The sequence below is a fragment of the Stenotrophomonas sp. PD6 genome, assembly GCF_049199305.1.
Classification (GTDB): Bacteria; Pseudomonadota; Gammaproteobacteria; order Xanthomonadales; family Xanthomonadaceae; genus Stenotrophomonas.
Genome location: NZ_JBLZQD010000002.1, coordinates 320,201 through 376,233 on the forward strand (window position 1 = coordinate 320,201; position 56,033 = coordinate 376,233).

51 protein-coding genes and 2 pseudogenes (1 of these 53 cut by a window edge) are annotated in these 56,033 nt (G+C 68.9%); 36 read left to right on the forward strand and 17 right to left on the reverse strand.

The window, feature by feature from the left end; translation table 11 throughout:
* Positions 1-149: 149 nt before the first annotated feature.
* Entirely contained in the window at positions 150-431 is a 282-nt protein-coding gene (locus ACOZHM_RS04230) for a hypothetical protein (protein ID WP_421567708.1), read from the forward strand.
* 4 nt (positions 432-435) lie between these two features.
* Here ACOZHM_RS04230 and hemF read toward each other — a convergent pair whose 3' ends face one another.
* The 4 genes from hemF to ACOZHM_RS04250 form a co-directional block, all read right to left on the reverse strand.
* Positions 436-1,332 (reverse strand): oxygen-dependent coproporphyrinogen oxidase, encoded by an 897-nt coding sequence (gene hemF / locus ACOZHM_RS04235; protein ID WP_421567709.1) that lies wholly within the window; start codon positions 1,330-1,332, stop codon positions 436-438.
* 86 nt (positions 1,333-1,418) lie between these two features.
* Entirely contained in the window at positions 1,419-2,021 is a 603-nt protein-coding gene (locus tag ACOZHM_RS04240; RefSeq protein WP_421567711.1) for a hypothetical protein, read from the reverse strand.
* Between the two features lie 35 nt (positions 2,022-2,056).
* Positions 2,057-2,476: an NUDIX hydrolase gene (locus ACOZHM_RS04245; protein WP_421567713.1), complete on the reverse strand. Its 420-nt coding sequence runs from the start codon at positions 2,474-2,476 to the stop codon at positions 2,057-2,059.
* Positions 2,473-4,839, reverse strand: a complete 2,367-nt coding sequence (locus tag ACOZHM_RS04250; protein ID WP_421567714.1) for a S9 family peptidase — start codon at positions 4,837-4,839, stop codon at positions 2,473-2,475. Before ACOZHM_RS04250 ends, ACOZHM_RS04245 begins: the two co-directional genes overlap by 4 nt.
* Before the next feature lie 174 nt (positions 4,840-5,013).
* Here ACOZHM_RS04250 and ACOZHM_RS04255 point away from each other — a divergent pair, with 174 nt between their 5' ends.
* Positions 5,014-6,411, forward strand: coding sequence for a cytochrome ubiquinol oxidase subunit I (locus tag ACOZHM_RS04255; RefSeq protein ID WP_421567715.1), 1,398 nt, complete (start codon positions 5,014-5,016; stop codon positions 6,409-6,411).
* A 1-nt stretch (position 6,412) separates the two neighbouring features.
* A complete protein-coding gene (cydB, locus tag ACOZHM_RS04260) occupies positions 6,413-7,426 on the forward strand; it encodes a cytochrome d ubiquinol oxidase subunit II (protein ID WP_421567716.1) in 1,014 nt (337 codons plus the stop codon).
* 159 nt (positions 7,427-7,585) lie between these two features.
* Here the strand turns inward: cydB and ACOZHM_RS04265 are convergent, their stop codons facing one another.
* Positions 7,586-8,608 carry a pteridine-dependent deoxygenase gene (locus ACOZHM_RS04265; protein WP_421567718.1) on the reverse strand — a complete coding sequence of 341 codons (1,023 nt, stop codon included), beginning with the start codon at positions 8,606-8,608 and terminating at the stop codon, positions 7,586-7,588.
* A gap of 178 nt (positions 8,609-8,786) precedes the next feature.
* Between ACOZHM_RS04265 and ACOZHM_RS04270 the strand changes: the two genes are divergently transcribed.
* The 23 genes and pseudogenes from ACOZHM_RS04270 (at position 8,787) to ACOZHM_RS04380 (ending at position 30,537) form a co-directional block, all read left to right on the forward strand.
* A complete protein-coding gene (locus ACOZHM_RS04270; protein WP_421567719.1) occupies positions 8,787-9,521 on the forward strand; it encodes a beta-ketoacyl synthase chain length factor in 735 nt (244 codons plus the stop codon).
* A complete protein-coding gene (locus ACOZHM_RS04275) occupies positions 9,514-10,317 on the forward strand; it encodes a lysophospholipid acyltransferase family protein (RefSeq protein WP_421567721.1) in 804 nt (267 codons plus the stop codon). The genes ACOZHM_RS04270 and ACOZHM_RS04275 overlap by 8 nt, the downstream gene beginning before the upstream one ends.
* Entirely contained in the window at positions 10,304-10,564 is a 261-nt protein-coding gene (locus tag ACOZHM_RS04280; RefSeq protein WP_421567722.1) for a phosphopantetheine-binding protein, read from the forward strand. The genes ACOZHM_RS04275 and ACOZHM_RS04280 overlap by 14 nt, the downstream gene beginning before the upstream one ends.
* A 17-nt stretch (positions 10,565-10,581) precedes the next feature.
* Entirely contained in the window at positions 10,582-10,839 is a 258-nt protein-coding gene (locus ACOZHM_RS04285) for an acyl carrier protein (RefSeq protein ID WP_102946213.1), read from the forward strand.
* A 22-nt stretch (positions 10,840-10,861) separates the two neighbouring features.
* Positions 10,862-11,413 carry a hypothetical protein gene (locus tag ACOZHM_RS04290; protein ID WP_313347478.1) on the forward strand — a complete coding sequence of 184 codons (552 nt, stop codon included), beginning with the start codon at positions 10,862-10,864 and terminating at the stop codon, positions 11,411-11,413.
* Entirely contained in the window at positions 11,406-13,094 is a 1,689-nt protein-coding gene (locus ACOZHM_RS04295) for an AMP-binding protein (RefSeq protein WP_421567724.1), read from the forward strand. Before ACOZHM_RS04290 ends, ACOZHM_RS04295 begins: the two co-directional genes overlap by 8 nt.
* Positions 13,087-13,866 (forward strand): glycosyltransferase family 2 protein, encoded by a 780-nt coding sequence (locus ACOZHM_RS04300; RefSeq protein ID WP_421567726.1) that lies wholly within the window; start codon positions 13,087-13,089, stop codon positions 13,864-13,866. Before ACOZHM_RS04295 ends, ACOZHM_RS04300 begins: the two co-directional genes overlap by 8 nt.
* Positions 13,863-14,810 carry an acyltransferase gene (locus ACOZHM_RS04305; RefSeq protein WP_421567727.1) on the forward strand — a complete coding sequence of 316 codons (948 nt, stop codon included), beginning with the start codon at positions 13,863-13,865 and terminating at the stop codon, positions 14,808-14,810. The genes ACOZHM_RS04300 and ACOZHM_RS04305 overlap by 4 nt, the downstream gene beginning before the upstream one ends.
* Positions 14,800-16,347, forward strand: a complete 1,548-nt coding sequence (locus ACOZHM_RS04310) for an HAL/PAL/TAL family ammonia-lyase (protein ID WP_421567728.1) — start codon at positions 14,800-14,802, stop codon at positions 16,345-16,347. The genes ACOZHM_RS04305 and ACOZHM_RS04310 overlap by 11 nt, the downstream gene beginning before the upstream one ends.
* Positions 16,334-16,756, forward strand: a complete 423-nt coding sequence (locus tag ACOZHM_RS04315; protein WP_421567729.1) for an acyl-CoA thioesterase — start codon at positions 16,334-16,336, stop codon at positions 16,754-16,756. The genes ACOZHM_RS04310 and ACOZHM_RS04315 overlap by 14 nt, the downstream gene beginning before the upstream one ends.
* The gene (locus ACOZHM_RS04320) at positions 16,753-17,379 is read left to right on the forward strand and encodes a LolA family protein (RefSeq protein ID WP_421567730.1); all 627 of its coding nucleotides are present in this window, start codon (positions 16,753-16,755) and stop codon (positions 17,377-17,379) included. Before ACOZHM_RS04315 ends, ACOZHM_RS04320 begins: the two co-directional genes overlap by 4 nt.
* Positions 17,372-19,732 (forward strand): MMPL family transporter, encoded by a 2,361-nt coding sequence (locus tag ACOZHM_RS04325; protein WP_421567731.1) that lies wholly within the window; start codon positions 17,372-17,374, stop codon positions 19,730-19,732. Before ACOZHM_RS04320 ends, ACOZHM_RS04325 begins: the two co-directional genes overlap by 8 nt.
* Before the next feature lie 44 nt (positions 19,733-19,776).
* The gene (locus ACOZHM_RS04330; RefSeq protein WP_421567732.1) at positions 19,777-21,018 is read left to right on the forward strand and encodes an NAD(P)/FAD-dependent oxidoreductase; all 1,242 of its coding nucleotides are present in this window, start codon (positions 19,777-19,779) and stop codon (positions 21,016-21,018) included.
* Positions 21,006-21,557 carry a DUF3261 domain-containing protein gene (locus ACOZHM_RS04335; RefSeq protein ID WP_421567734.1) on the forward strand — a complete coding sequence of 184 codons (552 nt, stop codon included), beginning with the start codon at positions 21,006-21,008 and terminating at the stop codon, positions 21,555-21,557. The genes ACOZHM_RS04330 and ACOZHM_RS04335 overlap by 13 nt, the downstream gene beginning before the upstream one ends.
* Positions 21,554-22,741 carry a beta-ketoacyl-[acyl-carrier-protein] synthase family protein gene (locus ACOZHM_RS04340; RefSeq protein ID WP_421567736.1) on the forward strand — a complete coding sequence of 396 codons (1,188 nt, stop codon included), beginning with the start codon at positions 21,554-21,556 and terminating at the stop codon, positions 22,739-22,741. The genes ACOZHM_RS04335 and ACOZHM_RS04340 overlap by 4 nt, the downstream gene beginning before the upstream one ends.
* 2 nt (positions 22,742-22,743) lie before the next feature.
* Positions 22,744-23,199, forward strand: coding sequence for a hypothetical protein (locus tag ACOZHM_RS04345; protein ID WP_421567737.1), 456 nt, complete (start codon positions 22,744-22,746; stop codon positions 23,197-23,199).
* Positions 23,196-23,927 carry a 3-oxoacyl-ACP reductase FabG gene (fabG, locus tag ACOZHM_RS04350; RefSeq protein ID WP_217537511.1) on the forward strand — a complete coding sequence of 244 codons (732 nt, stop codon included), beginning with the start codon at positions 23,196-23,198 and terminating at the stop codon, positions 23,925-23,927. The genes ACOZHM_RS04345 and fabG overlap by 4 nt, the downstream gene beginning before the upstream one ends.
* Positions 23,927-25,168, forward strand: coding sequence for a beta-ketoacyl-ACP synthase (locus ACOZHM_RS04355; RefSeq protein ID WP_421567739.1), 1,242 nt, complete (start codon positions 23,927-23,929; stop codon positions 25,166-25,168). The genes fabG and ACOZHM_RS04355 overlap by 1 nt, the downstream gene beginning before the upstream one ends.
* 36 nt (positions 25,169-25,204) lie before the next feature.
* On the forward strand, positions 25,205-25,642 hold the full coding sequence (locus tag ACOZHM_RS04360) for an excinuclease ATPase subunit (RefSeq protein WP_421567740.1): 438 nt from the start codon (positions 25,205-25,207) through the stop codon (positions 25,640-25,642).
* A gap of 259 nt (positions 25,643-25,901) precedes the next feature.
* Positions 25,902-26,168 carry a YcgL domain-containing protein gene (locus ACOZHM_RS04365; RefSeq protein WP_421567741.1) on the forward strand — a complete coding sequence of 89 codons (267 nt, stop codon included), beginning with the start codon at positions 25,902-25,904 and terminating at the stop codon, positions 26,166-26,168.
* Positions 26,161-26,764: pseudogene (locus ACOZHM_RS04370) on the forward strand (hypothetical protein); the annotation flags it as partial. The gene ACOZHM_RS04365 and the pseudogene ACOZHM_RS04370, both read left to right, overlap by 8 nt.
* A gap of 83 nt (positions 26,765-26,847) precedes the next feature.
* Positions 26,848-29,508: pseudogene (locus tag ACOZHM_RS04375) on the forward strand (ankyrin repeat domain-containing protein); the annotation flags it as partial.
* A 657-nt stretch (positions 29,509-30,165) separates the two neighbouring features.
* Positions 30,166-30,537: a DUF7668 domain-containing protein gene (locus tag ACOZHM_RS04380; protein WP_421567743.1), complete on the forward strand. Its 372-nt coding sequence runs from the start codon at positions 30,166-30,168 to the stop codon at positions 30,535-30,537.
* A gap of 51 nt (positions 30,538-30,588) precedes the next feature.
* On the opposite strand, the gene ACOZHM_RS04385 is transcribed toward ACOZHM_RS04380, so the two are convergent.
* Both ACOZHM_RS04385 and ACOZHM_RS04390 read right to left on the reverse strand, forming a co-directional pair.
* A complete protein-coding gene (locus ACOZHM_RS04385; RefSeq protein WP_421567745.1) occupies positions 30,589-31,041 on the reverse strand; it encodes a DUF695 domain-containing protein in 453 nt (150 codons plus the stop codon).
* A 50-nt stretch (positions 31,042-31,091) separates the two neighbouring features.
* Positions 31,092-32,897, reverse strand: coding sequence for a monovalent cation:proton antiporter-2 (CPA2) family protein (locus tag ACOZHM_RS04390; protein ID WP_421567747.1), 1,806 nt, complete (start codon positions 32,895-32,897; stop codon positions 31,092-31,094).
* A gap of 324 nt (positions 32,898-33,221) precedes the next feature.
* On the opposite strand from ACOZHM_RS04390, the gene mgtE reads away from it, so the two are divergent.
* From mgtE to ACOZHM_RS04405, 3 genes are all read left to right on the forward strand, one after another.
* Positions 33,222-34,592: a magnesium transporter gene (mgtE, locus tag ACOZHM_RS04395; protein ID WP_421567749.1), complete on the forward strand. Its 1,371-nt coding sequence runs from the start codon at positions 33,222-33,224 to the stop codon at positions 34,590-34,592.
* 132 nt (positions 34,593-34,724) lie between these two features.
* A complete protein-coding gene (locus tag ACOZHM_RS04400) occupies positions 34,725-37,454 on the forward strand; it encodes a bifunctional acetate--CoA ligase family protein/GNAT family N-acetyltransferase (protein WP_421567751.1) in 2,730 nt (909 codons plus the stop codon).
* A 49-nt stretch (positions 37,455-37,503) separates the two neighbouring features.
* Positions 37,504-38,202: an alpha/beta fold hydrolase gene (locus ACOZHM_RS04405; protein WP_421567753.1), complete on the forward strand. Its 699-nt coding sequence runs from the start codon at positions 37,504-37,506 to the stop codon at positions 38,200-38,202.
* Positions 38,203-38,263: 61 nt separating this feature from the next.
* Here ACOZHM_RS04405 and dkgB read toward each other — a convergent pair whose 3' ends face one another.
* Together dkgB and ACOZHM_RS04415 are read right to left on the reverse strand one after the other, a co-directional pair.
* Positions 38,264-39,067 (reverse strand): 2,5-didehydrogluconate reductase DkgB, encoded by an 804-nt coding sequence (dkgB, locus tag ACOZHM_RS04410; RefSeq protein WP_421567754.1) that lies wholly within the window; start codon positions 39,065-39,067, stop codon positions 38,264-38,266.
* A gap of 120 nt (positions 39,068-39,187) precedes the next feature.
* Positions 39,188-40,402 carry an MFS transporter gene (locus tag ACOZHM_RS04415; RefSeq protein WP_421567755.1) on the reverse strand — a complete coding sequence of 405 codons (1,215 nt, stop codon included), beginning with the start codon at positions 40,400-40,402 and terminating at the stop codon, positions 39,188-39,190.
* A 105-nt stretch (positions 40,403-40,507) separates the two neighbouring features.
* On the opposite strand from ACOZHM_RS04415, the gene ACOZHM_RS04420 reads away from it, so the two are divergent.
* The gene (locus ACOZHM_RS04420; RefSeq protein WP_421567757.1) at positions 40,508-41,410 is read left to right on the forward strand and encodes a LysR substrate-binding domain-containing protein; all 903 of its coding nucleotides are present in this window, start codon (positions 40,508-40,510) and stop codon (positions 41,408-41,410) included.
* A 29-nt stretch (positions 41,411-41,439) separates the two neighbouring features.
* Here ACOZHM_RS04420 and ACOZHM_RS04425 read toward each other — a convergent pair whose 3' ends face one another.
* On the reverse strand, positions 41,440-43,563 hold the full coding sequence (locus tag ACOZHM_RS04425) for a methyl-accepting chemotaxis protein (protein ID WP_421567759.1): 2,124 nt from the start codon (positions 43,561-43,563) through the stop codon (positions 41,440-41,442).
* 192 nt (positions 43,564-43,755) lie between these two features.
* Between ACOZHM_RS04425 and ACOZHM_RS04430 the strand changes: the two genes are divergently transcribed.
* Positions 43,756-44,208: an Rrf2 family transcriptional regulator gene (locus tag ACOZHM_RS04430; RefSeq protein WP_421567760.1), complete on the forward strand. Its 453-nt coding sequence runs from the start codon at positions 43,756-43,758 to the stop codon at positions 44,206-44,208.
* Positions 44,198-45,106, forward strand: coding sequence for an NAD(P)/FAD-dependent oxidoreductase (locus ACOZHM_RS04435; protein WP_421567762.1), 909 nt, complete (start codon positions 44,198-44,200; stop codon positions 45,104-45,106). Before ACOZHM_RS04430 ends, ACOZHM_RS04435 begins: the two co-directional genes overlap by 11 nt.
* On the opposite strand, the gene ACOZHM_RS04440 is transcribed toward ACOZHM_RS04435, so the two are convergent.
* Together ACOZHM_RS04440 and ACOZHM_RS04445 are read right to left on the reverse strand one after the other, a co-directional pair.
* On the reverse strand, positions 45,096-46,316 hold the full coding sequence (locus tag ACOZHM_RS04440) for an RtcB family protein (RefSeq protein WP_421567764.1): 1,221 nt from the start codon (positions 46,314-46,316) through the stop codon (positions 45,096-45,098). The genes ACOZHM_RS04435 and ACOZHM_RS04440 overlap by 11 nt on opposite strands.
* Before the next feature lie 365 nt (positions 46,317-46,681).
* Positions 46,682-47,635, reverse strand: coding sequence for an aldo/keto reductase (locus tag ACOZHM_RS04445; RefSeq protein ID WP_421567765.1), 954 nt, complete (start codon positions 47,633-47,635; stop codon positions 46,682-46,684).
* Positions 47,636-47,808: 173 nt separating this feature from the next.
* Here ACOZHM_RS04445 and ACOZHM_RS04450 point away from each other — a divergent pair, with 173 nt between their 5' ends.
* Positions 47,809-48,660 (forward strand): class I SAM-dependent methyltransferase, encoded by an 852-nt coding sequence (locus tag ACOZHM_RS04450; RefSeq protein ID WP_421567766.1) that lies wholly within the window; start codon positions 47,809-47,811, stop codon positions 48,658-48,660.
* Between the two features lie 95 nt (positions 48,661-48,755).
* Positions 48,756-49,292 (forward strand): pseudouridine synthase, encoded by a 537-nt coding sequence (locus ACOZHM_RS04455; protein ID WP_421568106.1) that lies wholly within the window; start codon positions 48,756-48,758, stop codon positions 49,290-49,292.
* A 155-nt stretch (positions 49,293-49,447) separates the two neighbouring features.
* On the opposite strand, the gene ACOZHM_RS04460 is transcribed toward ACOZHM_RS04455, so the two are convergent.
* Positions 49,448-49,837, reverse strand: coding sequence for a hypothetical protein (locus ACOZHM_RS04460; protein WP_421567767.1), 390 nt, complete (start codon positions 49,835-49,837; stop codon positions 49,448-49,450).
* 225 nt (positions 49,838-50,062) lie between these two features.
* Positions 50,063-52,567 carry an ATP-dependent helicase HrpB gene (gene hrpB / locus ACOZHM_RS04465; protein WP_421567768.1) on the reverse strand — a complete coding sequence of 835 codons (2,505 nt, stop codon included), beginning with the start codon at positions 52,565-52,567 and terminating at the stop codon, positions 50,063-50,065.
* A 104-nt stretch (positions 52,568-52,671) separates the two neighbouring features.
* Here hrpB and ACOZHM_RS04470 point away from each other — a divergent pair, with 104 nt between their 5' ends.
* Positions 52,672-53,499, forward strand: coding sequence for a TatD family hydrolase (locus ACOZHM_RS04470; protein ID WP_421567770.1), 828 nt, complete (start codon positions 52,672-52,674; stop codon positions 53,497-53,499).
* A gap of 146 nt (positions 53,500-53,645) precedes the next feature.
* Positions 53,646-54,218 carry a hypothetical protein gene (locus ACOZHM_RS04475; RefSeq protein ID WP_421567771.1) on the forward strand — a complete coding sequence of 191 codons (573 nt, stop codon included), beginning with the start codon at positions 53,646-53,648 and terminating at the stop codon, positions 54,216-54,218.
* Here the strand turns inward: ACOZHM_RS04475 and panE are convergent.
* The 3 genes in view from panE to ACOZHM_RS04490 are tightly spaced (each overlapping or abutting the next) and all read right to left on the reverse strand, a layout consistent with a single transcriptional unit that may run on beyond the window.
* Positions 54,197-55,135 carry a 2-dehydropantoate 2-reductase gene (gene panE / locus ACOZHM_RS04480; RefSeq protein ID WP_421567772.1) on the reverse strand — a complete coding sequence of 313 codons (939 nt, stop codon included), beginning with the start codon at positions 55,133-55,135 and terminating at the stop codon, positions 54,197-54,199. The two genes, ACOZHM_RS04475 and panE, sit on opposite strands and share 22 nt — an antisense overlap.
* Positions 55,135-55,935 carry an ABC transporter permease gene (locus ACOZHM_RS04485; RefSeq protein WP_421567774.1) on the reverse strand — a complete coding sequence of 267 codons (801 nt, stop codon included), beginning with the start codon at positions 55,933-55,935 and terminating at the stop codon, positions 55,135-55,137. Before ACOZHM_RS04485 ends, panE begins: the two co-directional genes overlap by 1 nt.
* A protein-coding gene (locus ACOZHM_RS04490; RefSeq protein ID WP_421567775.1) for an ABC transporter ATP-binding protein crosses the window boundary here: on the reverse strand, positions 55,932-56,033 show its end. Its footprint extends 858 nt past the window's final position; only the last 102 of its 960 coding nucleotides appear in the window; the start codon falls outside the window, past its right edge; the stop codon is at positions 55,932-55,934. Before ACOZHM_RS04490 ends, ACOZHM_RS04485 begins: the two co-directional genes overlap by 4 nt.

Sequence of the window (56,033 nt, forward strand, 5' to 3'; positions counted from 1 at the left end):
CCCCGGTGTGGGGGCACCGCCCCCGCCCCCCGCCCCCCCGCCCCCCGCCCCTTGCCCGGCCCCCGGCCCCAAAACCGGGGCCGGGGGGCCCGCGCCCCCGCCCCGGGGCGGGGGCGCAGGACACCGCGGCCAGCGGGTCGCTGCCGAAGGTGGTCCTCAAGGAACTCGACGGGCACCTGAAGCAGCGCCTGCGCACGCAGCGCAAGCTGGACGCCGCGCGCGGTTCGCTGGACCAGCTCGATGCCCTGCAGCGCTCCGCCGGCACGCTCGACTTGGCCGCCGTCCGCGGCGGCCTGTTCGATGACGAGGAGTTGGGCGTGTACGCGTTGTTCGCGGCCGAGCGCGCCGTGCATCACTACGAGGCAAAGCAGCGCGACCTGCTGGGCGCGCACGTCCAGCGCATGGCCCAGTTGGCCAGGCGCACCGGCTAGGGCCTTACACCCAGTCGCGTGGCACCAGGTAATCGCCCAGCCGCGCTTCGGCGCTGCCGGGCTCGGGCTGGAAGCCATACTCCCAGCGCACGCGCGGGGGCAGGCTCATCAGGATGCTCTCGCTGCGCCCGCCGCTCTGCAGGCCGAACAGGGTGCCGCGGTCGTAGACCAGGTTGAACTCCACGTAGCGGCCCCGGCGGTACAGCTGGAACTCGCGCTCGCGCTCGCCGTAGGGGGTGTCCTTGCGGCGTTCCACGATCGGCAGGTAGGCGTCCAGGAAACCATCGCCGACCGCGCGCAGGTAGGCGAAGTCGCGTTCGAAGTCGCCATGCAGGTCGTCGAAGAACAGCCCGCCCACGCCGCGCGTTTCATTGCGGTGGCGCAGGAAGAAGTATTCATCGCACCAGCGCTTGTGCGCGGCATGGCGTTCGGCGCCGAACGGCGCGCACAGGTCGTGGGCGGTCTGGTGCCAGTGCCGCACGTCCTCGTCGAACGGATAGAACGGGGTCAGGTCGAAGCCGCCGCCGAACCAGGACGCCACCTGCTGGCCGTCGCGCTCGGCGCTGAAGTAGCGGACGTTGGCATGGGTGGTCGGCAGGTAGGGGTTGAGCGGGTGGAACACCAGCGAGACGCCGGTGGCGCGCCACGAGGCCCCGGCCAGCTCCGGTCGGTTGGCCGATGCCGATGGCGGCAGGCGGGTGCCGGAGACGTCGGAGAAGCCGATGCCGGCCTGCTCGAACACCGCGCCGTCGCGCAGGATGCGGGTGCGGCCACCGCCGCCTTCGGCACGCTGCCACAGGTCTTCGGCGAAGCGGGCCTGGCCGTCGGCGGCTTCGATGGCCGCGCAGATGCGGTCCTGCAGGTCGGTCAGGTAGGCGCGGACACGGTCGAAATCGTTCATGGGGCTACTTTAGCAGCGGGGCAGAGCCCCGCTCTACGGCAGCGGGGCCAGAGCCCCGCTCTACGGCAGCGGGGCAGAGCCCCGCTCTACGGCGCCTTGACGAACAGGCGGCGTACATCCGGGCGCAACAGGCGCAGCGCCAGCCAGGCGTGCAGGCCGGCGAAGGCAATCGAGGTCACGAGCATCATGCTGGTGTAGATCACGCGCTGTGACTGCAACTCGCTGCGCAGCCGCATTGCGTTCGCCATTCCCTCGGTGGGCAGGTGCACGCCGAGGTGGCGGTACACGTCGTCCACCACCCATACACCGGCAAAATTGAGCGCGGCGGTGCCGATCAGCAGCACGATGAAGGTCCAGAGCGCCCAGCGATGGCGGCGCAACAGGCCCCAGGCGGCCACGGCACCGGCTACACAGATGGCCAGCATGGCCACGTTCACGGCCACCGCATGGCGGCCGAACCAGCGCAGCGAACCCGGCATCCACGCCAGGTCGGCGTCGCGCAGCAGGTCCTGCAGCCAGGCCGAGCCGGACACCACCACGGCCAGTACCACGAAGCCCGCCCAGCACACCGCGGCGACGATGCAGATCACCAGCACGGACTTGGCCATCGGGACGAAAAAGCCCGGCGTGCCGTCGCCCTTGGGGCGCGCGGCAGCGTTGGGAAGCAGGGGGGGCGTAGTCGACGACATCCGGTGTCCTGGTGGGAAGGGGGAACGTGAGGCCCTCAGCCCGTCGCAAACGCGCGGGCCGCCGCCGGGAGGATATGGTCTTCGCTCAACGGTGCCAAGCGACGCCCGTGTGGCGGATCTACCGGCACCCAGGCCAGTTCGGCAATCTCGGCGCGGGCCTCGGGTGCGCCCTGCACCTGCACCCACCACGCCTGCGCATGCACGCGGCGGCCGGTTTCATGCACCGCCCAGTCGCTGAACGCGCCAAGCGGAACGGCGCTGGAGGGATCCAGCGCCACGCCCAGTTCTTCGTCCAGCTCACGGGCCAGCGCGGCCAGCGGTGCCTCGCCGGCCTCGGGCTTGCCGCCCGGCTGGATGAACACCGCCGAGCCGTGCTTGCGCACCACCAGCACGCGCCGCGCGGCATCGGCGATGACCGCGGCGACGATACGGATCGGCGCCGCGTCCTGGCTCACTTCAGGTTTTCGTTGAACAGCTTGAGGATGCGCTTGTACTGGTCCAGCCAGGAGTCGGCACGCACGTAGCCGTGGCGCTCCAGCGGGTAGGGCGCGATGCTCCAGTTGTCCTTGTGCAGCTCGATCAGCTTCTGGGTGAGGTTGACCGAGTCCTGGAAGAACACGTTGTCGTCCATCATCCCGTGCGCGATCAGCAGGTGATCCTGCAGGCCCTCGGCGTACTCGATCGGCGAGGAGACGCGGTAGGCCTCCGGGTCGATGTCCGGGGTGTTGAGGATGTTGGCGGTGTAGCCGTGGTTGTACTGGTGCCAGTCCACCACCGGGCGCAGCGCGGCGCCGGCCTTGAAGGTGCCCGGCGAGCGGAACAGCGCCATGAAGGTCATGAAGCCGCCGTAGGAACCGCCGTAGATGCCGGCGTTGTCACGGTCGCCCTGCTGGGTGGTCACCAGCCAGTCCAGGCCGTCCTTGTAGTCTTCCAGTTCCGGGTGGCCCATGTTGCGGTAGATCGCGGTGCGCCAGTCGCGGCCGTAGCCCTCGCTGCCGCGGTAGTCCATGTCCAGCACCACGTAGCCCTGCTGCACCAGCAGGTTGTGGAACATCTGCTCGCGGAAGTAGGCCGGATAGCGCTGGTGCACGTTCTGCAGGTAGCCGGCGCCGTGCACGAACATGGCGATCGGGTACTTCTTGCCCGGTTCCATGTTCTCCGGACCGTAGTACTTGGCCCAGACCACGCCCGCGCCGTGCTTGGACGGCACCTGCACCAGCTTCGGCTGGACCCACTCGCGTGCCTTGAAGGCGGCGCTGCGGGTGTCGGTCAGCACCTTGGCCTGGCCGCCGGCGGTGGGCACCACCGCCAGCTGTGCCGGCAGGTAGGCGCCGGAGTAGCGCACCAGCAGCTGCTGGCCGTCCGGCGACAGCGAGAAGTCTTCCACGCCGTTGAGCGAGGTCAGCTCACGCACCTGCCGCGAGGCGGTGTCGACGGCGCACACTTCGTAATCGCCCGGCGACTGCTGGTTGCACAGCACGTAGAAGCCGCGGCCGTCGGCGCTGGGCACCGGCATCGAGGTTTCCCACTTGCCGCCGGTCAGCGCCTGCGGCTTGGCCGTGCCCTGCTGGGTGTACAGGTGCGAATAGCCGGATTCCTCCGACAGCAGCCACAGCGTGCGGTTGTCGTTGGACCAGCCGAAATCGTTGAAGCCCCAGTTGATCCAGGCCGCGTCGGTCAGGCGGTGGCGGTTCTGCAGCTTCGCCTCGGACGGGCTGACGCTGGCAATCCAGCGGTCCTTGTTGTCGTTGGCGCGCAGCATGATCGCGGCCTGCTGGCCGTCGCTGCTCCAGCGCACGCCGGGCGCGCCGGGGCCGCCGAGCACCTGCACCGGGCGGTTGCCCTTCAGCGCGTCCTTGCCGGCGGCCTTGCGCAGCGCGGCCAGCGGGTCGCTGCCGATGCCGGGCAGGCCATCCAGCGACAGCGGCTTGACCGTGCCGGTGACGGCGTCGACCAGCCACAGCGCGTTCGGCTCCGGATCGTTGCGGCCGACGCGGGTACGGGTGTCTTCAAATTCCTCGTAACCGGACTCGGTCACGTACTTGGGCATCTTGCCGCCGCGGCCTTCATCGAAGCCCTTCGGCTTGGTGACCACGATCAGGCTGCGGGTGTCGGGCGACAGCGCGCTGTCGACGATCTCGACGTCGGCACCCAGGTATACCGGGCCCGGGGCGCGGCTGCTGTCGGCGCGGCGCCAGCTGGCTTCCTGCTCCTTGAGCGCATCGCGCTGGGCGCGGTCGTTGCGCAGGGTGGCCAGGGTGCGCAGCTGCTGGTCGCGCAGCACGTCGGCCTTGGGCGCGTCGTCGGGGTTCTTCTCGGCCTTCAGGCTGGCCACCTGCTGGACGCCGGCGGCGGCGGTCCAATGGAACCAGTTCTGGCCGGTGCGCCAGATCACCCCGCCATCGCGGGCGAAGTTGACCGCGCTGGCCTTCTCGGTGCTGCGGGTGAGCTGGGTCAGCGCGCCGCTGCGCAGGTCGCGCAGGAACACGTCGCCATTGCGCACGAAGACGCTGCGCTGGCGGGCGCTGTCGTACACCGGGGCGTCCACGTCCAGGCTGCCGCGCTGGTCATCGGCGACCTGGCTGGCCACGCCACCGTTGACCGGCTGGCGGAAGGTGTCGCGCACCGGGCTGCCCGTGCGCTTGAGCTGGTACTCGACCTGCTGGCTGTTCCACGACCACCACGCGCTTTCGACCGGCGGACCGATCCAGTCCGGGTCGGCCATGGCCTGTTCGATGGTGATCGGCGTCGGTGCCGCGTGGGCCGTTCCGCCGAGGGCGGCGAGCAGCAGCAGGGACAAGGGCAGCGTTCTGGGCATTGCGGGCGGCACCGTAGAGGAAAACCCGGCAAGCGTAGCAGCCGCAAGCCCGGCGGGAGGGGGCCACAGGTCATGGGGTGCGACCGATTGATGCAGCGCGTCACCCGGTCGCATGTGCCTTTCACGGAATCAGGCCCAGACTGGTACGCATTCCAGAATGTGCGGAGGCGTCGCTTGGACGCGTTGTTGTTGTCGCGGATCCAGTTCGGGTTCGTCATCAGTTTCCATGTGCTGTTCCCGGCCTTCACCATCGGTACCGCCAGCTGGCTGGCATTCGTGGAGGGCCAGTGGCTGCGCACCCGCAAGCCGATCTGGCGCGAGCTGTACTTCTTCTGGCAGAAGATCTTCGCGGTGTCGTTCGGCATGGGCGTGGTCAGCGGCATCGTCATGGCCTTCCAGTTCGGCACCAACTGGCCGCGCCTGAGCCAGGTGGCCGGCAGCGTGATCGGCCCGCTGCTGACCTATGAAGTGCTCACCGCGTTCTTCCTGGAGGCCAGCTTCCTGGGCGTGATGATGTTCGGCTGGGGCAAGGTCTCCCCGCGCCTGCATTTCTTCTCCACCTGCATGGTGGCGCTGGGCACGCTGGTGTCCACGTTCTGGATCCTGTCGTCCAACAGCTGGCTGCAAACCCCGGCCGGCCACGCCATCATCGACGGCATCGTGGTGCCGCAGGACTGGTGGCAGGTGGTGTTCAACCCCTCCTTCCCGTACCGGCTGGCGCATATGGCGCTGGGTTCGTTCATCACCACCTGTTTCGTCATCGGTGGCGTCGGCGCGTGGTACCTGCGCAAGGGCACCCACGTGGAGGCCGGGCGCACCATGCTGCTGGCGGCGGTGGCCTTCGCCGCGCTCACGGTGCCGGTGCAGATCTTCGTGGGCGACATGCACGGCCTGAACACCCTCAAGCACCAGCCGATGAAGATCGCCGCGGTGGAGGCGCACTGGCATGCCGAAGGCGAGGGCGAAGGCGTGCCGCTGGTGGTGTTCGCCGTGCCCAACGAGACCGCCGAGCGCAACGACTTCGAGGTCGCCATTCCACGCCTGGGCAGCCTGATTCTGACCCACTCGCTGGACGGCACGTTCGACCCGCTGACCTCGGTGCCCGCCAGCGAGCGGCCGCCGGTGGTGCCGGTGTTCTTCGCGTTCCGGATCATGGTCGGGCTGGGCACGCTGATGCTGCTGTTGGCCTGGGTGTCGGCGTTCCAGTGGTGGCGCGGCCGGCTGCTGCAGTCGCGCTGGCTGGTGCGCGGCTGGAACTGGATGCTGCCCAGCGGCTTCATCGCGCTGGTATCGGGCTGGTTCGTCACCGAAATGGGTCGGCAGCCGTGGGTGGTGTACGGCGTGCTGCGCACCGCCGACGCGGTGGGCCCGCAGAGCGCATGGATGACCGCGCTGTCGCTGGGCGTGTACATCGTCGGCTATGCGTTCGTGTTCGGCTGGGGCATCTGGTACCTGGTCAAGATCATCCGCACCGGGCCGAAGCCGCACGACCAGCAGCCGCCCATCGAGGACGGCAGCCACACCCCGGCGCGGCCGCTGTCCGGTGCCGACGAACCGCTGGAGGAGCGCTGACATGGAGATGATGACCTGGCTGCCGGTGGCGTGGTTCGCGGTGATCGGCTTTGGCGTGCTGATGTACGTGGTGCTGGACGGCTTCGTGCTGGGCATCGGCATCCTGGCGCCGATGGCCGAGGATGAGGAACAGCTCGATGTGATGATGAATACCGCCGCGCCGATCTGGGACGGCAACGAGACCTGGCTGGTGCTGGGCGGCGCGGGCCTGATGGCCGCCTTCCCCAAGGCCTACGCGGCGCTGCTGTCGGCGCTGTATCTGCCGGTGCTGCTGCTGGTGGTGGCGCTGGTGTTCCGAGGGGTGGCGTTCGAGTTCCGCTTCAAGGCGCACCGTTCGCGCCGGCTGTGGAGCGTGGCGTTCGGGCTGGGCTCGCTGCTGGCTGCGTTCGCGCAGGGCGTGATCCTGGGTGCGCTGGTGCAGGGCCTGCAGGTGGTGGACGGGCAGTACGTGGGCGGCGCCTTCAGCTGGTTCAGCCCGTTCTCGATGTTGACCGGGGCGGCGGTGGTGTTCGGCTATGCGCTGCTGGGCAGCACCTGGCTGATCCTGAAGACCGAAGGCCGTGAGCAGGCGTTCGCCCGCACGCTGACCCGGCCACTGGTGGTGGCGGTGATCGTGTTCATGGGCCTGGTGAGTGCCTGGCTGCCGTTCCTGGATTCGCGGCTGATGGCGCGCTGGTTCAGCGATGGCAACTTCTGGTGGCTGTCGCCGGTGCCGCTGCTGACCCTGGGCGTGGCCGTTGCGTTGTGGCGCAGCGCGATGCACCCGCGCCGCGACCTGCCGCCGTTCCTGTTGACGCTGGCGCTGTTCGTGCTGGGCTTCATCGGCCTGGTGCTGGGCATGTGGCCGTACCTGCTGCCGCCGAGCATGACGCTGTGGCAGGCCGCCGCGCCGGCCTCGTCGATGGGCTTCAGCCTGGTGGGCCTGGTGGTGCTGCTGCCGGTGATCCTGGGCTACACGGCGTGGTCGTACCGGGTGTTCCGCGGCAAGGTTCGCGCCGACGCCGGATACCATTGAGGCGATTGCCTCAATGGTCCACGCATTCTTCCTTAACCCCGCGCCGTCGGCGCGCCCCCTTCAACAAGAAGGGGGCTTCACATCGGACACGTTACGGTAGCGCCGACTGTTGGTCGGCCTTCGAGGTGCGCGGAAGCCGGCCAACGCGGATACATGGCGTCAGCCGTGCAGGCCTTCGATCTCCACCAGCAGCTCCGCGCGGCAGACTTCGGCGTGCAGCACGACGAAGGCGGGCGCGCCCGACAGTTCGGCCATCCGTGCGGCAATCGCCGGCATGTCTTCGGCGCGGCGCACGTACACCTTCAATAGCGAGGCGGCGCCCAGCTGCGCCGGCAGCGCGGGCCGCTGCACGCGCGCGGCATCCACCAGGCTCTGCAGGTTGACCAGGGTCTCATCCAGCTGCTCCAGCAACGCCCCGGTGTGCTGCGAGACATGCCCCACGATGGCGGCGGTGCCCGATTGCAGCAGCGGCAGGCCGGTGGCCGCCGGCGGCAGCAGGGCGCGCGAAAAACTCGGCGACTGCGGGCCGTACTGGCGGGGGTAGCGGAACGCGCTGACCTGGCGCGGGTTCTCCAGCGGCAGGCCGGGCTCGCGCGCGGCCAGCCAGTACACCTGCAGGCGGCGCACGCCATCGAAACGGCCAATGCAGGTCGCCGCCGGCAACGCGGCCTCGTCCAGCGCGCGCAACCCACGCACCCGGCCCACGCAGAAACGCCGGTAGCGTTCCTGGTCGCCGTCGCCCTCGGTCACCGCGTCCAGGTAGTTCCAGGTGCGCAGCAGGTGCGGGAAGCCGCAGCTCGTCAGAAAACTACTCATTAGAGCGTAGGCATCTGCCGCGGCTGACTCGATATCGCCGTCGACTTCGTCAATCTCGATCGCGCCGAACAGCACCGTGTCGTTGGCGGACCAGCGCACGCCGTCGCTTACGCCATGCTGGACGGGCGAGCTGCCCTGCCAGATTTCGATCTGCGCCGGGCCCTGTTCGGCCAGCGGCACCCGCAGCCAGCGCGGGTCGTCGCATGTTGCGGCATCGGTCGAAAAGCCGAAGACGGCCAGCGTATGCGGATCGGCCAGTGCGGCGTCCCGTTCAGCAGCCGGGGCATAAAACGCACGGAACAGCGCGGGGCCTACCGACGGAGAAATGACCTGCGAGGCCGCTACGCTGCGAATCGTGCTACTCATTTCAGATTGTGAAAGCTGCCAGTGCCGAGGGTGTCATGATAGCGTGCGCTCCTTTCGCGGCGTGCCCAAACGCGCCGAACGATGTCGTAGACAGGTGTGGGTCGGCCGGAATGGGGGCGCCGAGTCGCATTGCCGCCATGGCTCGTGCTTCCAGGTGCCCATCACTACGTTGGCGTGAATGATCGAGTTCTCAGTTGTGGATTGGTCGGCCTGGGCACCGGGACTGACCACGAAGTCGGATTGGCAGGCCTGGGCGCACGCGCCCACCGTGCCCGATGGCCCGGACACCCCGGCGCTGCCGGAGGTGCCGGCCATGCAACGCCGTCGCATCGAACGCCTGGGCCGCATGGCGATCCAGGCGGCCTGCTGGTGCGAGCAGCCGGACGACGCCGGGCAGGTGCCGCTGGTGTTCGCGTCGCGGCACGGTGATGTGGCGCGTTCGATGGAACTGCTCGACACCCTGCGCCAGGACGCCGCCATGTCGCCGACGGCGTTCGGCCTGTCGGTGCACAACGCGGTGGCGGCGCTGTACTCCATCGCCCGCGGCCAGCGCGGCAACTACCTGGCCCTGGCCGGCGGGCGCGGCACGGTCGAGGCGGCCTGCGTGGAGGCCTACGGCCTGCTGGCCGACGGCGCGCCGGAAGTGCGCGTGATCGCCTACGAATCGCCCCTGCCGGAGGTCTACGCCGGTTTCGCCGACGAGCCCGACCCGTACTTCGCGTGGTGCTGGCGGCTGGCGCGCGCCGATCGCCCGGGCACCCGGTTGTCGCTGGGCTGGGGCGCCGGCGACCAGGACAGCCCGCCCGGCACCCTGCCGCACAGCCTGGACGCGCTGCGTTTCCTGCTGTCCGGCGACCCCGCGCTGCAGTTCCAGGCCGATGGCCAGCAGTGGTCCTGGCAGCGCCATGGGTGAGCGCCTGGCCGCCCGCCTCGACCACGCCTGGCGCGTGTTCGGTACCGGCCTCAGTTTTGCCGCCTTCGGGATCGGCGGGCTGCTGCTGGGCGGGCTGCTGTTGCCGCTGCTGTTGCTGGCCCGGCATACCGCGCGCCGCCGCGCCCTCGCGCGCCGCCTGGTCCAATTCAGTTTCGCCAGCCATGTGGCGCTGATGCAGCGCCTGGGCGTGATGACGTACGAGATCCGCGGCCGGGAACGCCTGCAGCGCAACGGTCTGCTGATCCTGGCCAACCACCCGACACTGATTGACGTGGTGCTGCTGATCGCCCAGCTGCCCAACGCCGACTGCGTGGTCAAACAGGCGGTCGCAAGCAACCCGTTCATGCGTGGCCCGGTCCGTGCGGCCGGCTACGTAGCCAATAGCGACGGGGCGGGGCTGATCGACGACTGCATCGCCGCGGTCCGTGCCGGGGGCAATCTGGTGATCTTTCCCGAAGGCACCCGCACCGTGCCGGGCCAGCCGCTGCGGCTGCAGCGGGGCGCCGCCAACATCGCGGTACGGGGCCGGCTGGACATCACCCCGGTCCGGATCACCTGTACCCCGCCTACCCTGACCAAGGGCCAGAAATGGTATCGTGTACCATCACGGCGTTTTCACGTTCAGCTGGAAGTCGGGGAGGATCTCCCGATCGCTCCCTTCCTGACGGGAGCCGACGATACGCCCAGGGGGGATGCCTTGGCGGCCCGGCGCGTGACCGATCACCTTGCCCATTACTTCGACTTCGCTGGAGAACCAAGCCGTGCAGGCACTTGAGCACGAGATCAAGGAATTGATCATTTCATCGCTTTCATTGGAAGACATCGCTCCGGAAGACATTGATGCCGAGGCACCCCTGTTTGTCGAGGGGTTGGGCCTGGACTCGATCGACGCGCTTGAGCTTGGTTTGGCCCTGCAGAAAAAGTACGGTGTCAGCCTGTCCGCGGATTCGGAAGAGACCCGTCGCCATTTTTCCAGCGTGCGTGCCTTGAGCGAGTTTGTCGCCGCACGCCAGCCGTCGTAACGGCGCCAGGATTTGCCATGACCAAGAACGAACTTTTCGATCGCATCGTCAAGATCCTCAAGGACAGCTTTGAGATCGAACCGGTGCGGATCACGCCCCAAGCCCGCCTGTACGACGACCTGGACATCGACAGCATCGATGCCGTGGACCTGATCGTGCAGCTCAAGCCATTGCTGGGCCGCAACCTGCAGCCGGAAGCCTTCAAGTCGGTGCGTACCGTGCAGGACATCGTCGATGTCGTGCATGGGCTGCTGCCCGGGCAAGCGGCCGCCTGACGGCCGCCGCTGAAGATCGACCATGGTCCGGGTGCGTGTCGCGGCGTTTGCAGTGCTGTCGCTGGCCTACCCGCTGGTGGTGTACCTGTCGCTGGGCCGCTTCGAACCGCGCTGGATGGCGCTGCTGCTGTTCGCCCTGGCCGCGCTGCGCGCGCTGACCACCCGCCAACCGGTGTGGTGGGCCGCCGCCCTCGGCGCCGGACTGCTGGCGCTGCTGGCCACCGCGTTCAACCAGGCGCTGCCGCTGAAGCTGTACCCGGCGCTGGTCAATGCGGTGATGCTGGTCATCTTCGCCACCAGCCTGCGTTTCCCGCCCAGCGCGGTGGAGCGGCTGGCGCGCCTGACCGAGCCGGAACTGCCGCCGTTCGCCGTGGTCTATACCCGGCGCGTTACCCAGGTGTGGTGCGGTTTCTTTGTTCTCAACGGGGGCCTGGCCCTGATCACGGCGTTCTGGGCCTCCAACCAGGTCTGGGCGCTCTACAACGGATTGTTGGCGTACGTGATGATGGGTGTCCTGTTTGGCGGTGAATGGCTGGTGCGGCGGCGGGTGAAAGCGGCGCATGCGCATGGCTGAGTGGATCGCGCTGGACCGGCTGGCGCTGGTGCCGCAGCCGGGTCGTCTGGTCGGCATCGATGCCGACGGTCAGGCGGTGTCGCACCCGCAGTTCCGCAACCGGGTGCAGGGCTGGCAGCAGGCCTTCGCCCGCGCCCCCGGCCGCGACTGGGCGCTGTACTTCGACGACACCCTGGACTTCGCCGCGGCCCTGCTCGGGGCATGGCATGCCGGCAAGCGCGTGTTCCTGGGCGGCGACAACCTGCCTGCCACGCTCGACAGCCTGGCCCCGCGCGTGGCCGGCTTCGCCGGGGATGTCCCCAGCCGCTACGCGCCGCTGCAGCCCGACGCCGACCCCGATGCGTCCGCCCCGCTGCGGGCGCTGGACGAAGACGCGCTGGAACTGGTGGTGTTCACCTCCGGCAGCACCGGCGCGCCGACGGCGATCGGCAAATACCTGCGCCAGCTCACCCGTGAGGTCGACGCCCTGCAGGCCGCCTTCGGGGAACAGCTGGAAGGCGCGCAGATCCACGGCACGGTGTCGCATCAGCACATCTACGGCCTGCTGTTCCGCGTGTTGTGGCCGCTGGTGGCGGGGCGCGCGATCCTGCCGCGGCGCTTCTTCCACGAAGACCTGATCAGTGCGTTGGCGCAGCAGGATTCGGTGCTGGTGGCCACCCCGGCGCACCTCAAGCGCCTGCCCGAGCAGCTCGACTGGCCCTCGCTGGGCGGCCGGCTGCGCGCGGTGTTCTCCTCCGGCGGCCCGCTGCCCACCGACGCAGCCGTCCAGGCGCGCGCGTTGCTCGGCGTGGCGCCCACCGAAGTCTTCGGCAGCAGCGAAACCGGCGGCATCGCCTGGCGCCAGTGGAGTGCCGAGCAGCCACAGTGGCACCCGCTGCCCGGCGTGGCATGGCGCATCGACGACGGCTGCCTGTCCGTGTCCTCGCCGCATCTGGCCGAGGCCGGCTGGTGGCAGACCCAGGACCGGGTGGAGGCCGACGCCGGGCGCAGCTTCCGCCTGCTCGGGCGCGCCGACCGCATCGTCAAGATCGAAGAACGCCGGGTGTCGCTGGACGCGCTGGAACAGCAGCTGTGCGCGCACCCGTCGGTACAGGAAGCGCGCGTGCTGGTGCTGCCGGGCGCGCGCGAGCAGCTTGCCGCCGTGGTGGTGCCCCGGGCCGCCGGCGTGGCGCAGTGGGACGACGCCGAGCGCCGTCGCCAGGCCCAGGCGCTGGGCGCACACCTCGCGCAGAGCCATGACGCGGTGACCCGCCCGCGCCGCTGGCGGTTCGTCGACGCGCTGCCCTACAACGCGCAGGGCAAGACCACCGCCGCCGCGTTGGGCGCCCTGTTCCGGCCGCTGCTGCCGGCGGCCGAATGGCAGCAGCGCGACGCCGCCGCGGCCCTGCTGGTGCTGCCGCTCGAGCCGGACCTGGTGGCCTTCGACGGCCACTTCCCACAGGCCAAGATCCTGCCGGGCGTGGTCCAGCTCGACTGGGCGATCCACTACGGCCGCCAGGCATTCACCCTGCCGCCGCGCTTCGAGCGCATGGATGCGTTGAAGTTCCAGCACGTGGCGCGCCCCGGCGACCGCCTGCAGCTCACCCTGGGCTGGGACGCGGCGAAGTCGGTGCTCAGCTTCCGCTACGTGTCCGACCATGGCGTGCACGCCAGCGGCCGCGTGGTGTTCGGCGATGCATAGCAGCAGCGCAACCGCCGGGGTGTTCTCGCCGCTGGTGGTCATTCCGGTCTACGACCACGAGCACGCCATCGGCGCGGTGGTCGCGGGCGTGCTGGCCAGTGGCCTGCCGTGCCTGCTGGTCGACGACGGCTCGCACACGGCGTGCGCGCTGGCGCTGCAGGCGCTCGCGACTGCACACCCGGGCCAGGTCAGCCTGCTGCGCCTGGACGTGAACCAGGGCAAGGGCGGCGCGATGCTGGCCGGATTTGCCGAGGCCGCGCGACGCGGGTACTCGCACGTGCTGCAGATCGATGCCGATGGCCAGCACGATCCCGCCGACATTCCGCACTTCGCGGCGCTGGCCCGCCAGCATCCGGCGGCGGTAATCTGCGGCATTCCCCGTTACGATGAGAGCGTGCCCAAGGCGCGCCTGTATGGTCGTTACGCCACCCACATCTGGGTCTGGATCAACACGTTGTCGCTGCAGATCCGCGATTCCATGTGCGGCTTCCGGCTGTACCCGCTGGCCCCGGTGATCCGCCTGGTGGGCGAGGAAACCATTGGCCGGCGCATGGATTTCGACAGCGAGATCCTGGTGCGGCTGTTCTGGCGCGGCGTGCCGGTGATCAGCCTGCCCACCCGGGTGACCTATCCCAGCGACGGCGTCTCGCACTTCGATGTGTGGCGCGACAACGTGCGGATCAGCCGCATGCACACGCGCCTGTTCTTCGGCATGCTGCGCCGCGCACCGCACCTGCTGTGGCAACGCATCGGCGGAGCCTCGCAGGCATGACGCCGCAGGCACCGGCCAACGCCCCGCATTGGGCCGACCTGGGTGAAACCACCTCGGCCGCCGGGGTGCTGTTCCTGTGCGGGGTGCACCGCTGGTTCGGCCGCTGGCCGTTCCGCCTGTGCGTGTACCCGGTGGTGCTGTGCCACTGGCTGGGCAACCGCGTGGCCCGCCAGGCATCGATGCAGTACCTGCAGCGGCTGCAGGCACATGCCGGTGTGTTCGGCGGCACGCCCGGGCGCTGGACCAGCCTGAAGCACTTCGCGCTCTTCGCCGACACCCTGCTGGACAAGCTGCTGGGCCTGGGCGGCCGTTATCCCGCCCAGCGCATCCGCCTGCAGCGCGACCTCATGCTGGAAAAGATCGCGCGCCGCGAAGGCGGGCTGATCATCACCGCGCACATCGGCTGCCTGGAACTGTGCCAGGTGCTGGCCGAACAGGTGCCGGGCTTCCGCATCACCGTGCTGGTGCACACCGCCCACGCGCAGCGCTTCAACCGGCTGATGCAGCGGCTCGACCCGCTCGCCTCGGTGGAACTGATGCAGGTCACCGACATGGGCCCGGCCACCGCCGTGGAGTTGCAGCGCCGCGTCGCCGACGGCGGTTTCGTCGCCATCGTCGGCGACCGCGTGCCGCTGCGCGGTGGGCGCACCGTTCCCGCGCAGTTCCTCGGCCACACCGCTCAGTTTCCGATCGGCGCGTATGTGCTGGCGTCCGCGCTGGCGTGCCCGGTGTACACCATGGCCTGCCTGCACGAAGGCGACGGTTACCGCGTGCGCTTCGAGCACTTCAGCGACCGCATCGTGCTGCCGCGTGGTTCGCGCGACGCCGCGCTGACCGCGCAGGCCGAACATTTCGCCCGGTGGCTGGAGCTCCAGGTCACCCAGGCCCCCTTGGACTGGTTCAATTTCTTCCCCTTCTGGGATCAGGCATCTCATGGCAAGTAATTCACCCCCCATCCGCTTCGGCGATGCGCCGCTGACCATCGAAGACGTGGTCGCGCTGTCGCAGCGCCGTGCCGAGGCCGTCGTTACCGACGACCCCGCGTTCACCGCACGCATCCAGCGCGGCGTGGATTTCCTCGACCGCCTGCTGCGCGAGGACGGCGTGATCTACGGCGTCACCACCGGCTACGGCGATTCGTGCACGGTGAACATTCCGCCGGCGCTGGTGGCCGAGCTGCCGCATCACCTGTTCACCTACCACGGCTGCGGCCTGGGCCGCTTCCTGGACGAACAGGAGACCCGCGCCGTCATCGCCGCGCGCCTGGCCTCGCTGTCGCGCGCCATGTCCGGCGTCAGCCACCCGCTGCTGCAGGGCCTGGCCACGCTGCTGCGGCATGACGTGCTGCCGCTGATTCCGGCCGAAGGTTCGGTCGGCGCCAGTGGCGATCTCACCCCGTTGTCCTACGTGGCCGCCGTGCTGTGCGGCGAGCGCGAAGTGATGTACCAGGGCGCGCGCCGCCCGGCCGCCGAGGTGCTGGCCGAGATCGGCATGACCCCGTTGCGGCTGCGCCCGAAGGAAGGCCTGGCGATCATGAACGGCACCGCCGTGATGACCGCGCTGGCCTGCCTGGCCTATGACCGCGCAGATTACCTGACCAAGCTGGCGACCCGCCTGACCGCGTTCAACGTGCTGGCCAGCGATGGCAACGCGCATCACTTCGACGAGATGCTGTTTGCTGCCAAGCCGCACCCGGGCCAGATGCAGATCGCCGCGCGCCTGCGCGACGACCTGCACAGCGACCGCCCGCCGCGCAACGAACAGCGCCTGCAGGACCGCTACTCGCTGCGCTGCGCGCCGCACGTGATCGGCGTGGTGCAGGACGCGTTGCCGTTCCTGCGCCAGTTCATCGAAACCGAACTCAACAGCGCCAACGACAATCCGCTGATCGACGTCGAGGGCGAGCGCATCCTGCATGGCGGCCACTTCTACGGCGGTCACATCGCCTTTGCGATGGATGCGTTGAAGAACACCATCGCCAACCTGGCCGACCTGCTGGACCGCCAGCTGGCGCTGGTGGTGGATGCGCGCTTCAACCACGGCCTGCCGGCCAACCTGTCGGCGTCCACCGGCGAACGCGCGCCGATCAACCATGGCCTGAAGGCGCTGCAGATCAGCGTCTCGGCGTGGACCGCCGAAGCGCTCAAGCAGACCATGCCGGCCTCGGTGTTCTCGCGCTCCACCGAATGCCACAACCAGGACAAGGTCAGCATGGGCACCATCGCCGCGCGTGACTGCCTGCGCGTGATCGAGCTGACCGAGCAGGTCGTGGCCGGCATGCTGATCGCCGCGCGCCAGGGTGTTGCCCTGCGCCAGCGGGTCGGCATGACCGCCACCCTGCATGGCGACCTGGAGACGATGTACCAGGACCTGTGCGGGCGCATCGCGCTGGTCGAGGAAGACCGGGCCCTGGACGGCGAACTGCGCAGCCTGCTCGACGATATCCGTGGCCAGCGCTGGAGCCTGTATGACCGCCCCTGACCTGAGCTTCGAGGTGGCCCTGTCGCCCACCTTCCACGACTGCGATCCGATGCACGTGGTGTGGCATGGCAACTACTTCAAGTACTTCGAAATCGCGCGCTGCGCCCTGCTGCAGCGCTACGACTACGACTACCCGCAGATGCGCGACTCCGGTTATGTGTGGCCGGTGGTGGACGCGCGCGTGAAGTACATCCGCCCGCTGCTGTACGGGCAGGCGCTGCGCGTGCGCGCCACCATCACCGAATGGGAGAACCGGCTGAAGATCGCCTACGAAATCCGCGACGCAGAGAGCGACCAGGTGCTCACGCGTGCGCACACCATCCAGGTCGCGGTCGACGCGGCCACCAACGAAATGCTGTACCTGTGCCCCTCGGTACTGTGGGAACGGCTGGGAGTGCAGGCACCATGATTCGTCTTCTGCGCACGCTGGGTGTGCTGATGCTGCTGGCCGTGGCCAGCCCTACCTTCGCCGCGCCGGCGGCCAACGTGGACCTGGTCAAGCAGCGCGTGGCCAAGGTCACCGTGCTGCGTGGCGAGTTCAGCCAGGACAAGCAGGTGGCGGGGTTCAAGAACCCGCTGCGCTCGCAGGGCCGCTTCGTGCTGGCCCAGGACCATGGCGTGATCTGGACCACGCTCAAGCCGTTCCCGTCTGAAGTCGTGGTCACCCGCGACCGCATCCTCAGCCGCCAGCGTGACGGCAGCAGCCGGGTGGAGCTCGACGCCAAGCAGCAGCCGGCGATGCGCTCGGTCAACGCGATCATGTTCGCGCTGATGAGTGGCGATGCGCAGGCGTTGTCGGCGCAGTTCGTGGTCAAGGTCGAGGCGCTGCCCGACAATGGCTGGCGCATGCAGCTGACCCCGCGCTCGCCGATGCTGGCCAAGGTGTTCAGTGCGCTTGAACTGAGCGGCGACCGCTACGTGCGCGAGGTGCAGATCACCGAGGCGAACCAGGATGTCACCCGCATCCATTTCGCCGGCCTGAGCGAGACCCCGGTGCAGCTGAGTGCCGAGGAGGGTCGCAAATTTGAATGAGTCGTTGAATTCGGCCTGGCGCGAGAACGGCCGGCTGCAGCGTGCCTGGCGCTGGTTGGCCATTGCATGGCTGCTGGTGCTGGTCGGGCTGGGCGTGCAGCAGTGGCAGCTGTGGTCGAAGGAGTCGCGGATCGACACCGACATCCTGGCGCTGCTGCCGCAGGATGCGCACGACCGCCTGCTGTCGGATGTGACCCGGCGCATTGCCGATGCGAATTCGCGGCAGATCGTGGTGCTGCTCGGCAGCGCCGATGGCACGGCGACCAAGGCCGCCGAGCAGGCGTTCCGCAAGGAAATGCGGGTAGAGCGGGGCTCTGCCCCGCTGGTCCAGGAAAGCGGCTCCATCGAAGGCTGGTTTGATGAGGCGCGCGCGTTCTACGCGCCGTACCGCGACCGCCTGCTGACCGACCAGCAGCGCCAGCGCCTGCAGGACGAACCGGCCGAGAGCCTGTCCGAATCCGCGCTGGCCGCGCTGTACGGCCCGATGGGCGCGCCGCGCCTGACCGAATGGCGGCAGGACCCGCTGTCGCTGTGGCCGCAGTGGTGGCAGGAGCGCGCTGCAGCGTCCGGCCTGCGCATGGGTGACGACGGTCTGCTCGAGGCCGACGGCAAGCACTGGTCCGTTATCCAGTACGAGACCCTGGGCTCGGCCTTCCAGCTCGATGGCGAGCGCCATATCGACGTGCTGCTGGACGCCGCCACCGCCGCGGCTGCCAAGCACGCGCCGGGTCTGGAAGTGCTGCGCGCCGGTGTGCCATTGCACGCCGAAGCCGCCGCCGTGCAGGCGAATTGGGAAATCAACACCATCGGCTGGGGCTCACTGGCGGCTGTGCTGCTGCTGGTCTGGCTGGCGTTCCGTTCGCTGCGCCCGATCCTGCTGGTGGCCGCGTCGCTGCTGATCGGCTGCGGCGTCGCCCTGGCGGTGACCGTGCTGGTGTTCGGCAAGGTGCACGTGCTGACCCTCGTGTTCGGCGCCTCGCTGGTCGGCGTGGCCGAGGACTACGGCATCCATTGGTTCGCCTCGCGACAGGCCGAACCGGCTGACCGCCGCTGGAAGCTGCTGCGCCACCTGCTGCCCGGCCTCTGGCTTGCCCTGGTGACCAGCGCGCTGGCCTACCTGGCGCTGGGCCTGGCCCCGTTCCCCGGCCTGCGCCAGATGGCGCTGTTCTCGGTGGTGGGCCTGGCCGGTGCGTTCCTCACCGTGATCTTCTGGTTCCCGTGGCTGGATGGTGGCGAGATCCGCAGCACCCGGTTCGCACGCTGGCTGGGCGCGACGCTGGAACGTTGGCCGCGCCTGCACGGTCGCCGTCCGGTCGGCCTGTTCCTGGGCGCGGTGGTGGTGCTGTCGGGGCTGGGCATGCTGCGGCTGACCGCCGACGACAACCTGCGCAGCCTGCAGTCCTCGCCGATGTCGCTGATCAACCAGCAGATCCGCATCAGCCAGATGCTGGGCATGCCCAGCCCGGCGCAGTTCTACCTGGTGCAGGGCGACAACGCCGAACAGGTACTGGAACGCGAGGAAGCGCTGATCGCGCGCCTGCGCGTGCTGTCGGCCAACAAGCAGATCGGCGGGTACCGCGCCATCAGCGAGTGGCTGCCGTCGGTGCAGCGCCAGCACGCCGATGCGGCACTCACCGCGCGCGTCGAACCGCAGGTGCTGGCCGCCGTGGGCGAGAGCGTGGGCGAAACCCTGCAGCGCCCGGACTACGCGGCGCAGGACCTGCAGGCCGACGCGTTCCTGGCCTCGCCTGCGGCCATGCCGTTCCGCCACCTGTGGCTGGGCGAAGTAGGGCAGGGCATGGCCTCGGTGGTGATGGTGGACGACCTGTCCCGCGCCGACGCGCTGACCCTGCTGGAAGCGCAGGCCAAGGGCATCGACGGCGTGCGCTGGGTCGACCGCACGGCCGATTTCTCCGCGCTGCTCAAGCACTACCGCAAGCTGATGAGCGCGCTGCTGCTGGTCGGCATCGTGCTGGTGTTCGCGGTGCTGTACTGGCGCTATCGCGCGCAGGCGTGGCGGGTGTTCGCGCCCACCCTCGCGGCCGGTGCGCTCACGCTCGGCCTGCTCGGCCTGTTCGGCCAGCCGCTGCAGCTGTTCAACGTACTGGCGCTGATGCTGCTGCTGGGCATGGGCATCGACTACGGCATCTTCCTGATCGAACACCGCGGTGATGCCAGCGCCTGGCTCGCCGTGTGCGTGGGCGCGGCCAGCACCTGGCTGTCGTTCGGCCTGCTGGGCCTGTCGGCGACGCCGGCGCTGCGCGCGTTCGGCCTCACCCTGCTGTTCGGCATCGGCCTGGTCTGGCTGATCTCGCCGCTGTTCCGCCCACCGCCTCACGACGCACCGCACTGAGCGACCGCGTCGAACCCCCCACTATCGTGATCAAGGATGCATCGATGAACGCAGCACTGGAAACAACCGAAATACTGGTGATCGGCGCAGGTCCTGCCGGTTCCGTGGCCGCCGCCATGCTGCGCCAGCAGGGGCGGCAGGTGCTGATGCTGGAGCGCCAGCAGTTCCCGCGCTTCTCCATCGGCGAGAGCCTGCTGCCGCAGAGCATGGAATACATCGAAGCGGCCGGCCTGCTGCAGGACGTGGTGCAGGCCGGGTTCCAGTACAAGAACGGCGCGGCCTTCGTGCGCGGCGAACGCAGCACGGAATTCGACTTCCGCGACAAGTTCTCGCCGGGCTGGGGCACCACCTACCAGGTGCAGCGCGCCAACTTCGACGATGTGCTGGCGCGCGGCGCCGAGCGCATGGGCACCACCCTGCGCTTCGGCGATGAAGTGCTGTCGGTCGAGCCGGGCAGCCCGGCGCGCGTGCAGGTGCGTCGCCCGGACGGAAGTGAGTACACCATCGAGGCCGGCTTCATCCTCGACGCCAGTGGTTTCGCGCGCCTGCTGCCGCGCCTGCTCAACCTTGAGTCGCCGTCGAACTTCCCGGTGCGCGGCGCGATCTTCTGCCACGTGCGCGATCACATTCCGGCCGACGCGAACTTCGACCGCAACAAGATCCTGATCACCACCCATCCCGAACACGTGGACGTGTGGTACTGGACCATCCCGTTCTCCAACGGCTGCTGCTCGCTGGGCGTGGTCGCCGAGCCGAGCTTCTTCGAGAAATACGAAGGCACGGATCTGGAGAAGCTGCAGGCCATCGTCGGCGAAGACCCTAACCTGACCCGCCTGCTGAAGAATGCCGAATGGGCGGTGCTGCCGGTGCGCACCATCACCGGCTATTCGGCCAACGTCAGTTCGCTGTGGGGCGAAGGCTATGCGCTGCTGGGCAATGCCGGCGAGTTCCTGGACCCGGTGTTCTCCTCCGGCGTGACCATCGCCTTCAAGTCGGCCCAGCTGGCCAGCGAGTGCCTGGCACGCCGGCATGCCGGCGAGCAGGTGGACTGGGAGCGCGAGTTCGCCATTCCGCTGCGCGCGGGCGTGAAGACCTTCCGCCGCTTCGTCGAAGCCTGGTATGCCGGTGGCTTCCAGAAGATCATCTACCACCCCGACCCGCAGCCGGACGTGCGCCGCATGATTTCTTCCATCCTGGCCGGCTATGCCTGGGACACCAACAATCCGTACGTGGCCGACGACAGCGGTCGTCGCCTGCGGGTGCTGGAGGAACTGTGCACCGGCTGATCCTTGCCCTGTTGCTGGGGGTGCTGCTGGCCGCCTGTGCCAGCACCCGCATGCCCGCCCCGCTGGTGCAGCTGCCGACCCTGCAGCTGCCGCCGTCCGCATTGCCTGCGCCGCTGCAGCTGCAGCAGCGCCTGCAGTTCCGCTTCGGCACCCACGAGCGCGAGCTGGACGCGTTGCTCGAAGCCGACAGCCAGCAGGTGCGGCTGGCCGTGCAGGCCATGGGCCAGACCGGCGTGCGCATGGTCTGGGACGGGCGCACCCTGGAACAGACCCGGGCACCGTGGCTGCCGCCGCAGGTACGCGGCGAGCGCGTGCTGGACGACCTTCAGTTTGCGCTGTGGCCGGCCGATGCCATCCGGGCGGCCTTGCCGGATGGCTGGACCCTGGTGGAAGCCGGCGGCGGCCGCCGCCTGGAGCAGGGCGGCACCGCCTGGCTGGTACTGGAGCCGCTGGCCGACGGCCGTGTGAAACTGCGCAACCTGGCCGAAGGCTATGAGCTGGTGATCGAATCGTTGGACATGGGACAAGCGCAATCGTGAGCAGTACCGCTGTATATCTGAACGAACTGGGCGTGGTCTGCGCACTGGGCAACGGACGCGCCCAGGTGCGCGACGGCCTGTTCGCCGACCAGCCCGGTGGCCTGCGCGACAACGACCGCATGTTCCCCGGGCGCACGCTTGCGCTGGGCGAGGTGGGCGGTGCGTTGCCGGACCTGTCGGCGCTGCCGGTGGCGCTGCGCGGGCGCAACAACGCATTGCTGGAAAGCGCGCTGCAGCAGATCCGCCCGGCCGTGGACGCGGCCATCGTGCGCTACGGCGCCGAGCGGGTGGCGGTCATCATCGGCACCAGCACCTCCGGCATCGGCGAATCAGAAGACGCGCTGCGCCTGCAGGCCGCCGAGGGCCGCTGGCCCGACGACTTCCACTATGCCCAGCAGGAAATGGGTACCTCCGCGCGCTTCGTGCGCACCCGCATCGGCAGCAGCGGCCCGGCCTGGACGCTTTCCACCGCGTGCTCGTCCAGCGCCAAGGCGCTGATGTCGGCCGCGCGCCTGCTTCGCGCCGGCATCGTCGACGCCGTGGTTGCCGGCGGCGCCGATTCGCTGTGCCGCTTCACCGTGGCCGGCTTCAGCGCGCTCGAGTCGGTGTCGGCCGCGCGCTGCAATCCGTTCTCGCGGCACCGCAACGGCATCAACATCGGCGAAGGCGCGGCCCTGTTCCTGATGACCCGCGAACCCGGCCCGGTGCGCCTGTCCGGCTGGGGCGAATCCTCTGACGCGCACCACATGTCCGCGCCGGATCCGCAGGCGTTCGGCGCGATCGATGCCATCCGGCAGGCGCTGGACCGCGCCGGTCTGGCCCCCGATCAGGTCGACTACGTGAACCTGCATGGCACCGCCACCGGGCACAACGACGCCATGGAGAGCCTGGCGGTGGCGGCCGTGCTGGGCACGCAGGTGCCGGCCAGCTCCACCAAGCCGCTCACCGGCCACACCCTGGGCGCGTCCGGTGCGATCGAGGCGGCGCTGTGCTGGATGACCCTGGCCGACAACCCGGAGCAGCGCCTGCCCACCCACTGGTGGGACGGCCATGGCGACGACGCGCTGCCGGCATTGGCCCTGGTCGCCCCGGGCACGCGCGCGGCGCAGCCGCCGCAGCATGTGCTCAGCCACTCGTTCGCCTTCGGCGGCAGCAATGCCGTGCTGGCCCTGGCGCGGAGTTGAGCATGCAGCTGCCCACGGATATCGATTCGGTGCTGCCCCACCGCGACAGCCTGCGCCTGATCGACCGCGTGATCGACTGGCAGCCCGAGTCCATCGTGGTCGAAGTGGACGTGCCCACGCATGGGCTGTTCACCACCCCGGACGGGGTGCCCGCCTGGGTAGGCGTGGAATACATGGCGCAGGCGATCGCCGCCTGGGCCGGGTGCCGTGCGCGCGCCGAAGGGCGCGAGCCCTCGATCGGTTTCCTGCTGGGCACGCGGCGCTATACCGCCCACCAGCCGGCCTTCACGGCGGGCAGCTGCCTGCGGGTGGAGGCACACTGCGAGCTGATGGGCGAAAATGGGCTGGGCATGTTTGCCTGCCGGATCCTGGCAGGCGATGTTGAATTGGCGGTTGCCAACGTATCGGTGTTCGAACCACGCGATGCGATGGCCTATCTGGAGAGTGGAGAGGCATGACAGGGAATCTGACGGTGCTGGTGACCGGCGCCAGCCGGGGCATCGGCCGCGCCGTGGCGCTGCGGGTCGCGCGCGATGGCTTCGACGTGGTGGTGCACTGCCGAAGCCGTATCGAGGAAGCACAGGCGGTGGTCGCAGACATCCAGGCACTGGGCCGGCAGGCCCGCGTGCTGATGTTCGACGTGTCCGACCGTGAGGCCGCGCGCACCGCGCTGGAGGCCGACGTCGAGGCCCATGGCGCCTATTACGGTGTGGTCTGCAACGCCGGCATCGCCCGCGATGGCGCGTTCCCGGCCATGCCCGCCGAGGACTGGGATGCCGTGGTGCACACCAACCTGGACAGCTTCTACAACGTGTTGCATCCGCTGGTGATGCCGATGGTGCGGCGGCGCAAGCCCGGCCGCATCGTCACCCTGTCGTCGGTGTCGGGGCTGGTCGGCAACCGTGGCCAGACCAACTACAGCGCGGCCAAGGCCGGCATCATCGGCGCCACCAAGGCGCTGGCGCTGGAACTGGCCAGCCGCGCGATCACCGTCAACTGCGTGGCGCCGGGCCTGATCGAGACCGAGATGGTCAACGAAGAAGTGCTCGAGCACGCGCTCAAGCTGATTCCCGCCGGGCGCATGGGCCAGCCGGACGAGGTCGCGCACGCGGTGTCGTTCCTGCTGTCCGAATCGGCCGGCTACATCACCCGCCAGGTGATCTCGGTCAATGGAGGCATGGTCTGATGAGCCGACCCGATCGTCGCGTTGTCGTCACCGGTGCCGCCGCCATCAGCCCGCTGGGGCATGACTGGCCGAGCATCCGCGCGCGCCTGCATGCGCGGCAGAACGCCGTGCGCTACATCCCCGGCTGGGAAGTCTTCGACGGGCTCAACACGCGCCTGGCCGCGCCAGCCGAAGACTACGCGCTGCCGCCGCACTACAACCGCAAGACCACCCGCAGCATGGGCAAGGTCGCGGTGATGTCGGTGCGCGCCACCGAACTGGCGCTGGAAGCGGCCGGCCTGCTCGGCCATCCGGTGCTGCGCAGCGGCCTGGCCGGCGTGGCGTACGGTTCGTCCTCGGGCAGCCATGAAGCCACCGCCGAATTCGGCCGCATGCTGCACGAACACACCACCGAAGGCATCAGCGCCACCACCTACCTGAAGATGATGAGCCACACCTCGCCGGTGAACATCGGCGTGTTCTTCGGCTTGTCCGGCCGCGTCTACACCACCTCCAGCGCCTGCACCTCGGGCAGCCAGGGCGTGGGGTCGGGCTACGAGGCGATCCGCAGCGGCAAGCAGACGGTGATGGTCACCGGCGGTGCCGAACAGCTCGATGCCACCGCCGCGGCGGTGTTCGACACCCTGTTCGCCACCAGCGTGCGCAACGACGCGCCGCAGACCACGCCGAGCCCGTTCGACGCCCACCGCGACGGCCTGGTGCTGGGCGAGGGCGCCGGCACGCTGATCCTGGAAGAGCTGGAGCATGCGCAGGCGCGCGGCGCCACCATCCTGGCCGAAGTGGTCGGCTACGGCACCAACAGCGATGGCCAACACGTGACCCAGCCCACCGCCGACACCATGGCGCAGGCCATGCGCCTGGCGCTGGAAGATGCGGGGCTGGAACCGGGACAGATCGGCTACGTCAACGCGCATGGAACGGCCACCGAACATGGCGACATCGCCGAGACCCAGGCCACCGCGCAGGTGTTCGGGCCGGGCATGCCGATCAGTTCGCTCAAGAGCTACGTCGGCCACATGCTCGGTGCCTGTGGTGCGTTCGAAGCCTGGGTCACCATCGAAATGATGCGCGAAGGCTGGTTCGCCCCGACCCTGAACCTGCACGACGTGGACCCGCGCTGCGGCGCCCTGGACTTCATCCGTGGCGAGGGCCGCGCGCTGCAGACCGACTACGTGATGAGCAACAACTTCGCCTTCGGCGGCATCAACACCTCGTTGATCTTCCGCCGTTGGCAGGACTGATTACCTACCGAGCTTCACCAACAAGGAGAATGTTGAATGCGTCGTTTTGCCCTGATTGCCACCGCCGCCCTGCTCGCCGTCGCCAGCACCGCCAACGCCCGTGAGACCCGTGTCGAACAGTCGTTGCGCTCCCTGATCAATTCCCCGGAAGCCAAGGAAGCCGGCATCGACGGCAGCGTCCGTTTCTATCTGGCCGGCGAGAAGGTCAACGTCCAGCAGCGCCTGGGTGAAGACGTGACCAACAAGAAGACCAACGCGGCCAACAAGAGCGACGAAGTGGCCTGCAACTGGGTGGCCCTGTCGGCGCTGAAGGCGCTGCAGGACGGCGCCAAGTCGCGCGGCGCCAATGCCGTGGTGGACATCGTCAGCTACTACAAGAAGAACGAGTTCAAGAGCACCACCAACTACGAATGCTACGCCGGCGCCATCCTGGCCGGCGTCGCGCTGAAGGGCACCTACGCCAAGGTCAAATGACGGGAACGGTCATTTGACGGGTAGAGCCGACTGGGTAGGGCCGACTGTTAGTCGGCTGCATCTCAGGCCGGACGGCACTGCAGCCGCCGTTTCAATGGAAACGGCGGCTGCCACCCAACCTGAACACCATCGCGACATTGATGAACCTGAATCTGTCGCGCGCCGGTAAACCGTCACCGAAGGCCGCTGCCGTCTTTCGCCGCTGCCTGCTTTACTCCACAATCGGCGTATCTATTCCCAGGGCCAAGCCCCGCGGGCAATGCAAGCCTACGTCTACAAAAGCCAACGCAAGCAGGACACATACGTCTACCTCGCCGCCCGCGACGCCTTCGATGCCATCCCCGATGCGCTGAAGGCCACGCTGGCGCCGTTCGCATTCGTGCTGGAAGTCGCCCTGACCCCCGACCGTCGCCTTGCCTTGGCCGACGTTGATCAAGTGCGCGCCAACCTGGCCGAGCGCGGCTTCCACCTGCAGATGCCACCGCCACCGGTCGCGCCCGTGCGGGTGCCGCGCCGCAATGACTGACGCCCTGCGTACCCGCGCCGCGGCCCTTGCCTTCGGTATCGGCGGCCTGCTCTCGCTGGCCGTGGTGCTTGGCGGCGTGCCTGCGGCGCTTGGCGCGGCATTGGCGCAGCCGGCGTTTGCGCTGGGCGTGTCGTGGTGGCGGCGCAGCCGCACCGTTCCTGCGCTACCGCAGCTGGCCCGCCAGGACGTTCCGGCGCTGCTGGCGCTGTGGGGCCTGGGTCCGCTGCTGCTGGCGCTACTGGTCGCATGGCCACTGGGCGCGCTGCACGACAGCGGCAGCCTGGCCGCGGTACTGGGCCTGAGCGTGGCGGTCAGCGCCGCGCTGCTGGGCGTGTGGCGGACCTGGCCGTTGTGGAACGAAATCGAGCGCAGCGACGGCAGCCTGGCGCGCCACTGGCGCACCTTGGCCGCGCGCGACCTCACCGCCTGGCGCGGCCTGATCGTGGCGGGCCTGGTGGTCGGCGTCTGTGCGCTGGTGGTGGTGCCCGCTTGGCCGGGCCTCCTTTCCGATGGCCTGCGCTGGCCCTTCGCGCTGGCCGTGCTGCTCGGCTCGCCGCTGGCGCACCTGGCCCTGCAGCGGGTGACGCCCGCCGATCCGCTGGCGACCCGCAGCGCGCTCAACCTGGGCAACGACCCGTTCGCGGCGGCCGCACATGCCGCCGGCGCCCAGGACGAAGCACCGCAGCCGCTCGAGCCGCTGGGCCAGCATGAACGCCTGCCGGCGCTGTACGAGGCCGCTCGCAGCGGCCGCGTCGACCGCGCGCTGCAACTGCTGGCGGCCGGCGCCGACCCGCACGGCCTGCCCGATCCGGCCTGGCGCGACCAGCGCAGCCTGGTCGTGCTGGCCGCCGTCCTGCCGGACCTGCGCCTCCTGCGTGAACTGATCGCGCGCGGCGTGGGCGTCAATGCCCCGCACAAGGGCATGACCCCGCTGCTGGCCGCGACCCGCGACAGCTGGCACGGCCGCCCAGAGGCGGTCATGACGCTGCTGGCCAACGGCGCCGATTCGCGCGCGGTCGATACCGAGGGCAACACCCCGCTGCATCACGCCGCGCGCAGCTCCGACCCGGGCGTGGCCGCGCTGCTGCGGGATGCCGCCGCCGAAGTGGACGCGCTCAACCAGGACGGCTGGTCGCCGCTGGCCGTGGCCTGCCAGGTCGGCAACTGGCGGCTGGCGCGCTTCCTGCTCGAGCGCGGCGCGCGTACCGAGCCGGCCGACGGTACTCCGGTGCTGCTCGCTGCCGCCGGCACCGAAGAAGACGATCCGGCCGGCGTGCAGCTGCTGCTCAAGCACAAGGCGCGCGCCGATGCGCGCGACCGCCAGCGCCGCAGTGCCCTGCACGAGGCCGCGCTGGCCGGGCACGTGGACATCATCGACGTCCTGCTGGCCGCCGGCGCCAACCTGGAAGCACGCGACGCGCTGTCGCGCACGCCGTGGCTGGAAGCCGCGCGTGCCGGGCGCGCCGCCGTGGTGGAACACCTGCTGCCGCACAAGCCCGACCTCACCGCCGTCGACGGCGACGGCCGCAACGCCGTGCTGCTGGCCTGCATGGCCGAGAACGTATCGCCGCTGCTGGTCCGCCGCCTGCTCGACCTCGGCATTGCCGCCGACGTGCCGGACCCGCAGGGCCGCCGCGCGGTCGACATCGCTGCCAGCGCCGGCCGCTGGGCGATCGTCTCGCTGCTCGACCGCAGTTACCCGCTGCCGGCCGCCGTGAGCGATGGCCTGGCCAGCGCACCGGACGCCGAGCCCGGCAGCCCGGCGTTACCCGACGTGCCGCCGCTGGATCTGCTGCGCGAGGCGCTGGGCTTCGGCAACACCGACGGCATGGCGCCGCTGGCGCGCCTGTGCAGCGCCGACGAGCTGGGTGGCCTGCTGCACGACGCCGAGCTGGCGCTCGACCCCAACGCAGTGGACTGGCTGCTGGCGCATGGCGCCGCCCCGGAAGTGCTCGATGCCTGTGGCGACACCCCGATGTTCGCGCTGCTCGCGCGCGGCATCGATGCGGTGCCGGCGCTGCAGGTGCTGCTGCGTCGTGGCGTGTCTCCCGCGGGTCCCGGTGGCCTGGCGCGACTGCTCAGTGCCTGCGCCCAGCATGACCAGGCCTCGCGCGGCCTGGAGCAGCTGGCACTGGAACTGCTGGAGCGCGGCGCCGACCCGTTCGCCGCCTCGCCGGCGGGCGACCCGCCGCTGTCGCTGGCGGTACGCCTGGGCTGGCTGCGCCTGCAGCAAGCGCTACTCACCCTCGGCGTGGACCGCGAGGCGCGCGACAGCCACGGCATGACGGCGCTGCACCTGGCCACCGCGCTGGCCCGCGAAGGCTCGCTCAAGCTGCTGGTGCAGCAGGGCGCCTCGCCCGAAGCCCGTGCCGCCGATGGCCAGACCCCGCTGGGCGTCGCGCTGTCGATCGGCCGCCGCGACCTCGCCGACTGGCTGGACTGGCGCGTGTGGCCGTTGCCGCGCCGCGCCCTGCGCGACGGCGACCTGCCGGCCGCCGCGATGGCCGGCGACGCCGACGCGGTACGCCGCCTGATCGACCTGGGCTTTGCGGTCGACGTGGTGGACGCGCAGGGCTGCACCGCGCTGCTGCGTGCCGCCGGCGGGGGTCACCTGGCCGTGGTCGACCTGCTGCTCGCCCGCGGTGCCAATCCGCAGCATGCCGCCGCCAGCGGCGCCACGCCGCTGTCGGCGGCGGTCAGCATGCGCCAGATCGACATCGTCTCGGCCCTGCTCGATGCGGGTGCGGAGCTGGAATACCGCCTGCCCGGTGGCGTCACCGTGCTGATGCTGGCCTCTGCGCTGGGCCTGCCGGACATCGTCGCGCGCCTGCTCACCGCCGGTGCCGACGTGCATGCCGGCGACGCCCAGCAGCTGGGTCCCCTGCACTGCGCCGCCCTGTACGGCTTCGGCGCACGCGACCGTTCCCGCCTGCTGGCCCTGCTGGATACGCTGCTGCTGTCCGGCGCGGAGCCGGACCAGGCCGCCGCCGGCTCGGTCACCCCGCTGCTGCTGCTGCTGGGCGCACGTGCCGAACCGGGTACCGCCTGCGACGAACAGGTCGTGCTGGCGGCGGTGGAGCGCCTGCTCGACGAAGACGTTTCGCTGGAGGCGCGCGACCCGCGCGGCTTCGGCCCGCTGCACCTGGCCGCCTTGCATGGCCTACCGCTGCTGGTGCAGCGCCTGCTGCGTGCCGGCGCCGACCCGGACGTACGCGACGCCCTCAACCGCAGCCCGCGCGAGATCGCGGTGATGCGCGGCTTCATCGACGTGGCGGGCGAGTTCGAGCCGCGCGTCCCGGGCGTGTCGTCGATGGCCAGGTTCCTGCGCGACAACGGCTGAGCCGGCGCACGACCAACGGTCGTGCGCTACCGCCTACCGCCGACGCGGCAATCCGAACGGGAAACCCGACGGGGCACTCTCAGGGATCACCCGACGGGGCAACCCGAATGGGTCATCCGACGGGGCAACCCGAATGGGTCATCCGACGGGGCAACCCGAATGGGTCATCCGACGGGGTAGAGCCGACTGTTAGTCGGCTGCTCCACTCCACGACGCCGCCCAACGTCTTGACCTCCTTCAGAAGCGCCTGCACGCCCACATCGGTAACCTGTGGCCGAAGGAAATGGTTGTACACGTGCTCGTCCTTGCTGGCCGCTGCGAAAATGCGCTTCGGGCCAATGAACGGCGTGCGAGCGTCATTGATGTACTGATCATCGGTACGCCAACGATTGCCACCTTCCCGTTTCCAAGCGGTCTGCAGCGCGATGCGCTCCGGGCCGAACCGTGCGTTGCCACGACTGTGCCTCGCGTTGCGAAGTGCGCATTGCTGGCGAGGTACTCACAGCATTGACTGCGTGCGAGCGCCGGGAATAGGAGTGCCGGCCCGGCTGCAGGGCATCATACTGAACGTCATGCCGATGGCGGTCCAACCACATCTGCCAGCCATGCCGAAGTATGTTTGGTTTCCCGTACTCGATTGCACTGGAAGGACTGGTTATGAATGAGGTAGCAATAGACAAAGATGGACATAGGGAGATGTCAGTCCCTGAAGTCTGGAGGCCCACTCTAGTCGCTATCGTTGATGCATTGGTGGAAGAAAGGGAGCCTTCTCTGCCGCAGGTTGTAGTCCGGGCATCGGCCGCCTGGTCGGGGATGCAGGCAAATGTGCGGGAGTACGGAGCGCGCCTGAAGAAGTTGCCGGAAGAATCCTGGGAGTCTTCCGTATGCATCTGGTACGGATATTTCTGGGACGTTCTCGTCGACCTCTATACCGAGGAGGAAGGAAGAAGCGATCTTGTGCTTCAGGTGCATATCCACGAAGACGATGCTGGGTACCGATACGAGGTCGTATCGGTTTACGTTCCGTGATGCCTGCAGGGGCTGCGAAATGAGGGGCCCGCATGCAATGAACATCCACACCTAATCGGAAGTGGAGGCTTGAATCACCAGCTCCAGCTCGGGTTGCGCCAGGAGCCAGTCAGCGTCGTGCTCCATCTGGTACTCCCACTCCCGTAAGGGCTCAGAAACGGAGATCAGCGCCTGCAGGGTCTCATTTGCCCTCTCGGGGTTGCGCACTCTATACAACAGGACGCGCTCCCCACGGGCAGTAATTCGGGCGAGGAAAATCGCGTTGTCGTCGGACTGGATGGCCGGCTCGATCAATCGCTCCAGATGACTAAGGCTGTCCACTTCTTCTGCGGTAGGCATGCCGTTTTCCCCTTGCATGGCGCAATGCACGCCAATTCTCAAGTGCCACGGAAAATCCTTGCGTTCTGCAAACTGCAACAGCGCAGAATTGACAACAACGATCGCTGGATCGCTGCCGATATAAGTCTCAAACAAAGAATAATAGGGGTCGGGAATACCTTTCATCCAGCAACATCCGGTTGACCCACGTCAGAATTCCAGAATTCCTCCTGGCCTCAATCGGCACGCGACGCGTCCGATGCCTTCCCGTCGCTTTCCGCATCCGCCTCGAACAGATGCATCAGATCCGCCCGCGCATCGCGCGAGGTCTGGATCACCGCGGCCTCGTCGTCGTAGACCAGGTACTGGTCGCGCAACAATTTCTCATCGTGCTCGCGGAAGCGCTCGACGTGCGCGCGGGCGGTGTCGGTCGGGATGCCGAGGGCGGTCAGCACGCGTTCGCTGAGTTCCAGGCTGGTGCCGAACACCTCGCGGAACGGCTCGGCCGACATGTCCATCAGCCGCCACGCATGCTGGCGGTTGCGCGCGCGCACCAGCACCACGGCGTCGGGATACATCCGCCGGATCAACCGCGTGGCGCGCATGTTCGCGTCCGGGTCGTCCAGCGTCACCACGTATACCCGCACGTATTCGCCACCGGCGGCACGCAGCATTTCCGGTCGGGTTGGGTCGCCGTAGTACAGCTTGTTGCCGAAGCGGCGCAGGTCCGACACCGTGTCCGGGTTCGACTCCAGCGCGATGAAGGGAATCTTCTGCGCGGTCAGCACACGCGCCACCACCTGCCCGAAGCGCCCCATGCCCGCGATCATCACCTTGGGCTCGGTACCGCCGTTGTCCACCTTGTCGGCCGGGGGCTTGTTCTGCTTGGGTGCGTCCTCGCTGCCCAGCACGCGCAGCAATGCAATCATCAGCAGCGGGGTGATCGCCATCGACAGGCCTACGATCGCCACCAGCCGGTCATGGTTGGCATCGCCCAGCAGGTTCGCGCGCTGCGCCTCGTTGAACACCACGAAGGCGAACTCACCGCCCAGCCACAGCACGCTGCCCAGCAGCAGCGCATGCCGCGTGCTCAGGCGTGCGACCTTGCCGATGCCAAACAGCAGCCCGAACTTCACCACCAGCAACACCGCGACACCGATGGCGATCAGCGCCGGCTCGGCCACCACCCGGTCCAGGTCGATGCCCATGCCCACCGCGATGAAGAACAGCCCGAGCAACAGCCCCTTGAACGGTTCGATCTGCGATTCCAGCTCGTGGCGGAACTCGGAGTCGGACAGCAGCACGCCGGCCAGGAACGCGCCCAGGCTCGGGCTCAGCCCGGCCTCCTGCATGAACCACGCCGTGCCCAGCACCACCAGCAGCGCCATGGCGGTGAAGACTTCGGGGCTGCGCGTGCGCGCGATGATGTTGAACAGCCGGCGCAGCACCGGCCGCCCGCACAGGATCACCACGGCCAGCGCACCCAGCGCCACGGCCACATCGCCCCACTGCAATGTTTCATTCTTGGCGCCGCCCAGCAGCGGGATCGCGGCCAGCAGCGGAATGGCGATCAGGTCCTGGAACAGCAGGATGGCAAAGCCCAGCCGCCCGTAATCGCTGTTGATGCCCTTGTGCTCGGACAGCAGCTGCAGGCCCACCGCCGTGGACGACAACGCCAGCGCGATGCCCACGATCAACGCCGCCTTCCACTGGAAATGGTCCAGCAACAGCAGGCTGCCCAGCACCAGCGCGCTCAGTGCCACCTGGGCGATACCCGCGCCGAACACCGAGCGGCGCATCACCTTCAGGCGCGTGGGCGACAGCTCCAGCCCGATCACGAACAGCAGCATCACCACGCCGATTTCGGCCGCGCCCAGGATCCGGTCCGCGTCCTGCACGAAGCCCATGCCGTCCGGGCCCAGCACCACGCCGGCCACCAGATAGCCCAGTACCGCGCCCAGGCCGAGCTTCTTGAACACCGGTACCGCGATGACCGCCGCGAGCAGCAGCACCAGGGCCAGTTCCAGGGCACCGCTATGCATGGGGGGTCCGTAAATCGAAGCGTCGGCCCGTCGCCGGCTGCCCATTATGCGGCCCACAGCGTCAACGACCTTCAACCGCACCCGAACGCGGGCGGCGGAGGGGTTGACCCCGCCCGCCCACGGGTCCAGACTCCGCCGGCGCAGCCCGAAGGCGCCCGACCGTTGGTCGGGGCCACGAGCACCGCAAACACCCTTCCGGAGTCCAAACCCATGTCCAGCGACAGTAGAAGTCGACCTTGCTCGACGCCAGCGATGGCCACCGCCTGACACGGGACGGTTCGCCAGCGTTGGCGTCGCGCATATGCGATCCACAAGGCGAACCCCATGAACCAGAAAGACCTCCTGCGCCCGGTGGCCGATGCCGCCGCCCTGAGCGCACCCCTGCAGGACTTCAACACCGCTGACGCGGTGGAATACCTCAACACCCTGGAGCTGTCGCGCGCCGCCGACACCCTGGCCGCGTTGCCGTTGCCGCGCGCGGTGAAGATGCTCGAGCAGCCCGAACTCACCCGCAGCGGCGACCTCATCGCCACCCTGCCGGTGGCCAGGGCCGCCGCGCTGCTCGGGTTGATGGCCGACGACCGTGCCACCGACATCGTCCATGAGCTGGACGAGGACGAGCGCGCGCGCCTGATCCCGCTGCTCAGCCCGGAGGCACGCCAGGCCATCCAGCAGCTGCTCAGCTACCCGGCGCACACCGCCGGCGCGCTGATGACCACCGAATTCGTCAGCGTGCCTGCCAACTGGACGGTGGGCCGCACCCTGCAGCACATCCGCGAAGTCGAACGCACCCGCGAAACCGTCTACGCCATCTACGTGCTCGACCCGCACACCCAGGCCCTGCAGCAGGTGGTCACCATGCGCCGGCTGATCACCGGCCTGCCGGAGGAGCCGATCCTGGACGTTGCCCAGGTCAATCCGCCGGTGACCGTCGATGCCATGCTCGACCAGGAAGAAGTGGCCCAGCTGATCCGCCGCCACGACCTGCTGGCCATCCCCGTGGTCGACGCGCGCCAGCACGTGCTCGGCATCGTCACCGTGGACGACATCCTGGACGCGCTCATCGAGGAATCCACCGAAGATGCCCACAAGTTCGGCGGCATGGAGGCGCTCGAAAAGCCGTACATGCAGATCGGGTTCTTCGAGATGCTGCGCAAGCGCGCCGGCTGGCTCAGCGTGCTGTTCCTGGGCGAAATGCTCACCGCCAGCGCCATGCAGCATTACGAAGACGAACTGGCCCGCGCCGTGGTGCTGACGCTGTTCATTCCGCTGATCATGAGCTCCGGCGGCAACTCCGGCTCGCAGGCCACCTCGCTGCTGATCCGCAGCCTGGCGCTGCGCGAGCTGCGGCTGCGCGACTGGTGGCGGGTGGCGCTGCGCGAAGTGCCTACCGGCATCACCCTGGGCGCCATCCTCGGCGTGCTGGCGATGATCCGCATCGTGTCCTGGCAGCTGCTGGGCCTGCACGACTACGGCGAACACTGGAAGCTGCTGGCCGTGACCATCGGCGCGGCGCTGGTCGGCATCGTCACCTTCGGTTCGCTGTCCGGTTCGATGCTGCCCTTCATCCTCAAGCGCCTCGGCTTCGACCCGGCCAGCGCCTCGGCACCGTTCGTGGCCACGCTGGTGGACGTCACCGGCCTGGTGATCTATTTCAGCATCGCCGCCGCGATCCTCAGCGGCACGTTGCTGTAACCGGGGGACGTCGCCGCTATACGTTGCGGCGACGTCCATCCCGCCATGCGGCATGCTTTTGCGCCAGATCATCCCCAGCGCACCGTCAGCCGTGTACCGTGTCACCACGTGTCCCGGTGACTGTTCGACCCCATGAGCACCTACCACCTGCAATCCGTGTTCCGCCCGCAATCGGTCGCCGTCGTCGGCGGCAGTCCGCGCGAACGCTCGGCCGGCCGCGCGGTCATGCGCAACCTGCGCGCCACCGGCTTCCCCGGCAAGGTCGCCTGGATCAATCCGCGCTACGGCGAAATCGACGGCATCCGCACCGTCAAACGGCTCAAGGACCTGGACTGGGTTCCCGAACTCATCGTCATCACCGCGCCGGCCAGCATCGTGCCGCAGGTGGTGGCCACCGCCGCCGAACGCGGCGTTGCCGCGGCCATCATCCTCACCGCCAACCTCGGCCACGGCCCCGGCTCGCTGGGCGAACAGGTCGAGGCGGCCGCGCGGCCCAAGGGTCTGCGCATCCTCGGCCCGCACTGCCTGGGCGTCATCGCCCCGCATGCACGCCTCAATGCCAGCATCGCCGCGCACTTCCCGCAGGCCGGCGACCTTGCGTTGATTTCCGAATCCAGCGCGATCGCCGCCGCACTGGTGGAGTGGGGCGTCGCACGCTCGGTGGGGTTCTCCGCCGTGGTCTCGCTCGGCGATGCGCTGGATGTGGACTTCGGCGACCTGCTCGATTACTTCGCCACCGACTACCGCACCCGCGCCATCCTGCTGTACGTCGAACACATCCGCGACGCACGCAAGTTCATGTCCGCCGCACGCGCTGCGGCGCGCGCCAAGCCGGTGGTCGTGGTGAAGTCCGGCCGCCACATCCGCATCGATCCCGACGCCGATACCCACGTGCAGGCGCTGGCCAGCTCCGATGCGGTCTACGGCGCCGCCTTCAACCGCGCCGGCCTGCTCCGCGTCAGCGCGCTGGACGAACTGTTCACCGCCGCCGAGACCCTCGGCCGGCTGGGGACGTTCCCCGGCCGTCGCCTCGCCATCCTCAGCAACGGCGGCGGCGTCGGCCGCCTGGCGGTCGACCAGCTGCTTGCCCTGCGCGGCACCCTGGCCGAACTCTCGCCCGGCACCATTGCCGAGCTCGACGGCGTGCTGCCCGAAGGCTGGTCGCGCAGCAATCCGGTGGACATCGTGGTGGATGCCGACGGCGAGCGTTATGCCGCCGCCATCGATGCGCTGATGTCCGACACCGGCAACGATGCGGTGCTGGTGGTCAACGTGCCCACCGCCTTCACCTCCTCAGCCGACGCCGCCCAGGCATTGACCCGCACCCTCGGCCTGCGCCCGCGCCACCATCGGGACAAGCCGGTGTTCGCGGTCTGGCTGGGCAATGACGACCGCGCCACCGCCACCCTCAATGCCGCCCGCGTGCCCACCTATCCCACCGAGGCCGAGGCCGTGCGCGGCTTCCAGCACCTGGTGCGCTATCGCGATGCGCAGGCCGCATTGATGGAAACCCCGCCCAGCCTGCCGCAGGACTTCGTGGTCGACACCGCCGCCGCGCGCGCCATCGTCGAGGCCGCGCTGGCCGCCGGGCAGCAGTGGCTGGACCCCATCGCCACCCACCAGCTGCTCACCGCCTACGGCATTCCGTCCGCGCCGGTCATGCAGGCGCGCGATCCGCACGAAGCGATGGACCTGGCCCAGCCGCTGCTGGAGCAGGGCGCCACCGTGGCGGTGAAGGTGTTCTCGGCCGATATTCCGCACAAGTCCGACGTCGACGGCGTGCGCCTCAACCTGGGCACCCTGCAGGCGGTGCAGGAGGCGGCCACCTCCATCCTCGCGCGGGCGCATGCCATGCGCCCGCAGGCGCGCATCGAAGGCGTGCTGGTGCAGCCCACCATCGTGCGGCCCAAGGCGCGGGAGTTGATCGCCGGCATCGCCGACGACCCGACCTTCGGCCCGGTGGTGGTGTTCGGCCGCGGCGGCACCGCCGTGGAAGTGATCGACGACAAGGCGCTGGCACTGCCGCCGCTCGACCTGCGCCTGGCCCACGAGCTGATCGGCCGTACCCGCGTGTCGCGCATCCTCAAGGCCTACCGCGATGTGCCCGCGGCCGACGAACGCGCCGTCGCGCTGATCCTGGTCAAGCTGGCCCAGCTCGCCGCCGACATTCCCGAAGTGCGCACGCTGGACATCAATCCGCTGCTGGCCGACCGCGACGGCGTCATGGCACTGGACGCACGCGTGGCCATCGCCCCCTCGCGCAAGCTGCACAAGGGGCGTGGTCACCCGCGCTTCGCCGTGTTCCCGTATCCCAAGGAATGGGAGCGCACCATTACCCTGTCCGATGGTGCGCCCGCCTTCGTGCGCCCGGTGCGGCCGGAGGACGACGCGCTGTTCCGTGCATTCTTCGCCCGCGTCACCGACGACGACCTGCGCCTGCGCTTCTTCCAGTCGGTGAAGCATTTCAGCCACGAGTTCATCGCCCGCCTCACCCAGCTGGACTACGCGCGTTCGATCGCCTTGGTGGCCATCGACCCGCGCAGCGGCGACATGCTCGGTGCCGTGCGCCTGCATGCCGACGCCGACTACGACCGCGGCGAGTACGGCATCCTGATCCGCTCGGATCTCAAGGGCCACGGGATCGGCTGGCGGCTGATGACCATCATGATCGAATACGCGCAGTGGCTGGGCCTGAACCTGATCGAAGGCCAGGTGCTGCGCGAGAACAGCACCATGCTGGCGATGTGCCAGAGCCTGGGCTTCAAGACGAAGCTGGATCCCGACGATCCCACGGTGATGGTGGTGACCCTGCCGGTGCAGAGCGTGCAGGTGCCCGAGCCGCCAGAGGGTGCAACGCACTGACCCACACCCGGCATGGTCCGTACACGGCCCCGGCGCGACAATACGCCGCATGACCGAACGCATACCGCTGCTGCTGTTGCCGGGCCTGCTCAACGACGCCGAACTGTGGCGCGCGCAGGTGGCCGCGCTTTCCGACATCGCCGACTGCACCGTCGGCGACCAGACCCGTGGCGAGACGATGCAGGGCGTGGTCGAGGACGTGCTGGCCCAGGCGCCGGAACGCTTCGCGCTGGCCGGCTTCTCGTTGGGCGGGTTCGTGGCCCAGCACATCCTGCGCGTGGCCCCGGAGCGGGTCATGCGGCTGGCGTTGATCGATACTTCCTTCCATGCCGACTCGCCCGAACGCGCCGCCCAGCGGCAATCGCAACGTGCCAGCGTGCGCCTGCCGGGCACCTTCCACGGCTTCGGCGACACGCTGATGCGCAGCTACATCGACGCCTCGCGCCTGGACGACTACGTGCTGGTGCAGCGCGTGCGCGACATGACCACGCGGCTGGGCGCCGAGGTGTTCCTGCGCCAGAGCGCGCTGGACCGCGCCGACGGCCGCGCCGTGCTGGCCGCGTACCGCGACCCGCTGTTGATCGCGTGCGGTGCCAACGACCGCATCACCCCGCTGGCGATCAGCGAGGAGATGCAGGCGCTGGTACCGGGATCCACGCTGGTGGTGCTGCCCGATTGCGGGCACCTGGCCCCGATGGAAAAGCCGGACGAGGTCAGCGCCGCCATGCGCGAGTGGCTGCAGGCCTGAGCGCGTGTGAGGCGCTTTCCGTGCGTCCACAAGGGGCCAGTGGCGGCGTTACCTCAGTCGATTAATCCCATGCTGGCGCGATGCCTTCCGGGTTCGCCAGCCGCTGGCCACGATCCAGCGTGGCGATCTGTGCCATGTCTTCATCGGTCAGGCGCAGGTCTTCGGCGAGCAGGTTGCTGGCCAGGTTCTCGCGCTTGGTGGAGGAGGGGATCACCGCGAAGCCCTGCTGCAGTGCCCAGGCCAGCGCCACCTGCGCCGGGGTGGCAGCGTGGCGCTCGGCGATGGTCTGGATCACCGGGTCCTTCAGCACCTCGCCGTAGGCCAGGCTCATGTAGGCGGTGACATGGATGCCCTGTTCGCGCAGGAACGCGATCAACGCGCGGTTCTGCAGGTACGGATGCACTTCAATCTGGTTGGTGGCGATCGCCTCGGCGCCCAGGATCGCAATCGCCTGGCGGGTCAGGTCGATGGTGAAGTTGGAGATGCCGATCTGCCGGGTCAGCCCTTCGGCCTTCGCCTGCGCCAGCGCGCCCAGGTACTCGGCCATCGGCACCGCATCGTTCGGCGACGGCCAGTGGATAAGCGTCAGGTCCACATGGTCGGTGCGCAGCTTGCGCAGGCTCTCGCGCAGGCTGTCCAGCAGTGCATCGTGCTGGAAGCTGGCGATCCAGACCTTGGTGGTCAGGAACAGGTCGTCGCGGGATACACCGGAGTCGGCGATGGCCTGGCCGACCTCCGCTTCGTTACCGTAGATCTGCGCGGTATCGATGGCGCGGTAACCCACGTCCAGTGCGTTGCGGACCGAGTCGATGACGGTCTGGCCCTTCAGCCGGAACGTGCCAAGACCAAATGCGGGAATGCTCATGAAAAACTCCTTCAGTGGGGGAAGTGCAGGCTACGCCGTGCACCGTTAAGCGGATCAAATGAAAACAAGCGGACGGTAGAGCGGACGGTAGAGCGGACTGTTAGTCCGCTGCCGTTGGCATCAATGCGCCGCCACAGAAATCCCGTCGGCACGCGCATCCACACCGTCCCGTGCGTCCAACCGCCCACTCAGCACGGTCAACCCCAGCGCACCCAGCACCACCAGCGCGCCCAGCCACGGCGTATGCATCAGGCCCAGGTGATCCACCACCAGCCCGCCCAGCGACGCACCCATCGCGATGCCGACATTGAACGCGGCGATGTTCAGGCCCGAGGCCACGTCCGCCGCCTGCGGGGCAAACCGCTGCGCCTGCTTGACCACATACACCTGCAGCCCGGGCACGTTGCCGAACGCCACCGCGCCCAGCGCCAGCACCGTGAGCAGCACCAGCCACGTGTTGTGTGCGGTGAAGGTCAGCGCGAACAGCACCAGCGCCAGCAACCCGAAGATCAGCTTCAGCGCGGGGATCGGGCCGCGCCGGTCGGCCAGGCGGCCGCCCCACAGGTTGCCGAACGCCACCGACACGCCGTACACCAGCAGCACCCCGCTGACCGCGTTCGGCGAGAAGCCGGTGACGTCCTGCAGGATCGAGGCGAGGTAGGTAAAGGACAGGAACGTGCCGCCATACCCCAGCGCGGTAATGGCATACACCAGCAGCAGGCGCGGCTGGGCCAGCACGGACAACTGCTGGCCGAATGTGGCCGGTTCACTGCGCTGCAGGTTGCGCGGCACGAACAGCAGGCTGCCGATCAGGGCGATCACGCCCAGCGCGGCCACGGCCAGGAAAGTGGCGCGCCAGCCCATATGCTGGCCGATGAAGGTGCCCAGCGGCACACCGGTCACCAGCGCCACGGTCAGCCCGGTGAACATGATGGCAATCGCACTGGCGGCCTTCTCCTTCGGCACCACCGACGTGGCGATGATCGAGCCGATCGAGAAGAACACGCCGTGCGCCAGGCCGGTGAGCACGCGCGCCACGATCAGCGAGCCATAGCTCGGTGCCATCCAGGCAATCACATTGCCCAGCGTAAACAACACCATCAGCGCCACCAGCAGCGTCTTGCGCGGCACCCGCCCGGTCAGCGCGGTCAGTACCGGCGCGCCGACCGCCACACCCAGGGCGTACAGCGAGACCAGCAGGCCGGCGGAGGGCAGGGACACGCCGAGATCGGCGGCGATGGTCGGAATCAAACCGACAATGACGAATTCGGTCGTGCCGATCGCGTACGCACCCAGCGTAAGCGCCAGCAGGGCCAAGGGAATGCCACGGGACATGGTCGTAACCGGTGGAAGAGGAGGTGCGCAGTCTGCGCGCCCGACTCTTGCCGAAAAACCGGTCTTCACGCCAATGACTCTTGCTTCATGGTCAATAATGGGTCCATGAAGACCACCCTCGATGAAATGCAGGCGTTCATCGCCGTGATCGACAGCGGCTCGATCACCGCCGCCGCCGAAGCACTGGGCCAAACCACATCCGGGGTCAGCCGCGCGCTGGGCCGGCTGGAGGAAAAGCTGGGCACCACCCTGCTGACCCGCACCACCCGGCGGCTGCAGCTTACCGAAGAGGGCGACGCGTTCCTGGCCCAGGCCCGCGCCATCGTCGCCTCGGTGGAGGCGGCCGAAGAGCAGATGACCGCGCGCCGCCAGCGCCCGGCGGGCCGGCTGCGCGTGGATGCCGCCACCCCGTTCGTGCTGCACGTGATCGCCCCGCTGGTGGCCGGCTTCCGCGCGCGCTATCCGGAGGTGCAGCTGGAGCTCAACAGCAGCGAGCGCTACATCGACCTGCTCGAACGCCGCACCGACGTTGCCATCCGCATCGGTCCGCTGGCCGATTCCACCCTGCATGCGCGCCCGCTCGCGCACAGCCGCCTTCGCGTGCTGGCCAGCCCGGCCTACCTGGCCGCGCATGGCACCCCGAACACCGTGGAGGATCTGGACGCTCACGCACTGCTGGGCTTCAACGAACCCGATTCACTCAACCACTGGCCGTTGCCCGGGCGCACCGACGCGCTGCTGCACATCCGCCCGGCCGTGGCCGTTTCCAGCGGCGAAACCCTCCTGCGGCTGGCGCTGGAGGGCGCGGGCATCGTCTGCCTGTCCGACTTCATGACCCACCGCGACCGTGAGGCGGGCGCGCTGGTACAGGTGCTGCCGGCGTTGACCGTGGAGGTACGCCAGCCCATCCACGCCGTGTACTACCGCAACACGGCGGTATCGGCGCGGATCAGCTCGTTCCTGGACTACCTCGCCGAAGCGATGGTCGGGCCGCCGTTTGTGCGCTAGGGGCCAACCGTGGGTTGGCAGCCCTTGACCTAAGCAGCGCGCGACAACGACGGCGCCGCCGGTGCCAGCACGAACACATCCACCGCATCGTTCAGCGCGATGGCCTGTTCCTCCATGCTGCGCGCGGCAGCCGAGGCTTCTTCCACCAGCGCGGCGTTCTGCTGGGTGGCCTCGTCCATGTGGATCACGGTCTGGCTGACCTGCTCGATGCCGGCGGTCTGCTCCTGCGAGGCCGCCGAGATCTCGGCCATGATATCGGTCACCCGCTGCACGCCACTGACGATCTCGCCCATGGTCTGACCCGCCTGGTGCACCAGCCGCGAACCGCTGGTGACATCGCCGACCGAGGTGTCGATGAGCGTCTTGATCTCCTTGGCCGCGCCCGCCGAGCGCTGCGCCAACGTGCGCACCTCGCTGGCGACCACGGCAAAGCCGCGGCCCTGTTCACCGGCACGCGCCGCTTCCACGGCGGCGTTCAGCGCCAGGATGTTGGTCTGGAAGGCGATGCCGTCGATCACCGAGATGATCTCGGCAATCCGCTTGGACGACGCCTCGATGGCGCTCATGGTGGTCACCACCTGGCTCACCACTTCGCCGCCCTGCGCCGCGACGCTGGCCGCGCCGATCGCCAGCTGGTTGGCCTGGCGCGCGTGTTCGGCGTTCTGGCGCACGGTCGAGGTCAGCTCTTCCATCGACGCGGCGGTCTCTTCCAGGTTCGCGGCCTGCTGCTCGGTACGCTGCGACAGGTCGTTGTTGCCGGCCGCGATCTCGCTGGCGGCGGTCTGGATCGCCTGCGCGGCGCGCTTGATGTCGCCCACGATGCCGGTGAGCTGGCCGCTGGTCATCGCCACGTCGTCGCGCATGCGCGCGAACACGCCGTGGAACTGGCCCTGCATGCGCGCGCTGAGGTCGCCGCGCGCGATGGCCTGCAACACGCCGGAAACCTCGCCGAGGTCGCGTTCGGTGGTTTCCATCAGCTGGTTCAGGCCGCCGACCATGTCGCGGAAGTCGTGCTGGTAGCGGCTGGCGTCGCCTCGTTGGCTGAAGTCACCGGCCGCGGCGGCCAGCGCCAACCGCTTGATCTCGGCGTTGATCGCACCGAGGTTGTGCTTGACCGCGTCCAGCGACTCGGTGATCACCGCCTTCTCGCCCGGCAGGCGCTGCATGTCCTGCGAAAGATCACCCACCGCATAGCGGCCCATGATCTCGATCGCGCGCAGCTGCACCTGCAGGTGCGCGTCGACCAGTGCGTTGCTGTCGTTCACCATCTGCCCGTAGCCGCCCGGGAATGCGCTGGCATCCATGCGGTAGCTGATCTCGCCGGCGTCATGGCGCTGGGCCATGCTGGCCTGCGCGGCCAGCACGTCCTTCAGCGTCTGGGTGACGGCGGTCATCGCCAGACCGAGACGGCCGATTTCGTCGCGGCTGCGGACCTGCACGGTGTGGTTGAGTTCGCCGCGTGCGACGGCGCGGGCGGCCGCCTCCACCGCCACGACCGGTGCGATCACCGAGCGCCGCAGCCACACCGCCAGCACCGCCATCAGGATGCCTGCCGCCAAGGCGGTCAGTACCGCACACAGCACCAGCATGCGGCGGGCCTGCTCGGAGCGGGCCTGCACGGCGCGTTCGGCAACCGCCGCGGTCTGCTTGCCCAGCGCATCCAGCGTGGTGCCCAGCGCCCGGTCCTTGCCGCGCACCAATGCGTCGCCTTCGAGCGGGCTGTAGCCGCTGGCGGCGAACGCCTCCAGCGCACCGTGGTAGTCCGCTTCCAGCGTGGCGTGCTGGGCCAGGAAGGCCTGCGCCAGCCGCACCGTTTCGGCATCGCCGCCACTTGCCAGCGCCTTGGCCAAGGTGCGGGTCTTGTCGCCCTGCGCATCGAAGGCGGCCAGGTGCTTGGTCCGCAGCGCCTCGTCGCTGCCGCGCAGCAGTACGTTCTTCCACTCCTGCACCTGCATGCGGAATTCGCGTTGCAATCCTTCGGCCTGCGCGTTGCGGGCCACTTCGGGTGGGATGGTGGTCGAGAGATTCAGCCAGGCCGATCCCAGCCCGGCCAGGGCGCACAGCACCACCACGGCCAAGCCAAGCGACAGGGCGCCGAGCAGCTTGAACTGCAGGCTGAGGGCGCGCGCGGGCGCAACGGAGGAGAGGGGCATCGCGGATCACTGAAAGAGGGAAGGGGCGATGGCGGTATCGGACTCCGCAGTTACCTTCTGAAGTGCGATGTAGCGCACATTTTCTGTCTCATTCACGCATGTGAAGCTTTTATTACCGTTGCAAAGGCGACGCCGGTGGAACAACTGGCAGGGTTGTCCGTTCCCCGCTCTATATGTAACTATTGGCGTTACATGAAATCCAGCAACCAATTCTCCGACGCCCTCCACATCATGGCCCACCTGGTCGGCCAGGCCGGTCCCCGCACCTCCGAACAGCTCGCCACCTGCCTGCCGACCCACCCGGTGGTGATCCGCCGCCTGCTGGCGGCATTGCAGAAGGGCGGGCTGGTCCACAGCGTGCGCGGTCATGGCGGTGGCAGCCAGCTGGCGCGCGACCCGGCCACGATCAGCCTGCACGACGTCTACGTGGCCATCGGCTCACCGGCACTGCTGCATACCGGTGCGCGCGAAACCGGACGTGGCTGTCCTGTACAGCAGGTGGTCAACGCCGCGTTGGACGAGAGCTACCAACAGGCGCAGGCGCTGCTCGAAAAACGCCTGCACGCCACCACGCTGGCCACGTTGGGCGAGGCCTTCGCCCAGCACCTGGCCCACCACGCAACAGGAGTTCCGCATGAGCTTTGATGCCGTGATCGTCGGCGGCAGTTTCGCCGGTCTCTCCGCCGCCATGATGCTCGCGCGGGCCCGCCGCAGCGTGCTGGTGATCGACAGCGGGCTGCCGCGCAACCGTTACGCCGCGCACTCGCACGGCGTGCTCGGGCTGGACGGCATGGCCGGCGGCGAGCTGCTTCGGCAGGCCAAGGCACAGCTGCTGGACTACCCGAGCGTGCGCTGGTGCAGCGACACCGCCATCGAAGCACACCCCACCGTGGACGGGTTCGCCGTGCACACCGCCGGCGGCGACACCTGGGCCACGCGCAAGCTGCTGCTGGCCACCGGCATCCGCGATGAACTGCCGCCCATTCCCGGCCTTGCCGAACGCTGGGGCCACAGCGTGCTGCACTGTCCTTACTGCCACGGCTACGAAATCGGCGGCGGCGAGATCGGCCTGCTCGGTGGGCATGCGCTGTCCGCCATGATGGCCGGGCTGCTGGCCGACTGGGGGCAGGTCACGCTGTTCGCGCATGGCATGACGCTCGACGACGACCAGCTCGCCACCCTGCAGCGCCGCGGCGTGCGCATCGAATCGGCCGAAGTGGTCGCGCTGGAAGGCGATGCGCCGGACCTCAGCGCGGCATTGCTCGCCGATGGCCGCCGCATCGACCTGCGCGCGCTGTTCGTGGCCTCGCGTCAGCACATGGCGTCACCCTTGGTAGAACAGCTGGGCTGCGCGCTGGATGAGAGTCCGGTGGGCGTGCTGGTGCGGGTGGACGCGCAGAAGCAGACCACGGTGCCCGGCGTGTACGCTGCAGGCGATGCCACCGTGATGGGCAACATCACGCTGGCCAGCGCCGAAGGCGTGCGTGCGGGGGTCAGCCTGCACCACGCCCTGGTGGCCGAAGACAGCGCGCTCACCCCTTGATGCAGACCACCTGGCGCAGGGTGTGCACCACCTCCACCAGGTCGCTCTGCGCGGCCATCACCGCATCGATCGACTTGTAGGCCGCGGGTGACTCGTCGATCACCGTCGCATCCTTGCGGCATTCCACATGTGCGGTGGCCTCGCGGTGCTGGGCCAGGGTGATCTGCTGGCGCGCCGCAGAACGGCTGAGCACGCGCCCGGCGCCATGGCTGCAGCTGTGGAAGCTCTCTGCATTGCCCTTGCCCCGCACGATGTAGCTGCGCGTGCCCATGCTGCCCGGAATGATGCCCAGCTCGCCGGCCCGCGCGCTCACCGCGCCCTTGCGCGTCACCAGCAGTTCCTCACCGCCGTGCGTTTCGGTCTGCACGTAGTTGTGGTGGCAGTTCACCGCCAGCTTCTCCAGCTGGAACTTCGGCAGCCGCTGGCGCATCTCGGCCAACACCCGCGCCATCATCGCCTCGCGGTTCTCGCGGGCGTACTCCTGCGCCCACGACACCGCCTGCACGTAGTCGTCGAACAACGGCTCACCCTGCATGAAGAACGCCAGGTCCTTGTCCGGCAGGTGGAAGCCGAGCACACGCCGGGCCAGCTGTTCGCGCGCCTGCTCAATGAAGTAGGTGCCGATCAGGTTGCCGGTGCCGCGCGAGCCGCTGTGCAGCATCACCCACACCGCGCCGGTTTCATCCAGGCAGATCTCGATGAAGTGGTTGCCGCCGCCGAGCGTACCGATCTGGCACGCCAGCTTGTCGGTGCGCACCTGGCGATGCCGCTCCTTGATGGCATTCAGCCGCTGGACCAGCCCGGAGCACTCGATGCGGCTGCGGATGCTGTCCGGCAGCTGCCGGTGTTCGCCGCCCTTGCCATTGCCCACCGGCACGGCGCGCTCGATGTGGCTGCGCAGCTGCGCGAGCGAGTCCGGCAGGTCGTCGGCGCGCAACGTGGTGCGCACCGCGGCCATGCCGCAGCCGATGTCCACGCCGACGGCGGCAGGAATGATCGCACCGCGGGTGGGAATCACCGAACCCACGGTCGCGCCCTTGCCGACGTGCACGTCGGGCATCACCGCGACCCATGGGCCCACGAAGGGCATCGCAGCGATGTTGCGCAGCTGTTCCTGCGCCTGTGTGTCCACGGGCACGCCGCGCACCCAGCCCTTGATGGGCGTGCTGCCTTCGGCATGCAGGAAATCAAAATTGTGTTGTGTAGTCATGACATCAGTCCATTGAAGGTGCGCAAACGAAAACGCCCCCGGATGCAGCATCCGAGGGCGTTTGCGTACCTCGGAGATCGGGAACCGATCTCCGTGCAGGAAGATCAGTCGATGGCCAGCGTCAGTGCCTGATCCGCGGCATCGCACGAACGCAGCGCGGCATGGGTGCGCGGCAGTCGGTGGGCGATGGCGGGGAAGCAGAAGGGCATGACGGTCTCGGTTGAAGGGAAGGGGTGCCGCACGGGGCGGCGATGGGCGCGAACCTTACGCGGGTTCGTTTACGTCTGCAACTGCGTCATGCAAGCGCAGGCTGTTCGCCTGCGCCACAGACCGCCTGGGCCGGCCAACGGCCGGCGCTACCACGTTCATTCCGCGCTGGCTTCGTCGAGCTGTGCGATGTCCTTGGCCGACAGCGCCACCTGCGCGGCAGCCAGCACGTCATTGAGCTGTGCCACGCTGGTAGCGCTGACGATCGGCGCGGTGATGCCCGGGCGGGCGATCAGCCAGGCGATCGCCACCTGCGCCGGCGTGGCGTTGTGCGTGCTGGCCGTGTCGTCCAGTGCCTGCAGGATGCGCAGGCCGCGCGGATTGATGTACTTGGCCACCACGCTGCTGCCACGCGTGCTGCTCTTGGCCGCATCGTCGGCACTGCGGTACTTGCCGCTGAGGAAGCCACTGGCCAGCGAGTAGTAGCTGATCACGCCCAGTTCGTTCTCGCGTGCCACCGCTTCCAGCCCCGCCTCATACCCGGCGCGGTCGTACAGGTTGTACTCCGGCTGCAGCGTCTCGTAGCGCGGCAGCTTGTAGTCGGCCGACACCTTGAGCGCATCGCGCAGGCGTTCGGCGCTGTAGTTGGACGCGCCGATGGCGCGCACCTTGCCCTGCTCGATCAACCGGCCGAACGCGGCCAGGGTGGTCTCCAGCGGCGTGGACTCGTCGTCTTCATGGGCCTGGTACAGATCGATCACGTCGGTCTGCAGGCGGCGCAGCGAATCGTCCACGGCGGCGGCGATGTTGTCTGCCGACAGCCCGGGGTGCTCGGCCCACTTGGCGACCTTGGTGGCCAGCACCACCTTGTCGCGCTTGCCGCTGCGCTGGAACCAGCGGCCCAGGATGGTCTCCGATTCGCCGCCCTGGTTGCCCGGCACCCAGGCCGAATAGGCATCGGCGGTGTCGACCAGGTTGTAGCCGGCATCGACGAACGCGTCCAGCAGCGCGAACGAGGTCTTCTCGTCAGCGCCCCAGCCGAATACGTTGCCGCCGAATGCGATGGGCAGCACTTTCAGGCCGGAACGGCCGAGTTCGCGCGGTGCAGTCATGGGCATCTCCTCCAATCGAATCCAATGCAACAGCATAAGTGCCTGCCCATGACACCGCTGCGGCGGCGGGCACAAAACAGTGTTCCGCTTCGCTGCACTGCACTAACGTTTTGTGAACACCTTTGACATCGCGGCTGCTAGTCTCGCCGCATCCCGCCACCGTAGGTGATCCGATGAAAGCCCGTTCGCTCAGCTGTGCCTGCCTGTTCACCGTCTCCACGCTGCTGCTTGCCGCCCCCGCCATGGCCATCAAGCCGGCCGGCCCCAACGCCCAGCCGGCGATCACCGCCGCGGTGCAGGCGGCCGTCGACGGCAAGGGCCGCACCCCGGACAACGTGAAGCGCGACGCCTACCGCCATCCGGCGCAGACGCTGTCGTTCTTCGGCGTGGAACCGGGCAAGACCGTGGTCGAAATCACCCCCGGTGGCGGCTGGTACTCGGAAATCCTCGCCCCGCTGCTGCGTGACAAGGGCACCTATGTGGCCGCCGTGGTCGATCCGCAGGCCGTGGCCGAAGGCAAGGGCCGCGATTACCAGCAGCGCCAGATCGATGGCCTGAAGAAGAAGTTCGATGCGGTCCCGGGCACCTATGACAAGGCCAAGGTCGTGCCGTATGACCCGAACGCGCCGAAATTCGGCGCCGACAACTCCGCCGATGTGGTGCTGACCTTCCGCAACGTGCACAACTGGCGCAGCGCCAACCAGGCCGAAGGCATGTTCAAGGGCTTCTACAGCGTACTCAAGCCCGGCGGCGTGCTCGGCGTGGTCGAACACCGCGCCAAGGCCGACGTGCCGGCCGACGACAAGAGCGGCTACGTGGGCCAGGCGCAGGTCATCGCCATGGCCGAAGCGGCCGGCTTCAAGCTGGCGGGCAGCAGCGAGATCAACGCCAACCCGCGCGACACCAAGGACTATCCGGGTGGCGTGTGGACGCTGCCGCCGTCGAACAGCCACGACAAGGCGGACGACGCCAAGTACAAGGCCATCGGCGAAAGCGACCGGATGACCCTGCGCTTCGTGAAGTAACGCGGGAACGCCGGCAGGTACCGACCGTTGGTCGGTACTCCGGCATCCGGGTGCACGGAATGGGACAATGGCGCATCGTCGCCCTCTCCTGCGCCATGCTCATCGCCTTCAACAAGCCTTTCAACGTGCTCTGCCAGTTCACCGACAGCAGCCAGCCGCCCCGCGCGACCCTGGCCGGGTTCGGGCTGCCGCCTGACGTGTATGCCGCTGGACGGCTGGACTACGACAGCGAAGGCCTGTTGCTGCTGACCGACGACGGCCCGCTGGCGCACCGGCTGACCGATCCGCGCCACAAGGAAGACAAGACCTACTGGGTGCAGGTGGAAGGCTCGCCCAGCGACGAACAGTTGCAGGCATTGCGCAGCGGCGTGCAGCTGAACGATGGGCCGACCCTGCCGGCGCGCGTGGCGCGCCTGGAAACGCCGGAGCTGTGGCCGCGCAATCCGCCGGTGCGGTTCCGCAAGACCGTGCCGGATGCGTGGCTGGCGATCACCCTGCGCGAGGGCCGCAACCGCCAGGTGCGGCGCATGACCGCCGCGGTGGGGTTGCCCACACTGCGGCTGGTGCGCGTTTCAATGGGCCCGCATGGCCTGGATGCGCTGCAGCCGGGCCAATGGCGGCAGATCGCCTGAACCATGCAACGTAGAGCCACCCCATGGGTGGCTGCGGCGCGGTGCCGGATCACGAGCAGCCACCCATGGGGTGGCTCTACGTTTGGCGGAGACGCCGCCAAAAAAAACCGCCGGTCATGCCGGCGGTCTTCCTGATCAGCCAAACGCCCTGGTTATCAGGCGTCGCTGCCGATGTCGCTGTGCTCATCAACCACGGTGGTGTTGCGGCGGTTGCGCGCGCTGATGCGCTCGGCCTGCCCGTTCACCACGCTGCCATTGGCCAGCTTCTTCTTCTGCTGCTTGCGGTACAGCGCATAGCCCAGCAGGCCCACGCCCACCGCTGCTACCGCGATCGTCGCGGCCGGGTTGCGGCGAACCACCTTGGCGGCCACCTTGCTGCCGGTCTTCACTGCCCCGAGCGCCGCACCGGTCTTGATCCAGTCGGTCGCCTGCGGGCCGAAGTGGCGCAGATTGGTGCCGGCGTGCTTCAGGCCATCGCCCGCGCTGCTTGCCAGATCCAGTGCGCGCTCAAGAGCGCGGTCGGTAATAACGGTCAGTCTGCTCATGGGGGGTCCTTTGCCTCGGTTCGGAATCCAGTGTCGCCCGGCGGCCGTGTAGGGCGTGTTATCCATCGCCCACGGTCCAGTCACGACGATAACCAATCTGCGGCATCGATTCAGGTCGCACGAATCGCGCGGTCAGCCCCCAGCCATGAATGCGCACAGGTAGAGCCACGCCCTGCGTGGCTGCTCGCGGCTCCGGCCGCACCAAACACCAAGCAGCCCACGGTGTTACGTCCCACGTGGCTTGGCGCGGTGCGTCGCGGCCGCCGTCCACGGATCGTCCGGCCACGGATGCCGGGGGTAGCGCCCCTTCATCTCCTTCCTGACCTCCGCATAGGTGTTGGCCCAGAAGTTGCGCAGATCCTGCGTGACCTGCAGCGGGCGGCCCCCGGGGGAGAGCAGGTGCAGGGTGAGCGCAATGCGGCCGTCGGCGATGCGCGGCGTGTCGGCCAACCCGAACAGTTCCTGCAGCTTCACCGCCAGCACCGGCGGCAGCGGCGCGCTGCCATCGGCGTCGATGGCATACGTGATGGGCCGCTCCATGCCCGACGGCACCGCGATGCGCACCGGCGCGTGGCGGTCGATCAGCTGGCGCTGGGCCCACGGCAGGGGCGTCTTCAACGCCTCACCCAGCGCGGACTCGTCCAGCGCATCCAGGCGGGTCCTGCCGTTGAAGGCGGGGGTGAGCCAGGTCGACAGGGTTTCCATCAGCGCGGCATCGGACACGTCAGGAAGCTCCAGCTCCGGCATCCAGGTGCGCAGCGCCACCGTGCGCGCCTGCCACTGGCGCAGGCCCTCGGTCCACGGCAACGCGTCCAGGCCCAGCTCGCGCACCGCCTCGGTGAGCGCCTGCGCGGCCTGCGCGGGATCGACCCGGCCGGCCGAGCGGCTGTCCAGCACGATGCGGTCGAAGCGGCTCTCGCGACGCGCCACCAGCGCGCGCTTCTCCGCGTCCCAGCGCACCACGTCCTGCTGCACGAAGCGCTGCGGGAAATCGCGGCGCAACCGGTTCTCATCCACCGGCGCGGCACGCAGCAGCAACGCGTCGCGCGCCTCGTAGCGCAGTTCCACCGCCACCAGCCACGGCTCGCCGCGCAGATCGCTGGGATCGAACAGGCGCGCGCTGCGGCCGTTGGCCAGCAGGTAGCGCAGCGGATCGGTGGGGTGGCGCGCGGCGATCCGGTCGGGGAACGCATGCGCGAGCAGGTCGCCCAGCTGGTGTGCCTCCACCGACGACGGTGCGGCCGTGTCGCAGCGCAGACGCCGGCGCCATTGCTTGCTGGCCGCATCGATGGCGGCCAAGGCACCCCGGTTGGCATCGTGCGGCGCGCGTCCCTGGCGGAAGGCCGCCAGCGCGCGCCAGCGGGCCGCCAGCGCATCGCCGCCCTGGCGCAGCGGATCGCGCGCCTCCACCAGCGCCGCCAGGTCGCAGGCCAGCGCCTGCTCGGCGCCGCTGCCGGCGGCCAGCAGCATCGCCGCCAACCGCGGGTGAGTACCCAGCGTGAGCATGCGCCGGCCCAGCGCGGTGAGCCCGCCGCTGTCGCTCAGCGCACCCAGGCGCTGCAGCAGTTCGCGTGCGGCGGCCATCGCGCCTACCGGCGGCGCATCCACGAAGCGCAGGTCGTCGCTGCCCCATGCGGCCAGTTCCAGCGCCAGCGCGGCCAGCTCCACCTGCGCGATTTCTGGCCGGCGCTGCGACTCCAGCCGCTGCGACTGCGGCCACAGTCGCCACGCCCAGCCATCCGCCACGCGGCCGGCACGGCCGGCGCGCTGGTCGGCCGAGGCCTGCGCGATGCTCACCACGTCCAACCGTGCGAAGCCGCTGTTGGGGTCGTAACGCGGTTCGCGCGCCAGCCCCGCATCGATCACCACGCGCACGCCGGGCAGCGTGACCGACGACTCGGCCACATTGGTGGCCAGCACCACCCGGCGCTGGCCCTGCGGATCGGGTTGCAGCACGCGCGACTGCTGGTCCACCGGCAGCTCGCCGTGCAGCGGCAGCACCTGGATATCGGCCGGCAGCACCTGCTCGAGCGCGGCCTGGGTGCGCCCGATCTCGCGTTGCCCGGGCAGGAACACCAGCACGTCGCCGGGATGCTCGGTCAGCGCCTGCTGCACCGCGCGCCGCGCCTGTGCTTCCAGCGCCTCGTCGCGGCGTGCCGGGAAGTGGCTCACCACCACCGGAAAGCTGCGGCCCGCACTGCTCAGGCGCGGCGCATCCAGGAACTGCGCCAGCCGTTCGCCGTCCAGCGTGGCCGACATCACCACAATGCGCAGGTCGTCGCGCAGCTGCGCCTGTACGTCCAGTGCCAGGGCCAGGCCCAGGTCGGCCGCCAGGTGGCGCTCATGGAATTCATCGAACAGCAGCGCGCCCACGCCTTCCAGCATCGGGTCGTCCTGCAGCATGCGGGTCAGGATGCCTTCGGTGACCACCTCCACGCGGGTCCGCGCGGAGACCTTGTTCTCGAAGCGGATGCGATAGCCGACGGTCTCACCCACGTCTTCGCCCAGCTGCCGCGCCATGAACTGCGCGGCGCTGCGCGCGGCCACCCGGCGCGGCTCCAGCATGATGATCTTTCGGCCCTGCAGCCACGGCGCGTCCAGCAGCGCCAGCGGCACCTGGGTGGTCTTGCCGGCGCCGGGGGGCGCCTCCAGGACCAGCCGTGGGTGGCTGGCCAGGTGCGCGGCAATCTCTGGCAGCAGCGCGGAAATGGGAAACATCGGGGTACTCATGGCGGCAAGGATACGGGCCGCAGGCAGCAGCGGCGAGCCGTGGCGGCCGGGCGCGCGCGGGCCGCACGCTACAATGGGCCGATCAACCGCCCTGTAGCTGCCCCATGCAACTGATCGATATCGGCGCCAACCTCACCCACGATTCCTTCGACCGCGACCGCGACGCCGTGCTGGCGCGCGCCCGCGAGGCCGGGGTGGTGCAGATGGTGCTGACCGGGGCCAGCCGCGAGCATTCGCCGCTGGCGCTGGAGCTGGCCCGCCAGCATCCGGGCTTCCTGTACGCCACCGCCGGCGTGCACCCGCACCACGCGGTGGAATACACCGACGAGTGCGATGCCGAGATGCGCGCGCTGCACGCGCACGCCGAGGTGGTGGCGGTCGGCGAGTGCGGTCTGGACTACTTCCGCGACTTCGCCCCGCACCCGGCGCAGCACCGCGCCTTCGAGCGGCAGCTGCAGCTGGCCAGCGAGGTGCTGGCCGCCGACGGCCAACGCAAGCCGCTGTTCCTGCACCAGCGCGACGCGCATGCGGACTTCATGGCGCAGATGAAGAACTTCGATGGCAGGATCGGCGCGGCGGTGGTGCATTGCTTCACCGGCGAACGCCAGGAATTGTTCGATTACCTCGACCAGGACTGGTACATCGGCATCACCGGCTGGCTGTGCGACGAACGCCGCGGCGCGCATCTGCGCGAGCTGGTCAAGCACATTCCGGCCAACCGGCTGATGATCGAAACCGATGCGCCTTACCTGCTGCCCCGCACCCTGAAGCCGATGCCGAAGGATCGCCGCAACGAGCCGATGTTCCTGTCCCACATCGTGGAGGAACTGGCACGTGATCGCAGTGAGCCGGTCGAGGTGGCTGCAGCCAATGCCACCGCAGCGGCGCGTGCGTTCTTCCGCCTGCCCGCGTTGGGCGACGGCAATTCATGAAGTTCTGATGGGCAGCGGCTGACGGCACGGTCAGCATGGGCGTGAATCACTCGACGCCCAAGGTGCACGCCGTGTATATACCCGCCGCTGGATCCCCATCGCCCTCGTTGCCCTCCCGCGTCGGCCCATCCCGCCGCAGGCACGCCGTGCCGGCAGCGGATGTCTGGCAGCCCTGGAACGGCCAGGCGCTGCGCCGCGATGCAGGCCCCAACTACATCGGCAATACGCTGTTGCCGGCCAGCCGGGTTGCGGTGCCGCAGTCGGGGGCGCAGCCTGATTTCCCCTGGAAGCCCGTGCTGGTGGATCTCACCCGCTGTGCCGATACCCGCACCATCGGCACGCAGACCGACCTCGTTCTTGGTACTGCGGAATTGGGTCCCTTTCCTGCGGTCGCGCCGCAACCGCTCGCGCTGCGCCTGCTGCACAGGAACCGTGCCCTGGAAAACGTGGTGCAACGCGTGCGCTACCCGCGACACGCGGAGCGCCCCTATGACGCGGCGCCACGGCCCCTGCGCGCGGTGCGCTCGATGGTGGCGAGCACCGCATCCCCGGACGGCGTGCCGGCCTTGCCGCTCCCGCCGCTGACGCGTGCCCCGCCTTACGCGGTACCGCAGGTCACCCCGCCAGCGCAGGGCATGACGCCGCTGTTCCAGCTGGAGGCGATGTACCCGGCGCTGTCCCCGCAGGTGGCCCGGTATTACCCCGAACGCTGGTTCTGATAGGCCTGCAGGTGGCTGTAGGCCACCGCCAGCAGCGGTGCGGCCTGGCCGGCGGCGCGGGCCCTGGCCAGCATGTCGCCCACGATGTGGGCGGCTTCCACCTGCTGGCCCGCTTCCAGGTCGCGCAGCATGGACGCCTTGAGCGTCGAGCCGGCCTGCGTGGTGGCGTTCAGTGCGATCTGCCGCGCCTTGTCCGGGATTGGCTCGCCGGCCGCATCGGCCACCGCCAGGCATTCGTCGTACAGCCCGCGCACGATGGCCGCGCCATCATCGGTGGCCACGATGGTGCCGACATCGGCGCGCATCAGGCAGGTGGACGCGGCCAACGTGGTCAGGAAGGTGTACTTGATCCACTGCTCCTGGCCGATCGCATCGCTGGCGACGTAGTCCACGCCGGCCTGCACGCAGGCCGCCGCCAGCGCCAGTACCCGCGCGCTGCTGTCGGTGTTGTCGCGCTCGCCAAAGGTCAGCTTCGCCGGCGGTGCCAGGTGCAGCACCGCCCCGTCCGCGGCCTTGGTCGCGCTGATGAAGCACAGCCCGCCCAGCACTGCATCGCGGCCGAAGCGCGCGTCCAACGCCGTGTAATGACGCAGCCCGTTGAGGATCGGCAGCACCGTCGTGCGCGAGGACACGGCCGGGGCAATCGCCTCGATGGAGCTGTCCAGGTCGTAGGCCTTGCAGCTCAGGATCACCAGATCGAACGGCTGCTCCGCGGCCAAGGCTGGCAGTGCATCGGCCGTGACATGTGCCACCGGGAAGGTGGCATCGCCGAGCGGGCTGCGGATCACCAGCCCCTCGCTGTCGAGCTGTGCCGCACGGGCTGGGCGCACCAGGAAGGTGACGTCCACGCCGGCCTGCGCCAGGCGCCCGCCGAAGTAACCGCCGGTGCCGCCTGCGCCCAATACCAGAATGCGCATCAGCTGCGCATCCCCACGCCGCGCTTGAGCAGCCACAGGGCCAGCGCCGTGAGCGCCACCACGAAGCCGATCATCAGCGCATAGGCCACCCACAGCGGTACGTCGCTGGTGCCCAGCAGGCCGTAGCGGAATGCGTTCACCATGTAGAAGATCGGGTTCGCATGGGTCGCAGCTTCCGCCCACGTCGGCAGCAGCTTCACCGAATAGAACACGCCGCCCAGGTAGGTCAGCGGGGTCAGGATGAAGGTCGGCACGATCGCCACGTCATCGAACTTCTTGGCGTACACCGCATTGATGAAGCCGGCCAGCGAGAAGATCGTCGCGCCCAGCAGCACCGTGGTCAGCGTCACCAGCGGGTGCGGAATGCGCACCGGCGTGAAGAACATCGCGATGATCAGCACGATCACGCCCACCATCAGCCCGCGCAGCACCGCGCCGGATACATAGCCCCACAGGATCACCCAGTTCGGCATCGGGCTCACCAGCAGCTCTTCCACGTGGCGGCCGAACTTGGCGCCGAAGAACGACGAACTGATGTTGCCGTAGCTGTTCTGGATCACGCTCATCATCACCAGGCCCGGCACGATGAACTGCATGTAGCTGTAGCCGCCCATCTCGCCCACGCGCGAGCCGATCAGCCCACCGAAGATCAGGAAGTACAGCGTCATGGTGATCGCCGGCGGCACCAGCGTCTGGCCCCAGATGCGCAGGATGCGCGCCACTTCGCGGCGCACGATGGTCAGCAGCGCAATGCGGTTGCGCTGGCCGTCGGTCAGGACCGGGGTCGGGGTGCTGCTCATGCCGCATTCTCCTGGTTGCCGGTGAGCCGTACGAACAGCTCCTCCAGGCGGTTGCTCTTGGTCCGCATCGAACGCACCCGGATGCCCGACGCGTTCAG

Excerpts from the sequence above, each read along its gene's own strand:
- hemF (WP_421567709.1), bottom strand. The coding sequence starts at position 1,332 with ATGAACGATTTCGACCGTGTCCGCGCCTACCTGACCGACCTGCAGGAC.
- ACOZHM_RS04240 (WP_421567711.1), bottom strand. The coding sequence starts at position 2,021 with ATGTCGTCGACTACGCCCCCCCTGCTTCCCAACGCTGCCGCGCGCCCC.
- ACOZHM_RS04250 (WP_421567714.1), bottom strand. The coding sequence starts at position 4,839 with ATGCCCAGAACGCTGCCCTTGTCCCTGCTGCTGCTCGCCGCCCTCGGC.
- cydB (WP_421567716.1), top strand. The coding sequence starts at position 6,413 with ATGGAGATGATGACCTGGCTGCCGGTGGCGTGGTTCGCGGTGATCGGC.
- ACOZHM_RS04265 (WP_421567718.1), bottom strand. The coding sequence starts at position 8,608 with ATGAGTAGCACGATTCGCAGCGTAGCGGCCTCGCAGGTCATTTCTCCG.
- ACOZHM_RS04270 (WP_421567719.1), top strand. The coding sequence starts at position 8,787 with ATGATCGAGTTCTCAGTTGTGGATTGGTCGGCCTGGGCACCGGGACTG.
- ACOZHM_RS04275 (WP_421567721.1), top strand. The coding sequence starts at position 9,514 with ATGGGTGAGCGCCTGGCCGCCCGCCTCGACCACGCCTGGCGCGTGTTC.
- ACOZHM_RS04285 (WP_102946213.1), top strand. The coding sequence starts at position 10,582 with ATGACCAAGAACGAACTTTTCGATCGCATCGTCAAGATCCTCAAGGAC.
- ACOZHM_RS04290 (WP_313347478.1), top strand. The coding sequence starts at position 10,862 with ATGGTCCGGGTGCGTGTCGCGGCGTTTGCAGTGCTGTCGCTGGCCTAC.
- ACOZHM_RS04295 (WP_421567724.1), top strand. The coding sequence starts at position 11,406 with ATGGCTGAGTGGATCGCGCTGGACCGGCTGGCGCTGGTGCCGCAGCCG.
- ACOZHM_RS04300 (WP_421567726.1), top strand. The coding sequence starts at position 13,087 with ATGCATAGCAGCAGCGCAACCGCCGGGGTGTTCTCGCCGCTGGTGGTC.
- ACOZHM_RS04305 (WP_421567727.1), top strand. The coding sequence starts at position 13,863 with ATGACGCCGCAGGCACCGGCCAACGCCCCGCATTGGGCCGACCTGGGT.
- ACOZHM_RS04310 (WP_421567728.1), top strand. The coding sequence starts at position 14,800 with ATGGCAAGTAATTCACCCCCCATCCGCTTCGGCGATGCGCCGCTGACC.
- ACOZHM_RS04315 (WP_421567729.1), top strand. The coding sequence starts at position 16,334 with ATGACCGCCCCTGACCTGAGCTTCGAGGTGGCCCTGTCGCCCACCTTC.
- ACOZHM_RS04320 (WP_421567730.1), top strand. The coding sequence starts at position 16,753 with ATGATTCGTCTTCTGCGCACGCTGGGTGTGCTGATGCTGCTGGCCGTG.
- ACOZHM_RS04330 (WP_421567732.1), top strand. The coding sequence starts at position 19,777 with ATGAACGCAGCACTGGAAACAACCGAAATACTGGTGATCGGCGCAGGT.
- ACOZHM_RS04345 (WP_421567737.1), top strand. The coding sequence starts at position 22,744 with ATGCAGCTGCCCACGGATATCGATTCGGTGCTGCCCCACCGCGACAGC.
- fabG (WP_217537511.1), top strand. The coding sequence starts at position 23,196 with ATGACAGGGAATCTGACGGTGCTGGTGACCGGCGCCAGCCGGGGCATC.
- ACOZHM_RS04355 (WP_421567739.1), top strand. The coding sequence starts at position 23,927 with ATGAGCCGACCCGATCGTCGCGTTGTCGTCACCGGTGCCGCCGCCATC.
- ACOZHM_RS04360 (WP_421567740.1), top strand. The coding sequence starts at position 25,205 with ATGCGTCGTTTTGCCCTGATTGCCACCGCCGCCCTGCTCGCCGTCGCC.
- ACOZHM_RS04365 (WP_421567741.1), top strand. The coding sequence starts at position 25,902 with ATGCAAGCCTACGTCTACAAAAGCCAACGCAAGCAGGACACATACGTC.
- ACOZHM_RS04380 (WP_421567743.1), top strand. The coding sequence starts at position 30,166 with ATGAATGAGGTAGCAATAGACAAAGATGGACATAGGGAGATGTCAGTC.
- ACOZHM_RS04385 (WP_421567745.1), bottom strand. The coding sequence starts at position 31,041 with ATGAAAGGTATTCCCGACCCCTATTATTCTTTGTTTGAGACTTATATC.
- ACOZHM_RS04390 (WP_421567747.1), bottom strand. The coding sequence starts at position 32,897 with ATGCATAGCGGTGCCCTGGAACTGGCCCTGGTGCTGCTGCTCGCGGCG.
- mgtE (WP_421567749.1), top strand. The coding sequence starts at position 33,222 with ATGAACCAGAAAGACCTCCTGCGCCCGGTGGCCGATGCCGCCGCCCTG.
- ACOZHM_RS04400 (WP_421567751.1), top strand. The coding sequence starts at position 34,725 with ATGAGCACCTACCACCTGCAATCCGTGTTCCGCCCGCAATCGGTCGCC.
- ACOZHM_RS04405 (WP_421567753.1), top strand. The coding sequence starts at position 37,504 with ATGACCGAACGCATACCGCTGCTGCTGTTGCCGGGCCTGCTCAACGAC.
- dkgB (WP_421567754.1), bottom strand. The coding sequence starts at position 39,067 with ATGAGCATTCCCGCATTTGGTCTTGGCACGTTCCGGCTGAAGGGCCAG.
- ACOZHM_RS04415 (WP_421567755.1), bottom strand. The coding sequence starts at position 40,402 with ATGTCCCGTGGCATTCCCTTGGCCCTGCTGGCGCTTACGCTGGGTGCG.
- ACOZHM_RS04420 (WP_421567757.1), top strand. The coding sequence starts at position 40,508 with ATGAAGACCACCCTCGATGAAATGCAGGCGTTCATCGCCGTGATCGAC.
- ACOZHM_RS04425 (WP_421567759.1), bottom strand. The coding sequence starts at position 43,563 with ATGCCCCTCTCCTCCGTTGCGCCCGCGCGCGCCCTCAGCCTGCAGTTC.
- ACOZHM_RS04430 (WP_421567760.1), top strand. The coding sequence starts at position 43,756 with ATGAAATCCAGCAACCAATTCTCCGACGCCCTCCACATCATGGCCCAC.
- ACOZHM_RS04435 (WP_421567762.1), top strand. The coding sequence starts at position 44,198 with ATGAGCTTTGATGCCGTGATCGTCGGCGGCAGTTTCGCCGGTCTCTCC.
- ACOZHM_RS04440 (WP_421567764.1), bottom strand. The coding sequence starts at position 46,316 with ATGACTACACAACACAATTTTGATTTCCTGCATGCCGAAGGCAGCACG.
- ACOZHM_RS04445 (WP_421567765.1), bottom strand. The coding sequence starts at position 47,635 with ATGACTGCACCGCGCGAACTCGGCCGTTCCGGCCTGAAAGTGCTGCCC.
- ACOZHM_RS04450 (WP_421567766.1), top strand. The coding sequence starts at position 47,809 with ATGAAAGCCCGTTCGCTCAGCTGTGCCTGCCTGTTCACCGTCTCCACG.
- ACOZHM_RS04455 (WP_421568106.1), top strand. The coding sequence starts at position 48,756 with ATGCTCATCGCCTTCAACAAGCCTTTCAACGTGCTCTGCCAGTTCACC.
- ACOZHM_RS04460 (WP_421567767.1), bottom strand. The coding sequence starts at position 49,837 with ATGAGCAGACTGACCGTTATTACCGACCGCGCTCTTGAGCGCGCACTG.
- hrpB (WP_421567768.1), bottom strand. The coding sequence starts at position 52,567 with ATGAGTACCCCGATGTTTCCCATTTCCGCGCTGCTGCCAGAGATTGCC.
- ACOZHM_RS04470 (WP_421567770.1), top strand. The coding sequence starts at position 52,672 with ATGCAACTGATCGATATCGGCGCCAACCTCACCCACGATTCCTTCGAC.
- panE (WP_421567772.1), bottom strand. The coding sequence starts at position 55,135 with ATGCGCATTCTGGTATTGGGCGCAGGCGGCACCGGCGGTTACTTCGGC.
- ACOZHM_RS04485 (WP_421567774.1), bottom strand. The coding sequence starts at position 55,935 with ATGAGCAGCACCCCGACCCCGGTCCTGACCGACGGCCAGCGCAACCGC.